This is a genomic window from Massilia alkalitolerans DSM 17462 (assembly GCF_000427785.1).
GTDB classification, from domain to species: Bacteria; Pseudomonadota; Gammaproteobacteria; order Burkholderiales; family Burkholderiaceae_D; genus Telluria; species Telluria alkalitolerans.
Genome location: NZ_ATYR01000017.1, coordinates 1 through 54854 on the forward strand (window position 1 = coordinate 1; position 54854 = coordinate 54854).

Consider the following 54854-nt stretch of genomic DNA (forward strand, 5'->3'; position numbering starts at 1 on the left):
ATTGCGCACCAGGCGGTGAACCTGCGTGCCGGCGTGCGGGTACGCAGCGGCGTTGCCGGCGCCATCCATGTGCAGAATGTGAACGCCTATCACCAGCGCTTCCGGCAATGGTTGAGCCGCTTCCGCGGCGTCGCTTCGCGCTACCTGCCGAACTACCTGGGCTGGCGCCGGGCGCTCGACGCTGGACGGATCACGACGGTGGAGCAATTGCTGCGTCTCGCGTTCGGAGTCATCCATAGCTAACGCTGACAGCGCCAATGAAAAAAGCCACGCGGCCTTGCGACCGCGTGGCTTCTTCATGCGGCGCCCACGGGCGCCAGCAGGCTTATTGCACGCCCATTTCCTTCAGCAGGTTGTCGGCCTTGTCCACATGCTTCATGTTCCACAGCATGTAGCGGCTGTCGACCTGGATCGAGCGGGTCATGGCCTTGTTGAAGTCCCAGTCCGAGATGATCGAATCCAGGGTGCCGTCGAAGGCCAGGCCGATCAGCTCGCCCTTCGAGTTCAGCGCGGCCGAACCCGAGTTGCCGCCGGTGATGTCCAGCGTCGCCAGGAAGTTGACCGGCACGGTCTTCAGCTTCGGATCGACGTACTTGCCGAAGTCCTTGGACTGGATCGCCGCCAGCTGGGCTTCCGGCGCGTTGAACTCGCCTTCGCCGGTGTGCTTGGCCACGATGCCCTTCGGGGTCGTGAACGCGGTCCAGGAACCGGTGCCGTCGGCGCCGACGTCACGGCCCATCACCTTGCCGAAGGTGACGCGCAGGGTGCCGTTGGCGTCCGGGTAGACGGCCTGGCCCTTGCTGTTCATGTAGGCGATCTTGGCGCGCATGTAGTTGCCGTAGGCTTGCTGGATCTTGCCCGCCATTTCCTCTTCCTTGGCTTCATCGCGCATCGACGCGTCGTACATCGCGACGGCGGCCTTGATGAAGCTGTCGTTGGAGGCCTGGAATTCGGCCGGCGATTTCTTCAGCCATGCGGTGCGCTCTTCCTTGTTTGCCAGCTTGGAGCCGGCGTAGATGCGGTCCAGCGCGGCCTTCAGCTCGGCGTCGGTCATGCCCGGCTTGATGCCGAGGGCGGCGTCAAAAGCGGCGTCATGCTCGGCGGCCGGCTGCGCGTTGTACTTGGTCAGGAAGTTCAGCACCAGCGCCTTGTCGACCTTTTCGTCGTAGGTGCGGTCCTGGCCGGCGATGACCGAGTTCCAGCGCGCCAGGTCGCGTTCCTGGAAGCCGGTCTTGCGCTCGGCGTCCGGCTTGCTGCGCTCGTTGGCCAGGCGGTACAGCGAACGTGCCGAGGACAGGAACTTCGGCTGGGCGTACGACAGGTAGAAGCCCTTCTTGGCATTGGCGTCGCGCTCGGCGATCAGCTTCTCGGCCTGCTCGATGTCGGCGGCGTACTGCGCCTTGCGCGCCGGGGTGGCGTTGACCCAGGCCTTCAGGGCGTTGTGCTCGGCCGTCTTACGCTGCAGGAAGTCGCTGTTCGCGTACGAGGTCAGCATGCCCTTGCGGTTCTTGTAGTAGTTGTTGACGCCCGCGATCTGGCCGGCGTACTTGAGCTTGGCGGCCGGGTCGTTCTTGGTCTCGCGCTCGATGATCGCCAGGGTCTCGCCCGATGCCTGCACGAAGGCCGGGTAGTTCCAGGTAAAGGTCGATTCGACTTCCGACGGCAGGCGGTGGCGGTTGGTGCGGCCCGGGTAGCCCAGCACCATCACGAAGTCGCCTTCCTTGGCGCTGGCGCTCGGGTCGGCGATCTTCAGCACGTGCTTCGGCTTGTACGGCACGTTGTCCTGCGAGAACTCGGCGGCCTTGCCGTCCTTGCTCACGTAGGCGCGGTAGAAGCCGTAGTCGCCGGTGTGGCGCGGCCACATCCAGTTGTCGGTGTCGCCGCCGAACTTGCCGACGCCGGCCGGCGGTGCGTGCACCAGGCGCACGTCACGGATCTCGAGCTGCTTCAGGCGGTAGAACTCCAGGCCGCCGTAGAAGCTGGCCACGGTGCAGCGGTAGCCTGCATCCTTTTCGCACTCGGCCACCAGCTTCTTCTGGTTCTTCTCGATGGCGTCGATGCGTGCCTTGCCGGTCAGCTTGGCGACGTCCGGGGTGATGATCTGGTTGGTGACGTTGGCCACTTCCTCGGTCACGTAGACGCGGCTGCCCGGTGCGGCCGGCAGCTCTTCGCCCAGGGTCTTGGCCAGGAAGCCGTTGGCCAGCAGGTCACGTTCCGGGGTCGAGTTGACCGCGATGCTGTTGTACACGCAGTGGTGGTTGGTGACGACCAGGCCCTGCGGCGAGACGAACGAGGCCGAGCAGCCGCCCAGGCTCACGATCGCGCCCATCGGGAATTCGGTCAGCTTGGTCAGGGTGGACGGATCCAGCTTGAGGCCGGCGGCTTTCAGTTGCTTGGCTACTTGTGGCAGCTGCTGCGGCATCCACATGCCTTCGTCCGCGTGTGCGGCGAAGCTGGTCAGGATGGCCAGCGAGAGGAGGGTCTTTTTCATTCGCGTCTGTCTGGTTGAGGATGGGAACTCTTGGAACGCCTAACACAACCCCCATTGCTACGTTGCATTCGTCTTCGACGATGCGCCTTGCCCTGGGGCTTGTGTTAAACGTTCAATGCTCCGCGGAGCATCCAAGAGTATCCGTAATCCCTATATGCATCGTCAACCAATATTTCGTACCGACAAACACAGAGTTCTCTAGAGGAAAGTTGTCCTACAACTGGGCGCTGAACAGGGAAGCCACGCCGGTGCTCAGGCGCTGCCACCACGGCCGCTCGCGGTGTTCCGCCTTGGTTACCGGGCTCGCGTGCCGCCAATCATCCTCGAAGATGGCGGTCTGCTCGCGCGCGAAGCCTTCGTGCAGCACGTTGAGATTGGCCTCGTCGTTGATGCTGAACGAGCGGTTGTCGAAGTTGGTCGAGCCGACCGACACCAGCAGGTTGTCGACGATCAGGGCCTTCACGTGGTACATCGTGGGCTGGTATTCGGCCAGCTTGACGCCCGCAGCCAGCAGTTCGCCCCAGCGCTCGCGCGAGGCGGCCTTGACCAGGTCCGAATCGATGATCTTGCCTGGCATCAGGATGCGCACCCGCACCCCGCGTTTCGCCGCTTCGATCAGGGTGCGGATGGTGAGCTCGTCGGGCACGAAATAGGCGGCCGACAGGTCGATCGTCTTGCGCGCCGAGGTAATGGACATCAGGTACATCAGGTGCATCGATGCGGCGCCGCCGGTCGGCGAGCTCGAAAACATCTGGGCCGGCATGTCGCCCACGTGCTGCAGGGCCGGGAAGTAATCGGCGCCGTCTAGCACGGTGCCGGTGGCCTTGGTCCAGTTGTCGTTGAACACGGCCTGCACCTGGCCGACCACCGGTCCTTCGATGCGGAAATGGGTGTCGCGCCAGTGGTCCTTGTCCTGGGCATTGCCGCGCCATTGGTCGGCGATGCCGACCCCGCCGGTGAAGCCGACCTTGCCGTCGATCACCAGGAGCTTGCGGTGGGTGCGGTTGTTCAGGCGCGCCAGCTTCCACCAGACCGGCTTGTGGTAGCGCTGCACCTGCACGCCGGCCTGTTTCATGGCGTCGATCTGGGCCAGGTCGAGTTTGAGGCTGCCCATGAAATCCAGCATCACGTGGACTTTCACGCCGGCGCGGGCGCGCTCGATCAGGGCTTCGGTGAATTCCTTGCCGATCGAGCCGGACCAGTAGATATAGGTTTCGAAGGTGATGCTCTTCCGGGCCGAACGGATCGCATCGAGCATGGCCGGGAAGATCTGGTCGCCGTTGAGCAGGACCTCGACTTTATTCCCTTCGAGGATGGGCGGACCGAGCAGGACCCCGAGCGAGCGGCGGAACTGCGGGTCCTTGGTATCGTACTGCCGGGTCAGGCGGGTTTCGATCTGCGTTTCGCTCGGCATGAAATTGAGCGCGAGCACCCCGCCGACCAGCGTGAGGGCGGCCGTGACGAGGATGGTCCAGAATCGTTTGGGTGATAGTAGGGACATATGGAAACACGGGTGGAACTGCGGGCGTAAAAAAACCAACGCATGAAGCGTTGGTTTTTAGCTAGGGCTACCCGATTGCTGATTAACGAACACGGCCGCGACGCAGCAGGTTCACGATCGCCAGCAGGATGACAGCGCCCAGGAACGAAACCAGCAGCGACGACACGCTGAAGTCATCGGAGTTGATGGTGCCGGTGCCGAACAGCGGCGACAGCAGCCAGCCACCCAGGAAGGCGCCAACGATACCAACTACGATGTTGAGAATCATGCCTTGCTCTGCGTCGGTCTTCATGACCATGCTGGCCAGCCAGCCCAGAATGCCACCGACAACGATCCAAATGATGAATAACATGGTGTACCTCCTTCAAGTGTAAGAAAACATACCCCCAGGCCCTTGAATTGCCGTGGCCATGGAGAAAAGTCTAGAGACCAGTCCCCTTCAGGTCGGTGCGGCAACGAACGTTAGACGGCGAATCTGCAAGCCTGTTCTGCCGCTTCGAACTGTTGAGCGAAAAGAACCGGGCAGGGTGCGTCAGCGAACAGAAGAGGTCTTGTACCGGGCATAAGGTTTCAACACTTGCAAGATCGATTTTGTTTGCAGGACCCAGCACCTGAACCTTCTGAAAGGATTCGCCATGAGCAACTACGATTCGAATAACACCAACCAGAATTCCCGCATGGTCACTGGCCTGTTCCCCGACCGTGCCAGCGCAGAACGTGCATATTCCTCGATCTCGACCCGCGGTTATAGCAAGGACGACGTCAACCTGATGATGTCGGACGAGGCCCGCAAGACCCATTTCGGCGACACCGATACTGAACTGGGCAGCAAGGCCGCCGAAGGCGCCGGCATCGGCGCCGGCATCGGCGGCACCATCGGCGCCGTCCTGGCAGGCATCGCCGCCGTCGGCACCACCCTCGTGCTGCCTGGCCTGGGCGTGGTCGTCGCCGGCCCGCTGGCAGCGGCCCTGGCCGGCGCCGGCGCCGGCGGCATCACCGGTGGCCTGATCGGCGCGCTGATCGGCGCCGGCATCCCGGAAGACCGTGCTGCCCACTATGAAGAAGGCATCAAGCGCGGCGGCATCGTGATGGGCGTGAACGCCCGTTCGGACGAAGATGCGCGCCACATCCAGCAATCCTGGACCGACAGCGGCGGCACCCACATCATCGGCACCGGCGTCGGCGCCCTGGGTGGTGCGGCAGCCGGCGCCGCCATTGGTTCGGCGGCCGGCCCGGTCGGCACCGTGGCGGGCGCCGCCATCGGCGCGGTCACCGGCGGCATCGCCGGCAAGGGCGTGGGCGAAGTCGTGAACCCGAAAGCGGGCGACGACCTGTCGGAACACTACCTGGCCAAGGGCGTCGGCGCCAGCAGCGGCGCGGCCGTGGGCGCGATGGCCGGCGCGGCCGGCGGCCCGATCGGCATGGCTGCCGGTGCGGTGGTCGGCGGCCTGGCGGGCGGCGCAGCCGGCAAGGGCGCGGGCGAAGTCGTGAACCCGAAAGCGGGCGACGAACTGCACGACCATAACCTGGCGCAGGGCGTCGGCGGCGCCGGCGGCGCTGCGGCCGGCGCGGTTGCCGGTTCGGTGGCGGGCCCGGTCGGCGCCGCAGCGGGCGCCGTGATCGGCGGCCTGGCCGGCGGCGCGGCAGGCAAGGGCACCGGCGAAGTCGTGAACCCGAAAGCGGGCGACGAACTGCATGACCACCACCTGGGCACCGGCGTCGGTGCGGCTGGCGGCGCTGCGGTCGGCGGTGCGGTGCTGGGCGGCGCGGTCGGCGGTCCGGTCGGCGCGGTGGCCGGTGCCGGCATCGGCGCGGCCGTCGGCGGCATGGCCGGCAAGGGCGTGGCCAAGATGGTCAACCCGCAGGAGGAAGACGCCCACTGGCGCAACCAGTACCAGACCCAGCCGTACTACACCCCGGGTTACACCTACGACGATTACGCACCGGCCTATGCGCTGGGCTACAACTCGGCAGGCCGCTACCCGGGCGGCTACGACATGCACGAGAACGAGCTGTCGACCGAATGGGAACGCACCAAGGGCAATTCGCGCCTGAGCTGGGACCAGGCCAAGCACGCTTCGCGCGCCGCATGGCACAAGGTCGAGCGTGCCATCCCGGGTGACGCGGACCGCGACGGCCGCTGATCGCTGACGACGCATTCGGCGTAAAAAAAGCCTCGGTGCCGGACGGCACCGAGGCTTTTCCTTTTGGGCGAAGCGACTACTGCTTGACCGCTTCCACCTGGATCGCCAGCTTCACTTCCGGCGAAAACTTCGGCAGGCCGAAGTTAATGCCGTAGTCGCTGCGCTGGAAGCTGCCGGTCACGTCGGCGCCGCACACTTCGCGCTTGAGCATCGGGTGGTCGATGCACTTGAACTTGTTGATGGTCAGGGTCAGCGGCTTGGTCACGCCGTGCAGGGTCAGCTCGCCTTCGGCCGAGGTCGGGACGTCGCCGGTGAACTTGATCGACTTCGACTTGAAGGTCGCGGTCGGGAATTGGGCGGCGTCGAAGATGTCCGGCTTCTTGGCGTGCTCGTTCATCTTGTCGTGGCCGAAGTCGATGCTGTCGATGTACACGGTGATGTCGAGGGTGCCGGTTTTCTTCGCGCGGTCGAGGGTCACGGTGCCGTCGGTCTTGTTGAACTTGCCGCGCCAGACCGAGATGCCCATGTGGTCGGCCTCGAAGCTCGGATAGGTGTGGTTCGGCTCGATCTTGTAGGTGTCGGCGGCAAAGGCGAGGCCGGCGCCGAGGGTGCTCGAAGCGGCCAGGGCGGCGATCAGGTGCTTGATTTTCATGGAACGATTCCTTGCGTGTGTTGAGGTGTTTGCTGGGGTGATTACTGGCCCGCCGTAACGCGGAACTTGATGACAACCTCATCGGCGACCATGCTCGTGTCCTTCCACTCGCCTTCGCCGATGTTGAAGGCCAGCCGCTTGATCGGCAGCTGGCCTTCGAATACCTGCTTGCCGCCTTCCGCCTTGACGCTCAGCGGGAAGCTGACGTCGGCGCTGCGGCCCTTGATGGTGAGCTTGCCGCTCACGTTCAGCTTGCCCGCGCCGGCCGGCGCGATCGCGCTCGACACGAAGCTCGCCTTCGGGAACTGGGCGGTGTTGAACCATTCCTTCTTGGTGACTTCCTTGTTGTAGTCGGGGTCGCCCAGGTCGAGGCTGGCGGTCTGGATCTCGACGCTCGCCTTCGACGCGGCCGGCTTGGCGGCGTCGTAGTCGATCTGCGCAGCAAACTGCTTGAACTTCGCCTCGACCGGCACGCCCATCTGCTTGAAGGTGGCCGTCACGCTGCTTTTCGCCGGGTCGGTTTTCAGGGGCGCCGCGATGGCGACGGCGCTTGCCAGCACCGAGGCCAGCAGCAGGCTTTTCATGGGTTTCATCAAGACTCCTTACGGGTAGAGAAAGGCAGCATGCGCGCCATCACGCCGTCGCGGTCGACGAGCAGGTGCTTGAGCGCGGCCGCCACGTGCAGGCCGACGAGCAGCGCCAGCAACATGTTGAGCCAGTAGTGGACATCCTTCAGCACGACTTTCAGGGCCGGATCCGGCCCCATCAGCACCGGCAGTTCGATCACACCGAACCAGACGATCGGATAGCCGGTCGCCAGGCTGTAGAAATAGCCGGACAGGGGCACTGCGAACATCAGGATGTACAGCAGCCAATGCAGGCCATGGGAGGCGCCGCGCTGCCAGGCCGGCATCGCGTCGGCGTAGGCCGGCGGATGACGGAACAGGCGCCACAGCAGGCGCAGGGCGGCCAGCAGCAGCACCGTCACGCCGGCCCATTTGTGCCAGTTGAAATACTTCAGCTTGGTCGGCGTGATGCCCGGGATATCGGTCATGACCAGCCCGAGCGTGAAGGTCCCGATGATCAGCAGGGCGATCAGCCAGTGCAGGACGATGGCCGGGAGGGTATAGCGGTACATATGATTATTTTCGAGAATTCGTACTGGTTAGGACTATACCAGTCTTTAGCGAGTTCGCTGTAGGTGCAATTTCGCTGGGTACACTAGCACGCTTTGTATTCACTGCACAGCAATAGCCGCCAGAATGTAAAATTCAACAAAGAGTACTTTATCAAAGATTACCTGTGGATACTTTTGCTGCCATGGAGCAGGACTTATGCGACATTCTTTTACACCATCGGGCCTGACGCTCAGCCGGCTCGCCCTGGCCTGCCTGGGCGCGGCCCTGGCCTGGCCGGCGCTGGCAGCCGGCGACGTGCCGGCGAGCCAGGGTGAGCTGGCCGACCTGTCGATCGAGGAGCTGGCCAACATCCACGTCATGTCGGTGTCGAAGAAGCCGGAGCGCCTGCTCGATGCGCCAGCATCGGTGTTCGTGATCACGGCCGAGGACATCCGCCGCGCCGGCGCGCACAGCCTGCCCGAAGCGCTGCGGCTCGCGCCCAACCTGCACGTGGCACAGCGCTCCAGCTATGGCTACTCGATCAGCGCGCGCGGCCTGAACGGCAGCAACAATAGCGCCTCCAACAAGCTGCTGGTGATGATCGATGGCCGCTCGGTCTATGCGCCCCTGTTCTCCGGGGTGTTCTGGGACATGCAGGATCTGATGCTGGAAGACGTCGAGCGCATCGAGGTCATCAGCGGCCCGGGCGGCACCCTGTGGGGCGTAAACGCCGTCAACGGCGTCATCAACATCACCACGCGCTCGGCCGCGGCGACCCAGGGCGGCCTGGCGGTGCTGCGCGGCGCGACCGATGGCGGGGATGCCGCCTTCCGCCAGGGAGGAAGCAGCGGAGAAACCAGCTGGCGCGTCTACGGCAAGCTGCTGCAGCGCGCACACGGCGAGAACGGCGACGGCAAGCGTATCCATGACGCCTGGCGCCAGGCCCAACTTGGCTTTCGGGCCGACTGGAAGGACGGCGCCGACACCGTCAGCGTGAACGGCAACGCTTACCGTGGCGAGCCCGAACAGCCTGAACCGGGCGAGATCTCGGTGAGCGGCACCGCGCTGCGCCTCGGCGACATCGACACCGCGGGCGCCAACCTCACGGCGCGCTGGGAACGCACCCTTGCGGACGGCGGGCGCCTGTCGGTGCAGGCCTACCTCGACCACACACGGCGCGAAGTGCCACCCACCTTTACCGAGTCGCTGCAGATCGCCGACCTGCAGTTCCAGCACACGCTGCCGGCCTGGGGCCGCCACAGCCTGGTCTGGGGCGCGAACCTGCGCCACAGTTGGGACGAGGTGGAAAACAGCGAGGTGATCGCCTTTCTGCCGGCGCAGACAGAGCAGACCTGGTCCAGCCTGTTTGCCCAGGACGAGATCGCGTTGCGTCCCGACCTGAGCCTGGTCGTCGGGGCGCGTGCCGAGCGCAACGTCTATACCGGCCTGGAATTCCTGCCGAGCGTGCGCCTGTCGTGGCGCCTGGCGCCCCAGCACGCGTTGTGGACCGCGCTGTCGCGCACCGTGCGCGCCCCGACCCGCCTCGACGTGGACGCCTTCATCCCGGGCCGTCCGCCTTACCTGCTGCGCGGCGGTCCCCGGGTGCGCTCGGAGGTGGCGCGCGTGTTCGAACTGGGTTACCGCGGCCAGCCGCTGCCCGGCCTGTCGTATTCGGCGACGCTGTTCCACAACCAGTACGACCACCTGCGGACCCAGGAGATCGACCCGACCTGGACTTTCCTCACCTTCGGCAGCCTGATGGAAGGGAAGGCGACCGGCATCGAGATGTGGGGCAACTACCAGATGAACGGGGCCTGGCGCCTGTCGGCCGGCTTCACGGCGCTGCACGAGCGCCTGCGCCTGAAACCGGGCAGCAACGACGCCGCCGGCCCGGGCACCGCGGGCAAGGATCCGGAGCACAGCTTGCAGCTGCGCTCGCACCATGCGATCGATGAGCGGCGCGAGCTGGAGCTGGCGCTGCGCAAGGTGGCGGCGCTGGAGAATCCGGAGGTGCCGGGCTACTGGGCGCTGGACGCGCGCTTCGGCTGGCGCTTGACGCCGCAGCTGGAGCTGTCGGTGGTGGGGCAGAACCTGAATGGCAGCCACGCGGAATACGGGCCCGCCGACGCGCGGGTGGAGCTTGACCGCAAGGTGGCGGTCAAGCTGGTGTGGTCTTTGTAGGGCGGACGGCGAAGCCGTCCACGCCAGGGTACGGCTTAGATCGCTTTCGCCAGCTGCGCCGCCAGGCCGGTGTAGTTCGCCGGCGTCATTTGCAGCAGCAGGTCCTTGGCTTCCTGCGGGATCGCCAGCTTGCCGATGAACTCCTGCAGCGCTTCACGGGTGATGCCCTTGCCGCGGGTGAGTTCCTTCAGCTGCTCGTACGGGTTCTCAATCCCGTAGCGGCGCATCACGGTCTGCACCGGCTCGGCCAGCACTTCCCAGCTCGCGTCCAGGTCGGCTTCCAGGCGCGCCGCGTTCACTTCCAGCTTGTTCAGGCCGCGCAGGCAGCTGTCGTAGGCCAGCAGCGCGTAGCCGAAGCCGACGCCGATGTTGCGCAGCACGGTCGAATCGGTCAGGTCGCGCTGCATGCGCGAGACCGGCAGCTTCTCGGCCATGTGGCGCAGCACCGCGTTGGCCAGGCCCAGGTTGCCTTCCGAGTTCTCGAAGTCGATCGGGTTGACCTTGTGCGGCATGGTCGACGAACCGATCTCGCCCGCCTTGAGTTTCTGCTTGAAGTAGCCGAGCGAGACGTAGGTCCAGATGTCGCGGTTCAGGTCGAGCAGGATGGTGTTGGCGCGCGCGACGGCGTCGAACATCTCGGCCATGTAGTCGTGCGGCTCGATCTGGATGGTGTACGGGTTGAACACCAGGCCCAGGCGCTGCTCGATCACTTCCTTCGAGAAGGACGGCCAGTCGAAGCCCGGGTAGGCCGACAGGTGGGCGTTGTAGTTGCCGACCGCGCCGTTCATCTTGCCGAGGATCTCGACGTCGGCGATGCGCTTGACGGCGCGCTGCAGGCGCGCGACCACGTTGGCGAATTCCTTGCCGAGGGTGGTCGGGCTGGCGGTCTGGCCGTGGGTGCGCGACAGCATCGGCAGGGATGCGTTGGTATGCGCGATCTCGGTCAGCCTGGCGATGATGTTCTGGAGGGCCGGCAGCAGCACGCCATCGCGCGCGGCTTTCAGCATCATGCCGTGCGAGGTGTTATTGATGTCTTCCGAGGTGCAGCCGAAGTGGATGAACTCGCTCGCCGCCACCAGTTCCGGCACGTCCTTCACCTGCTCCTTGAGCCAGTATTCCACCGCCTTGACGTCGTGGTTGGTGACCGCCTCGATCTCCTTGATGCGCGCCGCTTCGGCGTCGCCGAAGTTCGCGGCCATGCGCTCGAGGTGAGCGTTCGCTTCGCTCGAAAACGGCTTGATCTCCGGGAAGCCTGCCTGCGACAGGGCCTGCAGCCAGGCGATTTCCACCTTCACGCGGTGGTGCATGAAGCCTGCTTCGGACAGGATCGGGCGCAGCTTGTCGGTTTTCGACGCGTAGCGGCCGTCCAGCGGGGACAGGGCCGACAGGGTAGGGGAGGGGACGGTAGAGGTCATGGCGGGCGGTCCGTGCAAAAACGCGGATTTTACCACTGGGCGGCTCGCGCAGCCTTGCGCAGGCCACGCCGCGGACGGCCCGGGAGGCTCGTCCGGCGCAGACAGGCGCCGAAATGGCGATGCTATACTGGCACCCAATCCTCAAATTCGGGCATGTATGAAACTCATCGGTTCCTTCACCAGTCCCTATGTGCGTAAAGTCCGCGTCGTGATGGCGGACAAGAAGCTCGATGTCAGCTTTGTGCAAGAAAACGTGTGGGTCCCGGAGACCACCATCCAGCAGGTCAACCCGCTCGGCAAGATTCCCTGCCTGGTCATGGAAGACGGCAGCACGCTGTACGACTCGCGCGTGATCGCCGAATACCTCGACACCATCTCCCCGGTCTGCAAGCTGCTGCCGCCGAATGGCCGCGAGCGCACCGAAGTCAAGGTCTGGGAAGCGCTGGCCGACGGCGTGCTCGATGCCGCGATCCTGGTCTTCCTCGAGCGGCGCGAGCGCTCCCCGGAGCAGCAGAGCGCCAAGTGGATCGAGCGCCAGATGGGCAAGGTGCATGCCGGCCTGCGCGAGATGTCCACCCGCCTGGGCGAATCGAGCTACTGCATGGGCATCCACTACACGCTGGCCGACGTCGCCGTCGGCTGCGCCCTGGGCTGGCTGGCTTTCCGCTTCCCCGACATCGACTGGCGCGGCGACTACCCGAACCTGGCGCGCCTGGCCGATAAACTCGCCGAGCGTCCGTCGTTCCGCGACACCGTGCCGTTCGTCGCGTGAACCCGCCCGCCACCACCGTCGTCTTCGGCGAAGCGCTGGTCGACGACTTCACCACCGAGCAGGTGGTGGGCGGCGCCCCTTTCAATGTGGCGCGCCACCTGGCCGCCTTCATGGCGCCGCAGCTGATGCTCACCCGCATCGGCAAGGACAAGCCGGGCCAGGCGGTGTGCGCCGAGTTCGAGCGCTTCGCGATGAGCGAGGCCGGCCTGCAGGTCGATGCGATGGAGGAAACCGGCCGCGTGCTGGTCGAGCGCGGTGCCCGTGGCGGCCACCGCTTCACCATTTTGCCGAACCAGGCCTACGACTTCATCGACCGCGGCCAGGCCGAGGCGGCGCTGGAACATACGCAGCCCGGCATCTTCTATTTCGGCACCCTGGCCCAGCGCCACGAGCGCTCGCGCGCCACCCTGATGGCGCTGCTGCGCGCCACGCCGGCGCTGCGCTACCTCGACCTGAACCTGCGCGACGGCCAGGTGGACGAGCGCACCGTGACGCGCTCGCTGCAGGAAGCCAACATCGCCAAGGTCAACGAGGAAGAATTGCAGGCGATGTTCGGCTGGTATTTCCAGATCAAGCCGGACGATGCGGCGCTGGCGGCCGAAGAAGTGCACGCCTCGTGCCAGGCGCTGCTGCAGATGTTCTCGCTCGACGCGCTGATCGTCACGCTGGGGCACCGCGGCTCGGTGTACTTCGGCGCCGACGGGCAGGTGCTGATGCACCGCGATAACCCGGCGCCGCCGTTTGTCATCGACACGGTGGGGGCGGGGGATGCCTTCTCGGCGATTTTCCTGCTGGGGAAGATGCGCGGCTGGCCGCTCGACCTGTCGCTGGCGCGCGCCAACGAGTTCGCGGGGGCGATCTGCGCGATTCCGGGGGCCGTCCCGCGGGATCTGGGATTTTATGATCAGTGGATGAGGAAGTGGCGCTAGTGGTTTGCTAGCAAGATTGGGTTCCCGCCTTCGCGGGAACGACGGTCTTGAAGTCAACGGTATTAAAGCCGCCAGCATATGAACCGTCATCCCCGCGAAGGCGGGGATCCAATTTTAAGAGGAACAGAGTTACTCGCTGATCTGGCTCTGCAGGTAGTTCTGGATGCCGACCTTCACGATCAGGTCCAGCTGCGTCTCCAACCACTCGATGTGCTCCTCGGTATCCTCGAGGATCATCAGGAACAGGTCGCGGGTCACGTAGTCGGCCGCCGCTTCCGCCGCGGCGATGCCTTCCTTGACCGTTACCTGGGCCGCGCGCTCGAGCTTGAGGTCGCATTCCAGCATTTCCTGGGTCGATTCACCGATGAGCAGCTTGTGCAGCGCCTGCAGGTTCGGCAGGCCGTCGAGCATCAGGATGCGGTCGATCAGCTTGTCGGCGTGCTTCATCTCGCCGATCGACTCGTCGTACTCCTTCTTCGCCAGCTTGCCGAAGCCCCAGTGGCGGTACATGCGCGCATGCAGGAAGTACTGGTTGATCGCGGTGAGTTCGTTGGTCAGCTGCGCGTTCAGCAGACGAAGAACGTTCTGGTCGCCTTTCATGTGATGCCCTTGATGATGTTGAATGGGCTCCATGATAACAAACAAGCAGCCCGCTTTTGGGTCGAAAACGCTGAAAAAGCCCGGGAAATGCAGTGAAAATCGAAAAAACCGGCGGGAATGACAAGCGTTCTCGTTCCGCTGTGCGAACGCTTCTCAGTACCGTGGCGCGGGCGAAAAAAAACCCCGCGCAAGCGGGGCAGGAGAGAGACGGTGGTGATGTTCAGGCCGCCTGCGGGACGCGGCGCACTTCGGTGATCGTGGTTTTGCTCTCGATGTGTTCGTGCAGGACTTCGCGTGCATAGCTCACGCACTTGCCGCACATGGTGCCGACGCCCAGTTCCTTGTGCAGTTCGGCGACCGAGCTGATGCCCAGGTCGACGGCCTGGCGGATTTCGCGGTCGGAGATGTTGTTGCAGACACAGACGATCATCTTGAGGTTCCTTGGCGCTACTTGTTCACTTGGCATTTAAATGAGAATCAATCTCATTCGTGTTCTATTCTCCGTAAACTCGGCGGCGTTTGCAACAGGAATTTTGTGCTCAGCTGCCTTTTTTGTGATCTTTCTTTCGGCTGTGATCAAACCGCAAATAGAAATAATTCGCATTTAGGTTTATGATGCTAGCTATCTGTCTCATCAGCGCTACACTTACTGGACGCGACCATGACTCTTGCTCCCTCCCTCACCACGCTCGACGCCCTTCCGGCCGGCCAGAGCGCTACCGTGATCCACCTGGCGCCGCCGGCGCAACAGGGTGGTTTCGACGTCCAGCGCCGCCTGATGGAGCTCGGCTTCGTGCCGGGCGAGCGCATCCGTGTGCTCAAGCGCGTACTGGGCGGCCCGCTGGCCGTCAAGGTCGGCGAATCGACCTTCGCGCTGCGCCGCTTCGAAGCGGCCCTCGTGTCGATCAAGCCGGAATAGTCGGATGGGTGTCATGGAACAACAGGTGGCGTCGCGCACGCCCCTGGTCGCACTGCTCGGCAATCCCAACTGTGGCAAGACCGCACTCTTCAACCGCCTGACCGGCTCGCGCCAGAAGGTCGCGAACTACGCCGGCGTGACCATCGAACGCAAGGAAGGCAGCTTCACCTCGCCGGCGGGGCGGCCTTTTCGCGTGCTCGACCTGCCGGGCGCCTACAGCCTGAGCGCCCATACCCCGGACGAAGCCATCACGCGCGACGTGGTAGCCGGCCTGCGCGCGGGCGAAGCGGCGCCGGATGCGGTGCTGTGCGTGGTCAACGCGACCAATCTGCGCCTGAACCTGCGCATGGTGCTGGAGCTCAAGCGCCTCGGCCTGCCGATGGTGCTCGTGTTGAACATGGTCGACGTCGCCAGGAAGCGCGGCATCACGATCGACAAGGAAAAACTGTCCGCTGCCCTGGACATGCCGGTGGTCGAAACCGTCGCCATCCAGTCCGGCGGCGAGCAGGCCCTGCTGGCCCAGCTCGACCGCATGGCCTTCGATACCGCCGTCAAGCCGAATCCGCTGTCCGCGATCGACGCCGTGCCGGTCGAGGAAACCCAGCGCGAAGTGCGCCGCATCCTCGAGCTCGCCGTTGCTACCAGCGGCGATCGCGGCAACCTGACGGAAAAGATCGACAACGTGGTGCTGCACCCGGTGCTCGGCCCGGTGATCCTGGCCGCCCTGATGTTCCTGATCTTCCAGGCCGTGTTCAGCTGGGCCGGCACGCCGATGGACCTGATCGAGGCGGGCGTCGGCGCGCTCGGCGAGCAGGTCGGCGCGCTGCTGGGCGAAGGCGTGCTGCACAGCCTGATCGTGGACGGCATCATCGCCGGTGTCGGCAGCGTGCTGGTGTTCCTGCCGCAGATCCTGATCCTGTTCTTCTTCATCCTGCTGCTGGAAGACGTCGGCTACCTGCCACGGGCGGCCTTCCTGCTGGACCGCATCATGGGCAGCGTGGGTCTCTCCGGCCGCGCCTTCCTGCCGCTGCTGTCCTCGTTCGCCTGCGCGATCCCGGGTATCATGGCCGCGCGCACCATCCAGAATCCGCGCGATCGCCTGGTGACGATCATGATTGCGCCGCTCATGACCTGCTCGGCGCGCCTGCCGGTGTATGCGCTCCTGATCGCCGCCTTCATTCCCAACCGTGAAGTGGCCGGCCTGATGAACCTGCAGGGCCTGGTGCTGTTCGTACTCTATATGGCGGGCATCCTGAGCGCCATGGCGGTGGCCTGGTTCATGAAGCGCCGCAGCGACTACAAGCAGCAGGTACTCATGATGGAACTGCCGGCCTACCATTGGCCCCAACCGGGTGCGCTGGCGTCCGGCCTGTGGGAGCGTGCCAAGATCTTCCTGAAGCGGGTCGGCACCCTGATCCTGACCATGATGATCCTGCTCTGGGTGCTGTCGAGCTTCCCGGGCGCGCCGGAAGGCGCGACCCATCCGCCGATCTACTACAGCGTGGCCGGCATGATCGGCCGCGCGCTGGAAGTCATCCTGGCGCCGATCGGCTTCGGCTGGGAGATCGGGATTGCCCTGGTGCCGGGCATGGCCGCGCGCGAAGTGGCGGTCGGCGCGCTGGCACAGGTCTACGCCCTGTCAGGCGGCGACGAAGCCGCCAATGCCCTGGCGCCGCTGGTCGCGCAGTCGTGGTCGCTGGCCACCGGCCTGGCGCTGCTCACCTGGTACATCTACGCGCCGCACTGCCTGCCGACGCTGGCCACCGTGGCGCGCGAAACCGGCAGCCGCCGCTACGCCTGGATCATGGCCGGCTACATGTTCGGCCTGGCCTACGTGGCCGCCTTCATCGTCTACCGCACCACCTTGTTCTTCACGGGAGCCTAGGACATGTGGCAGGAGCTGGTCGCCGGGATCATCGTCGCGCTGGCCGTGCTGTATGCCGGCGCGAAGTACCTGCCGGACAGCTGGCGGCGCGCGATCGTGCACCGCCTCTCCAGGGGCGGCCAGCAGTCGAGGCTGGTCAAGTGGCTGGACACCTCGGCCAGCTGCGGCAGCGGCTGCAACAGCTGCAATACCTGCGGACCGACCGAGCCCGTGCCGCCGCCCGGTAAGGGCAACGGCAAGGTCATCAAGATCCACGAGCGCCGCTAGCGGCGCCGGCCGCGCTTCAAGGCGTCGCCACGTTGACCACGTGCCAGGCGCCACCCACCCCATCGCCGGTCTTGTCTCCCGCCTTCTTGTCCTTCACAAAGGTGTACAGCGGCTTGCCGCCATGCGCCAGCTGCTTGCTGCCGTCCGCGCGCGTGATCACGGAGTAGGGCGGGCGCGGGCTGCCATCGGCCTTCACGGGCGGCCAGTTTTTGGCACAGGCGGCGACGCAGCTGCTCTTGCCGCTGCCGGCTTCATCCTTGTCATAGGTGTAGACGGTCATGCCGGCGGCATTGACCAGCACGCCGTTCGAGGACTTGAGGGGCGGCGCATCGGCGGCGCTGGCAGTGGTTGAAAGTAACAGGGCAGCGGCAATACTGGCAACACGAAGCAGGGTCATGGCGGGCCTCCGGGCTGTGAATGCCTGGATAGACAACAGTTTCAGTCAGCCGTTCCCTGCAAAGCCTCGACCGCGGTGATCAGGCGACGTGCGTCAAACGGCGCATGCACCTTGATGTCGTTATCGAAGTAGCAGTAGACGTCGCGCGCCTTGGCCTTCGGCGGCGGCTTGTCGACGATGAGCCGTGCCCCCTCGGGCTGCCGCCCGCGGCGCCAGGCATGGATGCGCGCCGCCCAGGCCGCGATGGCCTCGTCTTCATAGCCGCTCGCGTACAGCTCCTTGTCGCCATGCAGCCGGATGTAGACGAAGTCCGCGGTGACGTCCTCGCACAGCGGCCACCTGCCGGCGGTATCGGCCACCACCAGCGCCACGTTATAGCGGCGCAGCATGGCGATGAAGGCGGGATCCAGGAAGCTCTCGTGCCGGATCTCGACCGCATGGCGCATCGGGCGGTTTGGGCCGGATTCGAGCGCAACCCGGCCTTCCATGCGCGGCTGGTACTGCAGCGCCAGTTCGCGGGCGCTATCGGTATCCCGGGGCCGCAGCGACAGGAAGTGCTCGAAACGCTGCGGATCGAATTTCACGACGGGCGGGAATTGCCACAGGAAGGGGCCGAGCTTGTCGCGCAGCTCGAACACGCCCGAGGCCAGCACATTGGCCAGCGGACCTTCGATGTCCTTCAGCTTGAGCATGTGGGTGAGAAAACGGTTGCCCTTGACCGCGAACACGAAGCCGGGCGGGGTGGCCGCATGCCAGGCGGCATAGCTCTCGGGCCGCTGCAGCGAGTAGAACGAACCGTTGATCTCGATGCTGGGCAGCTGGCCGGCCGCGTATTCGAGTTCGCGGTGCTGGACCAGCCCTTTGGGGTAGAACACGCCGCGCCACGGCACGTAGCGCCAGCCGGAGATGCCGATGTAGACCGATCCATTCATGGGCTCAAGCTTACTCTGCCTCGTCCGTTGGCAGGCGCATGCTAAGCTGGCGGCCTGTCGAACTCTGCGGAAAAGCCATGATCGTCGTCCACCACCTGAACAATTCGCGCTCGCAGCGCATCCTCTGGCTGCTCGAGGAGCTCGGGCTCGACTACGACATCAAGAAATACCAGCGCGATCCGAAGACCATGCTGGCGCCGCCGGAGCTGAAAGCGGTGCATCCGCTCGGCAAGTCGCCAGTGATCACCGACGACGGACTGGTGGTGGCGGAGTCGGGGGCGATCGTGGAATACCTCACCAGCCGCTACGGCAACGGACGCCTGGTGCCGGCGCCCGGCACCCCGGAGCGCCTGCGCTATACCTACTTCCTGCACTTCGCCGAGGGCTCGGCCATGCCGCCGCTCCTGATGAAGCTGGTGTTCGACAAGGTCGAGAACAGCCCGATGCCCTTTTTCGCGAAACCGATCGCGCGCTCGATCGCACGCAAGGTCAAGGACAGCTTCATCATGCCGAACATCCGCAGCCAGCTCGACTTCCTGGAGGGTGAACTGGGCAAGTCGACCTGGTTCGCCGGCGAGGAGTTCAGCGCCGCCGACATCCAGATGAGCTTCGCGCTGGAAGCGGCCGCCTCGCGCGGAGGGCTGGGCAGCCAGTATCCGAAGCTGGCCGCTTTCCTGGCGCGGATCCACGCGCGCCCGGCCTATGCGCGCGCGCTCGAGCGCGGTGGCAAGTACGACTATGCCTGACGGGCCGCCCGGTTTATCATGGCGGCGCTGCAAGCACTCTTGATCAACGCACTGCCCGCACCACCATGAGCAAACAGGGAAAGCTGCTCGCCATCGACGGCCTGAATATCGTGCGCCGCGTGTACGAAGCCAGCCCCGAACCGGACTCCGACCTGAAGGCCAGCATCGCGCTGCGCCACGCGTTCTCGTCCTTCCGCAATGTGCTGGAAGCGCACGCGCCCACGCACGTGCTGGCGGCCTTCGACTACGGCGGCCCCAACTGGCGCCATGCCCTCTATCCGCGCTATCGCGAAGGACGCGCCGCCATGCCGGCGCCGCTGCGCGAGGCCCTGCCGGAATTCCACGAGCGCCTGCGCCAGGCCGGCCTGCAGGTGCTGGCCGTGCCCGAGGTCGAGGCCGACGACGTGATCGCCACCGGCGTCATGCGCTGGCTGGGGGAGGGGCGGGGCGAGGCCATCGTGGCGACCACCGACAAGGACCTGCACATCCTGATCGCGCACGGCGCGCTGGTGTGGGACCACTTCAAGAACGAATGGCATGACGACGCCTGGGTGCGCCAGCGCTTCGGCGTGGCGCCCGAATTGCTGCACGACCTGCTGGCCCTGATGGGCGACCCGACCGACGGCGTGCCGGGGGTGTCGAAGATCGGCATGAAGACCGCGGCGCGCCTGCTCAACGCCTACGGCAGCCTGGACGCCGTGATGGCCGGCGCCGGCATCCTCAAGACCCCGCTGGGCGAAAGGCTGCGCGCCGAGCGTGAGATACTCGAGATGTCGCGCTGCCTGGTGTCGCTCAAGCTGGACGTGCGGCTGGGCGTCACCTGGAACATGCTGGCCTATGAATCCCATTGAAGGAAAGCGCCGATGCTGAAGGCATTGATCGTGGACGGCAGCGCCATCGCGCGCGGCCTGCTCAACACCGTACTGACCGATGGCGGCTACGACGTCGTCGCGCAAACGCATACCGGCACGCTCGGCTATGGCCTGGCGATGAAGCATCGCCCCCAGATCGTCTGCATCGCGCGCGAACAGGTCGAGGATGGCAGCCGCATCGTCGAGGAACTGCGCGTCCAGCTGCCGAAGGCGATGATCTTCATGGTGTCGGGCACGCTCGACGCCGCCGCCATCCAGGACGCGCTCGGGCGCGGCGTGCACGGCTTCATCGTCAAGCCCTTCAAGGCCGACGCCGTGCTCAAGACGATTCGCAATACCGTGATCGCGGTCGTCCGCAAGCAGCAGGCCGCCTCGGGTAGCGCGGACTGACAAGGCGCTCAGCCGCGCCGCTTGATCTCGTCCGAAGCAATCGCCGCCAGCTCGCGCAGGGCGCGCAGCTCGCGTTCGCGCAGCCGGCGCGGCTCGCGGTCCAGCACGCACAGGGTGCCGAAGCGGCGGCCCTGCGCATCTTCTAGCGGCACCCCGGCATAGAAGCGCACGTGCGGCGCGCGCGTCACCAGCGGATTGGCGGCGAAGCGCGCATCGAGGGCGGCGTCGCCCACCACGAATGCCTCGCCGCTGGCCAGCGCGTGCTTGCAGAATGCCCATTCACGCGGCGTTTCCTGCAGGTCGAGGCCGACCCGGGCCTTGAACCATTGGCGCTCCCCGGCCAGCACCGTCACCAGCGCGATCGGGCAATCCGTCACCTGTGCGGCCAGCCGCGCCAGGCGGTCGAAGACATCTTCGGGCGGCGTATCGAGCAGGGCATGGCCGGCCGGCGCGCCGGCCTCCCGCAGCGCGGGCGCCGCCGGGGCAGGCAGGGACGCCGTGCCCGGGCCCACCGGCGCACCCGGCGCCATACCGGTGGCGCCCTGTCGCGCCTGCAGCTGGCGCACCGCGCTCAGGCGCACGCGCCGGTGCCCGCCGGGCGTCTTCCATGCCGGCAGTGCGCCGCTTTCCATCCAGAGCTGGGCGGTGCTGACGGCAACGCCCAGCATGTGGGCCGCTTCCCGCGTCGTCAGGATTGGATCGTCCTCGCTCATCTTCTTGGTAATTTGTAGTCGATGCACGCATTCTAACCGAAACCCGACAATATTTGACGAAAATGCGCGCACGATTGGAATTACTGTTGACCGTAAGCATTATATAACGCCAGAATAGCGTTATAATCGTCAGTTCCGATAAATACGTGCGCCTTTCCTGGGTGTGCGACTGCCAAGGCCGCCCATGAATTCACTGTATGACCCGTCGCTCGAGGAAGCGAGCCGATTGGAAGCCCTGCGCCAGCTGGAGCTGCTCGACACCGCCCCCAGCGAAGCTTTCGACCGCATCACGCGCATGGCCGCGCAGCTGTTCCAGCTGCCGATCGCGGCGGTGTCGCTGACCGATTGCGACCGCCAGTGGTTCAAGTCGAAGGTGGGTGTCGCGCATGATGCGATCCCGCGCATCAAGGCGCCCTGCGCCGCGGTGGCGGACAGCGGCCGGATGCTGGAAGTGCCGGACCTGTTGGAAAGCGAGTGCTTCCGCGACAGCCCCCTCGCCGACAGCGGGATCCGCTTCTACCTCGGCGCGCCGCTGGTGACGAAAACCGGGCACTGCCTGGGCGCGATGTGCGTGCTCGGCACCGAGCCGCGCAGCGTGAGCGACGCGGACCGCGCCACGCTGGCCGACCTGGCGGCCATGGTCATGGCGCAGATCGAGCTGCAGCACGCGCTGGGACGGATCGATCCGGTCAGCGGCCTGCCCAACCGCAGCCAGTTCGTCAGCGACGTGCGCGACTTGGGCCTGGTCACGCCCGAGGGGGCGCCCCAGCTGGCGGCCCTGGTCAGCCTGGCCACGCCGGAAGAGCTGAGCGACGCCATGCGGGTGATGGGCGGCACCTGGCTCGACGACATCGTGCGCGATGCCGTGCCGGCCCTGCGCAGGCTGGCCGGCGGCGGCAAGGTCTACCACGTCGCGCCGACCCAGTTCGCCTTCCTGGCGCCGCTCGGCCTGTCCCTGGCGCGCTTCAGCGGCACCCTGATGGCCTGGCTGGACGAACGCAAGCCGATGGGGCAGTGCGGCTTCCTGACCACGGCCACGGTCGGCCTGGTCCGCTTCGCAGTGGGCCAGGACGCGCCGCTCGACGTGCTGCGCAACTTGCACAGCGCCGCCCACGATGCGCGCGACGCCGAATCCGGCCTGCGCGTGTATTCGCCCGAGCAGGATGCCGCCTACCGCCACCGCTTCTGGCTGATCAGCGAATTCGGACGCGCGCTGGCGCAGGCGAGCGAGCTGCATCTCGTGTTCCAGCCCAAGGTCTCCCTGCACCACGGCAGCTGCCTCGGCGTGGAAGCCCTGCTGCGCTGGACCCATCCCGACGCCGGCCCGATCCCGCCGGGCGAATTCATGCCGATCGTCGAAACCACCGCGCTGGCGCGCGCCACCACCGAATGGGTGCTGGAGGCGGCGCTGCGCCAGCTGGCGGCCTGGCGCGCCGACGGCGTGTCGCTGCAGGTCGCCGTCAACGTCTCCGCGGTGAACCTCGAGGAGCCGGACTTCAGCGACCGCGTGCTGGAAGGGCTGGCGCGGCACGGCCTGCCGGCCGCCTGCCTGGCGCTGGAAATGACGGAAAGCGCGCTGATGCGCAAGCCGAAGATCGCGCATGACACGATGGCGCGGCTGGCCGAGGGCGGCGTGAAGATCGCCATCGACGACTTCGGCACCGGCTACAGCAGCCTGTCCTACCTGCAGGACATGCCGGCGGACGTGGTCAAGATCGACCAGTCTTTCGTACGCGGCATGGAAAAGGACGAGCGCACGCTAGCCCTGGTGACGACCATGATCAAGCTGTCGCACGACCTCGGCCACCGGGTGGTGGCGGAAGGCGTGGAGACGGAGGAGGTGGCGCAGCTGCTGCGCGCGGCGGGCTGCGACGAAGCGCAGGGGTATTACTATGGAAGGCCGATGGCGCCGGCGGCGCTGGCCGATTGGCTCGCTGCAAGGTAGGGTGGACGGCTATGCCGTCCGCGCGTTCAAATTCAACATGAACTGATACGACGCGGTTGTTCACGCGGCGCTTGAACGCGCGGACGGCGAAGCCGTCCACCCTACGAAAATCAAGCAGCGTTGCTGTCGATAATCCCACCACCCAGGCACACATCGCCGTCATACAGCACGGCCGACTGTCCCGGCGTGACCGCCCACTGCGCTTCTTCGAAATCGAGCGCGAAACGGTCCATGCCGTCGGCATGCACGGTGCAGGCCACGTCGGCCTGGCGGTAGCGGGTCTTGGCCGACAAAGCTTTTCCACTAGCAGGCGCTTCGCCCGCGGTCCAGCTGGCCTGGCCGGCTTCCAGGTGCGGCGACAGCAGCCACGGATGGTCGTGCCCCTGCACGATGTACAGCGTGTTGCTGGCCACGTCCTTGCGCGCCACGAACCACGGCTCGCTGGTGCCGTCCGCGTTCTTGCGCGACTTCAGGCCGCCGATGCCGATGCCCTTGCGCTGGCCCAGGGTGTAGAAGGACAGGCCGATGTGCTCGCCAACGGTCTCGCCGGTGTCGAGCTTCATCGGGCCCGGCTTGTGCGACAGGTAGCGGTTCAGGAACTCGCGGAACGGGCGCTCGCCGATGAAGCAGATGCCGGTCGAGTCCTTCTTCTGCGCGTTCGGCAGGCCCAGGCGTTCGGCGATCTTGCGCACTTCGGTCTTCGGGATTTCTCCCAGCGGGAACAGCGACTTCGACAGCTGGCCCTGGTTCAGGCGGTGCAGGAAGTAGCTTTGATCCTTGGTGTGATCGAAGGCTTTCAGAAGCTCGAAGCGGCCGTCGTTCTCGCGCACGCGCGCGTAGTGGCCGGTCGCGATCAGGTCGGCGCCCAGCTTCATCGCATGGTCGAGGAAGGCCTTGAACTTGATTTCGGCGTTGCACAGCACGTCCGGGTTCGGGGTGCGGCCGGCCTGGTACTCGCGCAGGAACTCCGCGAACACGCGGTCCTTGTATTCGGCGGCGAAGTTGACGGCCTCGATGTCCACGCCGACCACGTCGGCCACGCTGGCTGCGTCGATCCAGTCCTGGCGCGTCGAGCAGTATTCCGAATCGTCGTCGTCTTCCCAGTTCTTCATGAACAGGCCGATGACTTCGTAGCCCTGTTCCTTCAGCATCCACGCCGCGACCGAGGAGTCGACGCCGCCCGACATCCCGATCACGACTTTTTTCTTGCTCATTTCTGTTTCCGTATTCTTTTAAATACCACCCTCGAATACCGAGGGGTGGGTGTACAGCAGGTGCAGCGGGGTGCGATGGCCAGCCAGGTAGTCGTCCACGCACTGCAGCACGATCGGGCTGCGGTGGCGGTCGGCGGTGGCGGCGATCTCGTCGCGCGTCATCCACATGGTGCGCAGGATGCCTTCGTCGAGCGGCTGGTCCAGCTCGCGGCCGGCATGGCCGCAGAAGGTGAAGCGCAGGTAAGTGACGTCGGCGCCGCGCGACTTCGAATGGTAGCGCGACATGTACATGCCCACCAGCGCGGTCGGGATGAATTCGTGCGCGGTTTCCTCCAGCGCCTCGCGCACCACCGCCTGCTCGAGCGATTCGTGCGGGTCGAGGTGTCCGGCCGGCTGGTTCAGCTTCACGCCCTCGCTCGTCTCTTCCTCGATCAGCAGGAAGCGTCCATCGCGCTCGATGATCGCGGCGACGGTCACGGATGGTTTGAAGATATCGGTCATGCGCGTCCTTGAAAATGAGCCGATATTTTACCTTGACAGGAGGCATCTCTGCTCATCCACCACCGCTACGGTGCGCTTGCCTGTCGTTAAATGGCCTTGATCCATTGCAAACAAATGCTTCCTGACGCCCGTTACAGTGATGGGTTTTCGTGGCAATCAAATATTACTTTTAGTATTTGTTTTTGAGCAATTAGCGTAATTACATGATAGATTGGGGACCGATGTGTCCACTGAACGGAGGGATTCATGAGAATTGGCATACCGGTCGAGACCAGGCCGGGCGAGACCCGCGTTGCTGCAACTCCCGAAACCGTCAAGAAGCTGGCCGCGAAGCACCAGATGCTGGTGGAGAGCGGCGCCGGGGTGCGCGCTTCCTACCCCGATGCGGCGTACGAGGCGGCCGGCGCCACCATCGTCGACGCGGCCACCGCCTTCGGCGCGGACATGGTGCTCAAGGTCCGCAGCCCGGACGGCACCGAGCGCGCCCGGATGCGCCCGGGCAGCGTCCTGGTCGGCATGCTCAATCCCTTCGATGCCGAGAACCTGGCGGCGCTCGCCGGCGCCGGCCTGACCGCCTTTGCCCTCGAGGCCGCGCCGCGCATCACGCGCGCCCAGTCGATGGACGTGCTTTCCTCGCAGGCCAACATCGCCGGCTACAAGGCCGTGATGCTGGCCGCGAACACCTACCAGCGTTTCATGCCGATGCTGATGACGGCGGCCGGCACGGTCAAGGCCGCGCGCGTGCTGATCATGGGCGTGGGCGTGGCCGGCCTGCAGGCGATCGCCACCGCCAAGCGCCTGGGCGCCGTGATCGAAGCCTCGGACGTGCGCCCGCCGGTGAAGGAGCAGGTCGAGTCGCTCGGCGCCAAGTTCATCGACGTGCCTTACGAAACCGAAGAGGAACGCGAGATCGCGCAAGGCGTGGGCGGCTATGCGCGCCCGATGCCGGCCAGCTGGATGCAGCGCCAGGCGGCGCTGGTGCACGAGCGCGCCAAACTGGCCGACATCATCATCACCACCGCCCTGATCCCGGGCCGCAAGGCGCCGACCCTGATCGGCGAAGAGACCGTGCAGGCCATGAAACCGGGCTCGGTGATCGTCGACATGGCGGTCGAGCAGGGCGGCAACTGCCCGCTCACGGAGCTGGGCCGCACGGTGGTGAAGCACGGGGTCTACATCATCGGCGAGCCGAACCTGGCGTCGATGGTGGCGGCCGATGCTTCCGCCTTGTATGCCCGCAATGTGCTGGACTTCCTCAAGCTCGTCATCGACAAGGAAGACCGGTTCGTGATCGACCGCGAGGACGAGATCGTGCGCGCCACGCTGGTGTGCGCGGACGGCGCGGTATTGCGTACCTAAGAACAGGACACGAGGAGCGAAGCATGGAAATCAGCCACACCGTCATCAACCTGATCATCTTCGTGCTGGCCATCTACGTCGGCTACCACGTGGTCTGGAACGTCACCCCCGCGCTGCACACGCCCCTGATGGCGGTGACCAACGCGATCTCGGCCATCATCATCGTCGGCGCCATGCTGGCCGCCGGCCTCACCGAAGGCCTGGCAGGGCAGGTGGCCGGCACCGTCGCGGTGGCGCTGGCCGCGGTCAACGTCTTCGGCGGCTTCATGGTCACGCGCCGCATGCTCGAGATGTTCAAGAAAAAGGAACCGAAGGCCAAGCCGGCTGCGGGCGCCCAGTCTTCCACCGCGGGAGAACAGGCATGAACTTCATCAGCATGAACGTCGTGACGCTGTTCTACCTGGTGGCCTCGGTGTGCTTCATCCAGGCGCTCAAGGGCCTGTCCTCGCCGTCGACGGCGCGCATCGGCAATACTTTCGGCATGGCCGGCATGGCAATCGCCGTCCTGACCACCATCGCCCTGATGTTCAAGCTGCAGGCGGAACTCACCACCGGCGGCGGCATGGGCTTCACCCTGGTGCTTGCCGGCGTGGTGGTGGGCGGCGCGATCGGCGCGGTGGCGGCCAAGAAGGTCGAAATGACCAAGATGCCGGAGCTGGTCGCGGCGATGCACTCGCTGATCGGCCTGGCCGCCGTGTGCATCGCGATCGCCGCGGTGTCCGAGCCCTGGGCCTTCAACATCGCCACGCGCGACACCCCGCTGCCCTTCGGCAACCGGCTGGAACTGTTCATCGGCACCTTCGTCGGTGCGGTGACCTTCTCCGGTTCGGTGATCGCCTTCGGCAAGCTGTCGGGAAAATACAAGTTCCGCCTGTTCCAGGGCGCGCCAGTGCGCTTCGCCGGGCAGCACATCCTGAACCTGGTGCTGGCGATCGCGATCATCGCGTTGGGGCTGGTGTTCTGCTTCGCCGACGGCGTGGCGCCCAGCTGGACCCCGTTCATCATCATGGCCGCGCTGTCCTTCGTGCTGGGCGTCCTGATCATCATCCCGATCGGCGGCGCCGATATGCCGGTGGTGGTCTCAATGCTGAACTCCTACTCGGGCTGGGCGGCGGCCGGCATCGGCTTCTCGCTGAACAACTCGATGCTGATCATCGCCGGTTCGCTGGTGGGCTCGAGCGGCGCGATCCTCTCCTACATCATGTGCAAGGCGATGAACCGCTCCTTCTTCAACGTGATCCTGGGCGGCTTCGGCGGCGAAGCAGCGGTGGACGACGGCGGACAGAAAGAGCAGCGCCCGGTGAAGTCCGGCTCGGCCGACGACGCCGCCTTCATCTTGCAGAACGCGGAATCGGTGATCATCGTCCCCGGCTACGGCCTGGCGGTGGCGCGCGCCCAGCACTCGGTGAAGGAACTGGCCGACAAGCTGACCGAGCACGGCGTGCAGGTGCGCTACGCGATCCACCCGGTGGCGGGCCGCATGCCGGGCCACATGAACGTGCTGCTGGCCGAGGCCGAGGTGCCCTACGACCAGGTGGTGGAGATGGAAGACATCAACGGCGAGTTCGGCCAGACCGACGTGGTGCTGGTGCTGGGCGCGAACGACGTGGTGAACCCCGCCGCCAAGGACCCGAAGTCGCCGATCGCCGGCATGCCGATCCTCGAGGCCTACAAGGCCAAGAGCATTATCGTCAACAAGCGCTCGATGGCCTCCGGCTATGCCGGCCTGGACAACGACCTGTTCTACCAGCCGAACACGATGATGGTGTTCGGCGACGCCAAGAAGGTGATCGAATCGATGGTCAAGGCCGTCGACTGATCATTTCTTGCAAACCTCATTAGGGTCAGTGTTGAATTATTTTCCAGGTGATCCCGCGATCTGTCGCGCTTAAATCAAACATGGCGCCTCCTCAACTGATCCGGGATTCCTGGCGAATCATTCGACGCTGACCCTAATCCGTTCATCCAAACTTACGCAAAGCTACGCCGGGCCAGCTCTACCGTTGGATTCCTGCTTCACCGGGGCCGGTTTCGCCGCGCGCTCAGGCACGTGGCCAGCGCCTTCCCCTCCACAGGCAGACACGGTGGAACTCACCGCCATATTCCTCAAATTGATCGCCGCGTTGACGTCTCGGTCATGCTGCGTACCGCAACCTGAACAGGTCCAATGCCTTGTTCTCAAGTCGAGCGCCTCCCGCTTGTCGCCGCAGCAAGAGCACAATTTACTGCTTGGGAACCAGCGATCGACCATGACCACATGCCCGCCTCGCCAGGCTGACTTGTACTCCAGCTGGCGACGCAGCTCGTGAAAACCCATGTCGGAAACGGCCCGGGCCAGGCGGGAATTCGCCATCATGCCTTTCACATTGAGGTCTTCGATACCGATCGTGTGAAAGCGTCGCGTGATGCTGTTGCTAAGTTTATGCAGGCTGTCACGTCGCATGTTAGCGACCTTCTCATGCAATCTGGCCAGTTTCAACCTGGCCTTAGCGCGATTGCGCGAGCCCTTCACCTTGCGCGAAAAACTGTGCGACAGGCGCCGCAGGCGCTCCAGCAAAGTCCGCAGCGCCTTCGGCCCTGCAAACTTTTCTTCCGTCGACAGCGTTGCCAGCGTTGTAATGCCCAAGTCCACCCCGACCGCGCCTTGGTTTTCGACTGGCGGTCCTGAAGGCTCAGGCGTGTCCACGGTAATGCTGACGTACCAATGATCGGCCACGCGCGAAATCGATGCCGATACGATGTGGCCTGCAAAGCGCAGTGTCTCGTGCATCCGGACCCATCCGAGTTTCGGGATGCGGATGCGCTTGTCTTGAATGCGAAATTTATCGTTGGATAAGCTGAAGCGGTCGTCCCGTCCTTTTTTGCGAAAGCTTGGAAACCCGGCGCGCTTGGCAAAGAAGTTTTCGAAAGCGCGCCCCAGCTGAATGATCGCTATTTGCGGCGCGTTCTTCGTCACCTCCAACATCCAAGGAAACTGCTCGCGCTTGATGGCGTTAAGTTGGCGACGCAATGCTCCTTCATTTAGCTTTGGCAGCGTTGGATCCATTTTCCTGGCTTCATATTGCTTCTTCCATGCCTCCAGAGCCCAGTTGTAGGCGAAACGGGCAATGCCAGCCGCACGCGCGAAGTAGGTCGCTTGTACATTATTCGGATCGAGCCGGATGCGATGAGCTACAAACATTACACATCCTTTACCTTCTGCCGCATCCCGTCAACCAACTTTGGTTTATGTAGCTACAGAACCTGTCCCTCACCTCCCAGCGCCATAATGTGCTGAGCGAGACTCCCAAAGCGACGGCAGCGATACCGATTGCGACCAGTTTACTCATTACAGGATGAGATCGTGCAGAATTGGATAAGTTTCTGACTAACCGTTAAAACCCTCATCAATGAACGCGCTTCGTTTCAATGTCTTCGGCACCCTGGTTGCCATCAGCGGCAAGCCAGGTGCATGGCAGGCCTTCTACCCCGGCAACGACGGCACGCGCCGGCCGGCCGATTTCATCGTTCCTGCCGATGTCACCGAGGAGGGGCTGGCCGACTACCTGGCCGACCTGTTCCATGAAGACGCGACCCCGAGGCGCAACACAGTCGAGCGCCTCCCTGCGAATTAGGTCTTAGCGGCGGCCGAACATCATCAGGTCGGCCAGCAGCAGGCGCGCCGGCTTGACGACGTCCAGCGCCGCCAGCGACAGGCCGAGCAGGGGCTGCAACGGGCCGCCCCCTGTGAAGGCGCGGGCCATCGTGTCGGTCAGGGAGATCGTCAGACGGCGGTCCTGGGCGCGTTCGCGCATGAAGCCCTCGAGCGCGCCTGGGGTGGCGCCGCGGCCCAGCTGGCGCGCCAGGACGGCGGCGTCGCGCAGGCCGAGGTTCAGGCCCTGGCCGGCGACCGGGTGCAGGGTCTGGGCGGCATTGCCGATCGCGACCGTCCGCGCGGTGGCGCGCGCTTCGGCGTTCAGGCCGAGCGGGAAGGCGACGCGCGGCGAGGCCGACGTGAAGCTTCCGAGGCGGGTGCCGAAGGCCTCGCCCAGCTGGGCCAGGAAACCGGCATCGTCGAGCAGCTGGACATCTAGCGCCCGTTCCGGCCGCATGCACCACACCAGCGCGTACTGGTGGCCATCGCCACCGTCCTGCGGCAGCAAGGCCAGCGGGCCCTCGTCGGTGAAGCGCTCGAAGGCGCGGTGGGCAAGCGGCTCGCTCACGCTCACGCGCGCGATCAGGGCCGTCTGGCCATAGTCACGCTGCTGCGCCTTGCTTTCCTGCTGGCCGAACACGCCGCCTTCCGCCTGCACCGCCACCCGGGCGAACACGGTGCGGCCATCGTCGAGGCGCAGCGCCACGCCATCGTCCGTTTCGTCGAAGGATGCGACGCGGGTCGGGCGCAGGGTCGCCACGCCGGCCTTGTCGCAGGCGCGCGCCAGCGCATCAACCACGTCGCCGTAGCGCGCCACGTAGCCCAGCGCCGGCAGCCTGTGCTCGGCGCGGTCCATCAGGCTGCGGCCCAGCTGGCCGCGGCGCGAGACGTGGATCTCGTGGATCGGCGTGGCCGGCAGCGGCCAGGCGCGCACTTCTTCGAGCAGTTGCACGCTGCCCCAGGACAGCGCGATCGAGCGCGGATCGGTGATCGCCTGGCCCAGCGACTTGCCGTCGATGAGGGCAATGCGGCTACCCTCGACGCCGCGCCGGACCAAGAAGGCCGCCAGCGCCAGGCCCACCGGACCGGCGCCGCAGATCGCCACATCGACGTCAATGCGTTCGTCCGCCATCAGCGCTCCTTCATCATGTCTTCAATCTCGGCCACGCCCTTCGGCGCATCGCCCGAGAGCACCCGGCAGCCGTCCTCGGTGACGATCACGTCGTCCTCGATCCGGATGCCGATGTTCCAATACTCTTCCGGCACGCCCTCCGCCGGACGCACGTAGATGCCCGGCTCCACCGTCAGTGCCATCCCCGGCAGCAGGGGCCGCGAGGGCTTGTCGGCCACGCTCAGGTCGCGGTAAGGGCCGACGTCGTGCACGTCCATGCCGAGCCAGTGGCCGGTGCCGTGCATGTAGAACTGCAGATGCGCCTTGTCGGCGATCGCATCTTCGGGCGAACCGTATTTTTGCTTGTCGAGCAGGCCGACATCGAGCATGCCCGCGGCCAGCACCCTGACCGCCGCCTCGTGCATGCCGCTGTACGGCTGTCCGGGCACGATCGCGGCGAATGCCGCTTCCTGCGCGCGCAGCACCAGCTCGTACAAGGCCTTCTGCGGCGCGCTGAAACGGCCGCCCACCGGCCAAGTGCGGGTGATGTCCGAGGCATAGCCGTCCAGCTCGCAGCCGGCGTCGACCAGCACCAGCTCGCCCTCGCTGCACTGGCGGTCGTTCTGGTTGTAGTGCAGGACGCAGGCGTTGGTGCCGGAAGCGACGATCGGGGTATAGGCCGGGAACTGGGCGCCGTTGCGGCGGAATTCGTGCAGCAGCTCGGCCTCGATCTCGTATTCGAACACGCCGGGACGGGTGAAACGCATCGCACGGGCGTGGCCTGCCGCGGCGATGGCGGCGGCGCGCGCCATCAGCGCCTGTTCGTCCACATCCTTCAGCAGGCGCATCTCGTCGAGCATGCCGAGCAGGTGGTGGGTGCTGCCGGGCGCCGTGATCCCGCTGCGGCCCTGCGCACGCACGGCCTTGAGCCAGCTTGCAACCTGGGCGTCGAGGGCGGCGCTGTGGCCCAGCGCGTAGTACAGCGCCGGCACGTTGGCCAGCAGCTTGCCCATCTGCGCATCGAGCTCGCCTACGGAATAGGCCTCGTCGAAGCCGAAGGCGATGCGCGCCGCTTCCGGCCCATGGCGGTAGCCGTCCCAGATCTCGCGCTCGGGGTTCTTCTCGCGGCAGAACAGGATCGAACGTGCAGGCTGATCGGTCGTAGGCGCGACGAGAACCAGCACCGCCTCCGGCTCGGTAAAGCCCGTCAGGTAATAGAAATAGCTGTCGTGCCGGTAGGGGTAGTCGCTGTCGCCGTTGCGCAGCACTTCCGGCGCGGTGGCCAGCACCGCGACCGATCCCGGCTGCATGCGCGCCGCCAGGCGCGCACGGCGTTCGATATGGCGCGCGACCGCGGCCGTCATGACCCCGTCTTGGCCGCCAGCGGCGCGTTGAGTTCTTCCAGCTGCTGGGCGGTGCCGACGTTGACCCACAGGCCGTCGTACAGTTCGCCGCCCACGCGGCCCTGCTCGATGAACTTGCGCATCAGGGGGCCGAACTTGACGAAGTCGCCGGCCTTGATCCCCTCGAACATCTCGGGACGGTAGACGCCGATGCCGGCGAAGTTCCACTTGGCCGGGCCGTCGTTGCGCAGGGTGTACATGTCGAGCGCGAAGTCGCCTTCAAGATTGTGCCACGGATTCGGCGTCAGCCACAGCCAGGCGATGTCGCGCTTGTCCGGCGGGTAGGGGATGCCCACCATGTCCTTGTCCTTCAGGACGTCGAAACACTGCGAGAAATCGAAGTAGGGCGCGTAGATGTCGCCCGAGACCGCCAGGAAGGGCTCGTCGCCCAGCAGGTGCAGGGCATTGGCGATGCCGCCCGCGGTCTCGAGCGGAGTCGGTTCGTGCGAGTACACGATGCGCGCGCCGTACTTGCTGCCGTCGCCCAGCTCGTCCTCGATCATGTGGCCGAGGTGCGAGTGGTTGATGACGATGTCCTTGATCCCGGCGCGCACCAGGTTCAGCACGTGGTAGGTGATCATCGGCCGTCCACGCACCTTGAGCAGCGGCTTGGGGCAGGCGTCCGTGAGCGGGCGCATGCGCTCGCCGCGGCCGGCGGCGAAAATCATGGCTTTCATGAGAAAGGAATCGTCCTCAGAAGGTGTAGCCGACCTGCGGCGCCTTGTCCTCGAGCGAATCGAGCAGGCGTAGCAGCGGTTTCAGTTCGGTGTAGCGACCGGCGGTGCGGCGCACGTAATCCATGACGGTCGGCAGGTCGCCCAGGTAGTTCGGCTTGCTGTCGCGGTAGTTCAGGCGGCAGAAGATGCCGAGGATCTTCAGGTGACGCTGCAGGGCCATGAATTCGAAGTCGCGGTAGAAGGCGTCGATGTCCGGGTTCACCGGCAGGCCGACCTGCTTGGCGCTCTGCCAGTAGCGCACCACCCAGTCCAGCACGATCTCTTCGTCCCACTGGATGTAGGCGTCGCGCAGCAGCGAAGCCAGGTCGTAGGTGATCGGGCCGTAGACGGCGTCCTGGAAGTCGAGCACGCCCGGGTTGCCCTGTTCGAGCCACATCAGGTTACGCGAATGGAAATCGCGGTGCATGTAGACCTGCTGCTGCGCCAGCACGTTGGCGGTGATCGCCTCGAACACGCCATCGAGCTGCTTCTGCTGCTTGTCGTTCAAGGTCACGCCCAGATGACGCCCGATATACCACTCCGGGAACAGATTCATCTCGCGCAGCACGAAGGCGCGGTCGAATTCCGGCAGCTTGCCGGGCTCGCTGGCGAGCTGGAACTTGAGCAGGGCGTCGACCGCGCTCGAATACATGAAGGCGGCATTGTCCGAGTCCAGGCGCTGCAGGTAGGTGGTCACGCCGAGGTCGGACAGCAGCAGGTAGCCGCTCTCGACGGCTCTAGCGACGATCGCCGGCGCCGTGACGCCGGCGTCCAGCAGGAGTCCCTGCACGTGGATGAAGGCCGGCACGTTCTCGCGCTCGGGCGGGGCATCCATGGCCACCAGGGTCGCGCCCAGCTTCTCGCGCATGGCGGGAACAACGTCGTAGCGGAAATAGCGACGGAAGCTGGCATCCGCGGATGCCGGGCGGCCGGTTTCCACTTCCACCAGGCCGGTCGACGCCAGCCATTTGTTCAGCTGCTGCAGGCGCGCGTCCTTGTCAGCGGAAGTGGAAGAATTTTGATACAAAGAAGACATGAAGCGGCCTGGTGAATCGGGTTGATCAAAGTTATTCCCATATAATAAGGGATTCATTCCAAAAATACCGCCCTTTATGGCGCACGCAGATTCTCCATGAGCTGGTTTTCGGCCCACCCATTTCCTCCGCGACAAGCGCTCGCATTGTATGTACTGGCCAGTGCGGCCGCCGGCGTCGCGCTGCCGCTGCATGCACAGGACGTCGCTCCGACGCCACAGTCGAGCTCATCTCGCGATGAACAGGACCTGCCGATCACGATCCGCGCCGAGGAGATCAGCGGCCGTCCCGACCGCCAGATCAACCTCGAACGCAATGTCGAACTGACACGCGGCCAGACCCGCCTCACCGCCGACACCGCCTGCTACCAGCGCGTCGAAGACCAGGTGACGGCGGTCGGCAACGTCAGCATGTGGCGCTTCGGCGACCGCTACAAGGGCGACGAGCTGCAGCTGAATCTCGAAACGGGCAAGGGCTACGTGCTGCGCCCCGAGTACCGTTTGCAGCTGAATAACGCCCAGGGCAATGCCTCGCGCATCGACTTCCTCGGCGAAGACGTGGCGCTGGTGCGCGACGGCACCTACAGCACCTGCGAAGGCCCGGACCCGGACTGGTACCTCAAGTCGAGCACCCTGCGCCTGGACAGCGGCCGCGACGTCGGCCTGGCCGGCAAGACCGTCATCTATTTCAAGGACGTGCCGATCATCGGCACCCCGGCCCTGTCGTTCTCGCTGTCGGGCGCGCGCCGCTCCGGCTGGCTGGCGCCCACCGTGGGCTTCGGCTCCAAGGGCAAGGCCGAGGTCATGGTGCCGTATTACTTCAACATCGCCCCCAACCGCGACCTGACGCTGTACCCGCGCATGATGTTCGACCGCGGCCTGCAGCTCGGCGCCACCGGGCGCTACCTCGGCGTCACCGACCTGGGCGCCTACAATGGCGAGACCCACGTCGAGGGCCTGCGCAAGGACCGCGAGACCGGCGAAGACCGCTGGCGCGTCGACTCGGTGCATACCCAGGCCCTCGGCCCGGGCTGGTCCTACGGCTGGAACCTGCATGCGGCTTCGGACGACGAATACCCGAGCGACTTCTCGCGCACCGTGGCGGCCAGCGCCGAGCGCCAGCTGCTGCGCGAGGTGCGCACCGACTTCGTCGGCCAGTTCTGGAACCTCTCCGCGCGCGCCCAGAACTACCAGGTGCTGCAGGACCCGGCGGCCGCCAGCGACCCACGCCTGACGGTGCCGCGTCCCTACGACCGCCTGCCGCAGATTAACTTCCACGCCGGCCGCTACGACGTCAAGGGCTTCGACTGGGCGGTGGACGCCGAGGCGGTGAGCTTCTGGCACCCGGACTGGGTGCGCGGCAACCGCGCCGTGGCCGTGGCCCAGGTCAGCTACCCCTTCGTGCGTCCGGGCTGGTTCGTCACGCCGAAGCTCATCAGCCACCATACCAAGTATGACCTGGACCGCGCCAACGGCTACACCGGACCGACCAAGCTGTCGCGCAGCCTGAATACCTTCTCGCTCGACAGCGGCCTGGTGTTCGAGCGTGACACCACGCTGTTCAAGAACAGCATGACCCAGACCCTGGAACCGCGCCTGTTCTACGTGTACACGCCGTACAAGGACCAGAGCCTGTTCCCGAACTTCGATACCGGCCGTGCGGGCTTCAACTACGCCCAGCTGTTCAGCGAGAACCGCTTCGTCGGGCTGGATCGGGTGTCTGACGCCAACCAGATGACCGCCGCCGTGGTGTCGCGCTTCATCCAGTCCGACGGCGCCGAGCGCCTGCGCCTGGCCTTCGGCCAGCGCATCTACTTCGACGAGCCGCGCGTGCGCCTGCCGGGCGAGCCGGTGCACCAGAGCCGCTCGGACGTGCTGCTGGCGGCCTCGGGCCGCATCTCCGAAACCTGGAGCTTCGACAGCGGCGTACAATACGACGCGACCGGCAGCAACCTGTACAGCTCGAACCTGAGCACGCAGTGGCGCCCGGCCGCGATGAAGGTCCTGAACGCCGAATACCGCTACCAGCGCGGCAGCTTCCGCAACGTCGACCTGTCGGGGCAGTGGCCGCTGTCCTCGCGCTGGTACGGCGTCGGGCGCGTGAGCTATGCGCTGCGCTCGTACACCGTGGGCAGCGTCACGCCGGGCAAGGGCAAGCTGCTCGAGAGCCTGATTGGCCTGGAATACAAGGCCGATTGCTGGGTGTTCCGTTTCGGCGCACAGCGCTTCGTGACCGCGGCGCAGACCACCTCGACGCCGATCTTCTTCCAGCTCGAGCTCAATGGCCTGTCGCGCCTCGGTTCGGGCAACCCGCTCGAGGCCTTCAACAAGGCCGTGCCGGGCTATCAGCAGCTGTCTACCAATGTGGGGCGGCCTTAAAATTTAAGGACGCCTTAAACGCCGTGGAGTACACTACTCGGCTGGCAATTGAATGATTCTTCACCCTGAATGAGTGCTTTCCAGATGACGCGTACCACCCGTTTGCACACTATTAAGCTCGCCGCGACCCTGCTGTGCGCGCTGACCGCGGGCCAGGTCCTGGCCCAAGCCACGGCGCCGGCTGCTGCGCCGGCCGCCAAGCCGGGCAGCGGCTTCCTGCCGCCGGCGTCCAGCAGCGCCAAGGTGCTCGACTCGATCCACGTCGTCGTCAATGACGAAGTGATCACGAAAAACGAGGTGGGCAACCGCGTGGCCCAGACCGCGCAGAACCTGAAGGCGCGCAACGTGCAGCTGCCGGACCAATCCACCCTGGAGCGCCAGGTGGTCGAGGCGATGATCGTCGAGCGCGCCCAGCTTCAGCTGGCCAAGGAAATGGGCGTACGCGTCGACGACCGCCGCCTCGACGCCACTATCGCCCGCATCGCCGAGAACCAGAAGATGTCGGTGCAGGAGATGCGCAACCAGATGGAGAAAGAGGGCCTGCCTTTCGGGCAGTTCCGCGAAGACATCCGCAACGAGATCATGATGCAGCAGTTGCGCGAGCACGAGGTCGACTCCAAGATCCAGGTCTCGGAAGCCGAGATCGACACCTACCTGGCCGCCTCCAAGGCTGCCGCGGCCGAGCGCGTCGAGATGAACCTGGCGCAGATCCTGGTGGCGGTGCCCGAGAACGCCTCGCCCGAGCAGATCGCGGCACGCCGCGCGCGCGCCGACGAAGTGGCGCGCCAGCTGCGCACCGGCGCCGACTTCGCCAAGATGGCCGCGACCTATTCCGACGCGCCCGACGCCCTGAAGGGCGGCGAGATCGGCTGGCGCGACCCGGACCGCCTGCCGGCCATCTTCGCCACCGAGCTGCGCAAGCTGAACAAGGGCCAGGTCACTTCCATCATCAAGACCAACGTCGGCTTCCACATCCTCAAGATGGCCGACAAGCGCAACCTGGCCGACGAGGCCGCGCCCGAGGACGCCGTGGTCCAGCAGACCCGCGTCAGCCACATCCTCATGAAGCCGACGCCGACCATGAACGCGGCCGAGGTCAAGAAGAAGCTGCAGGAACTGAAGCAGAAGATCGTCGACAAGAGCGCCACCTTCGAAGACCTGGCGCGCCAGAACAGCCAGGAACCGGGCAGTGCGGCCAAGGGCGGCGACCTGGGCTGGCTGGAGCCGGGCGACGCCGGTCCGGAATTCGACCAGGCCCTGTCCACCCTGAAGCCGGGCGAGGTCTCGGACGTCATCGAGTCGCCGTTCGGTTTCCACATCCTGCGCGTCACCGAGCGCAAGTCGGAAGACCAGAGCAAGCAGCGCGAGCGCAATAATGCACGTCAGGTGCTGCGCGAACGCAAGATGCAGGAAGCGCTGGAAGACTGGATGCGCCAGGTGCGCGACCGCGCCTACGTCGAGTTCCGCGAGGAGCAGTAAGCCATGCTGATGTCGAACGGACGCCGGCCCACCCTCGCGGTCACGGTCGGCGAGCCGGCCGGCATCGGTCCCGAGATCTCGATCCGCGCGGCCTGGGCGCTGCGCGAATCCGCCAACTGCGTGCTGGTCGGCGACGCCGCCTTCCTGGCGCTCACCGCCAGCCTGATCGATCCCGCCATCCGCCTGTCGGCCCTGTCGATCCAGGCCCTGCGCAACGGCGGCCTGCCGCACTTCGGCAAGGACCGCCTGGCCGTCATCGACGTGCCGCTCGCGGCCCACGTGGTCCCGGGCCTGCTGAATGCCGAGAACGGGCGCGCCGTGCTGGCGACCCTGGACCTCGCGATCGAAGGCGCCCTGTGTGGCTGGTTCGACGGCGTCGTTACCGCGCCGCTCCAGAAAAGCACGATCAACGACGCCGGCGTGGCCTTTTCCGGCCATACCGAATACCTGGCCGAGAAGACCAACACCCCGAAGGTCGTGATGATGCTGGCGGGGCAACCCGGCGAGGTAGGGGGAAATGAGCAGCCTTATCTGCGGGTGGCGCTGGCCACCACCCATTTGCCACTGAAGGACGTCCCCGCGGCGCTGACGCCGGAAAACCTGGCGCAGACCATCGACATCATCGACGCCGACCTGAAGAACAAGTTCGGCATCGCCGCGCCGCGCATCCTGGTCACCGGCCTGAACCCGCACGCGGGCGAGAACGGCTACCTGGGCCGCGAAGAGATCGAGGTCATCACGCCCGTACTGGAAGCGGCGCGGGTGCGCGGCATCGATGCACGCGGTCCCTATCCGGCCGACACCCTGTTCCAGCCGAAGTACCTGCACGATGCGGACTGCGTGCTGGCGATGTACCACGACCAGGGCCTGCCGGTGCTGAAGCACGCCACCTTCGGGCGCGGCATCAACGTCACGCTCGGCCTGCCGATCGTGCGCACCTCGGTCGACCACGGCACCGCGCTCGACCTGGCGGCGCAGGGCCTGGGCCTGGCCGACTGCGGCAGCATGGAGGAGGCGATCCGCGCCGCCATGCAGATGGCGGCCTCGAACCGCCGCTGAACGAACACAACTACTAGAACACCATGAGCAAACACGTAGCACGCAAGCGCTTCGGGCAGAACTTCCTGACCGACAAACTCGTCCTGGACAACATCATCGACGCCATCGGCCCGCAACGCGGCGAGGCGATGGTCGAGATCGGGCCGGGCCTGGCCGCCATGACGGCGCTGCTGCTCAAGTCGCTCGACCACATGCACGTCGTCGAGCTGGACCGCGACCTGGTGGCGCGCCTGGAAAAGGCCTACCCGCGCGAGAAGCTTACCGTGCACTCAGGCGATGCGCTGAAGTTCGATTTCGGATCGATCCCGGTGCCGGAAGGCCGCAAGCTGCGCGTGGTCGGCAACCTGCCGTACAACATCTCGAGCCCGCTGCTGTTCCACCTGGCCGAATTCGCGCCGCTAGTCGAGGACCAGCATTTCATGCTGCAGAAGGAAGTGGTCGAGCGCATGGTGGCCGAGCCGGGCACCAAGGCCTACAGCCGCCTGTCGGTGATGCTGCAGTGGCGCTACGACATGGACCTGCTGTTCATCGTCCCGCCGACCGCCTTCGACCCGCCGCCCCAGGTGGACTCGGCGATCGTGCGCATGATCCCCAAGCGCCAGAAGCTGGAAGTGGATGGCGCCACCCTGGAAAAGGTCGTGGCCAAGGCCTTCTCGCAGCGCCGCAAGGTGATCCGCAACTGCGTGGCGGGGATGTTCACCGAGGCGCAGCTGGTCGAAGCCGGGATCGATCCGGGCGCGCGGCCGGAAGCGGTGGGCCTGGAACAGTACGTGGCGCTGGCAAACCTGCTCTGATCGTCCTTCACGGGGTGGCCGCCTGCCGCCCTGCGAAACTCCCCAATCCTGCTCTACATTGCGCTGCACAACGACGGCACATCCCGTTTTTCGTCCCTTCATCCGCCAATTCCTGCAGTCCGTCGCACCCTGATGGAAGCCGCGGGACGCCTTGGCTAAAGTGCTTCCATCGACAAGCCGCACGACACACGAAGCGGCCACCAACTCACCGAAGGGAGCACAAAATGAACGTCCTCAAGCACATGGAAGCCATCTTCCTCGCCACCCTGGTCCTCGCCGGCGTCAGCAGCTATGCGCAGGCCGCCACCAGCCGCGCGGCCGAGGCATACAACGCCCAGGTGTCGGTGGGCGCCTCGCAGGTCGCCGTGGTGAAGGTCACGGCCAAGCGTCCGGCCTGATGTCCGATGCCCGCTTCCGGCCGCGCCGGGCGGCGGACAAAAAAAAGCCCGCTGGGTAGCGGGCTTGAAATCCAATTCTTTTCTGAGGAGAGTTGGAGGAGACAGGAGTTAGTATGCTGCGTCACAGCATATAAGTCCAATTTCCCTTTCGCATACTCGACATAAGTTTTTCGAATATCTCACGAAGAGCGGGTGCAGGTGATGTTGATGTTGGTAACTTCGACGTCGCCCATGATGCCGGTCGGGTTCTGGACCGTGCAGACGGCGTCTTTCGGTTGGGTCACGATGGTCACGCCATAGGACTTGTTATATTCCACCGGGACAACCATCGCATACTTGAAGGCGGCGCCGGTGGTATTGGTTTCAGGCGGGATGATCACGGTGGTGCCGGTGGTGCTGCCATTGGCCAGCACCAGGCCGGTATTGTCCTTGGTCAGCCCCGTAACTTCGCCGCCGATCGCATGCGTCTGGATGAAGCACTCGAAGCGGGCGTTGATCACGGCCAGCTGGCCGGCCGTGCCAACCGTGCTGTTCGGCGCGTATTGGTAGACGCGGCAGTCCTGGTGCTGCGGATTGGACGTGATGCGCACATCGTAGGTGTCGCCGTACTCCAGCTTTTTCGAGAAACTGAACGTGACTTCATCGCCAGCCTTGGCCGGCGGCGCGACGTTGATGGTCTCGGTGCCGTTATTGGTCAGCGTCATGCCCGGGTAAACGATACCTGCGACGCGGCCGCCCACCGTAAAACTGTCGTCGTCGCCACCGCCACCGCAGGATGCCAGGGCCGCTGCCATTGCCAGCATGCTTGCCGGACGGATCAGGGAAAACTTCATGAAGCTTGCTCCAGGATATTCAGTGTTGATCAAGTACGCGGGCCGCAGGTCACGGTCACGTTGGTGATGTCGGCCTGGCCCACGGTGCCGCTGCCGTTGGCAACCGTGCAGGTCTGGTTGTCGGGCTGGGTCAGGATGGCGATGCCGTAGGGCGCGTCTTCGTTGACCTTGGCCATGGTGAAGGAGGTGGCGCCGGGGGCGACCGTGACGCGGTCGGAACCATTGACCAGCACCAGGTTGCCGGCGAGGCCGGTGACGGTGCCCTTCAGCTCATGCTGGCGAATGATGCATTCGACGTAGATGGTGTTGATATCGATCGCGACCTTGCCTTTTCCGTTGGTTACGGTGCAGGTCTCGGCATTGCTCGGGAAACTCTTGGCCGTGACGTTGTAATCGGAATCGGTTTCCACCATGTTAGGGAAATAGAAATTGCCGATACCTCCGTTGGTCGGATTGATGACCAGGTCGGAGCCGCCATTGTTCTGCAGGACCAGGCCAGGCTTGGTCACGCCCGAAAACGAACCGCCGATAACCCGGTCGCCATCGCCGCCGCCGCAGGCGGACAGCGCCAGCGCGCATGCCAGCGCAGCACCGGCACGCAGGTACGAACTCTTCATAATTTCTCCAAAAAATCTGACTGGTGAACGTGCAAAGCGTGTGCAAGTGAGCTGTGGACACGCTGGTGGACGATGGACGACCACATTATATTAGCCCAACATTTTAGTCCATTTAACAAGCAACTGGACGGTTTGCTTTTGTATCACGCTGTAACCGTGGGTAGCAGGGGACAGTGCCCGATTGCTTTCTACGGGCGTGCTCGCTATCCTTGGGCCAGGCACCCATCTTCCAAGCAAGCACACCATGATCCAGCGCCGCGCCTGGCCCAAAGCCGTATTGTTCGACCTCGACGACACCCTGTGGCCGATCGCCCCGGTGATCCTGGAGGCCGAGCAGATCCTGTTCGCATGGCTGCGCCAGCATGCGCCGCGGGTGGCGCAGCAGTTCACCATCGAGACCCTGCGCCAGGCCCGACTCGAGCTGCTGGCGCGCCAGCCCGAATTCCAGCTCGACCTGGGCGCCTTGCGCCGGGCCGGCCTGATCGCCGCCTTCGAGCAGGCCGGCGAGGATGCGGGCAAGGTGGAACTGGCGATGACCGAATTCTTTGCGGCGCGCAATGCGGTGATTCCCTACGACGACGTGCTGCCCGGCCTGCTGCGCCTGAAGGGCAGGGTGCGGATCGGCTCGGTCACCAATGGCAATGCCGACCTGCAGACGATCGGCCTGGCGCGCCATTTCGACGCCTCGGTTGCCGCCCCCAGCTTCGGCGTTGCCAAGCCGGATCCGCGGATCTTCCTGGAGGCATGCAATCTGCTGGGCGTGGCGCCGCAGGAGGCGGTGTACGTGGGCGACGATCTGCTGCTGGACGTCCAGGGCGCCCAGCGCGCCGGGCTGCGCGCCGTGTGGATGAACCGGATGGGCAAGGTCAACGACCTGCCGGAACAGGTCCGCCCCGACCTGGAAACGAGCAGCCTGGACGGCCTGCTGGACTGGCTCAAGCGCGAGCACGCCTGAACTGGCGCCCCGCCCGCTATCGCGTGCATAATAAGAGCATGCAACTCGAACCCCGCGCCCAGACCCTGCTCAAAGCCCTCGTCGAGCGCTACATCGCCGACGGCCAGCCTGTCGGTTCGCGTGCGCTGTCGAAGATTTCCGGCCTCGACCTGTCGCCGGCCACGATCCGCAACATCATGGCCGACCTCGAGGAAATGGGCTACGTCGCCAGTCCGCATACCTCGGCCGGCCGCATCCCGACCCCGCGCGGCTACCGGCTGTTCGTCGACACCCTGCTCACCGTGCAGCACATCGACGAGCAGGCTGCCGCCGCCCAGAACATGCGCTTCCCGAGCCAGCAGCCCCAGAAGATCATCGCCAACGCGGCCCAGATGCTGTCCTCGCTGTCGCAGTTCGCCGGCGTGGTGCAAAGCCCGCGGCGCGAGTCGGTGTTCCAGCAGATCGAATTCCTGCGCCTGTCCGAAAAGCGCATCCTCCTGGTCATCGTCGATCCGCGCGGCGACGTCCAGAACCGCCTCCTGCACACCGACGTCGACTACACGCCGGGCCAGCTGACCCAGTCGGCCAATTACCTGAACCAGAACTATGCGGGCCTCACCTTCGACCAGGTGCGCGCGCGCCTGAGCGGCGAACTGCGCCAGCTGCGCGACGACATGGGCAAGCTGATGCAGGTGGCGGTGGAGGCGGGCAGCGAGGCGATGGCCGAGGGCGACGGCATGGTGATCGCGGGCGAACGCAACCTGCTGTCGGTGTCGGACCTGTCGTCCAACATGTCGTCCCTGCGCCAGATGTTCGAGATGTTCGAGCAGAAGACCGGCCTGATGCAGCTGCTCGAGGTGTCGAGCAAAGCCGGCGGGGTGCAGATCTTCATCGGCGGCGAATCCAAGCTGGTGCCGATGGACGAGATGAGCGTGGTGACGGCGCCCTACGAGGTCAATGGACGCATCGTCGGCACCCTGGGGGTGATCGGGCCGACGCGCATGGCCTACGAGCGCGTGATCCCGATCGTGGACATTACGGCCAAGCTGCTGTCGAACGCCCTGAGCCAGTCGTAGGGGTGTAAAAAAGCGGCCATGGCTGCGTTGCCTCGTCTCGCCGTACTAACCGTACTGTCTTCGACTCGGCGCCTTGCCCTGGCCGCTTTTTACACCCCTACCTGAATCAGTGGCGGTGCGGGCAGGCCGGCTTCACGCAATTGCCGTAGATCGCCAGCGAGTGCTCGGCGATCTTGAAGCCACGTTCGACCGCGATCTTGTGCTGGCGCGCTTCGATTTCTTCGTCGTAGAACTCTTCCACGTGGCCGCAGTCGAGGCAGACGAGGTGGTCGTGGTGCGAACCGGCATTCAGCTCGTAGATGGCCTTGCCGGTCTCGAAGTGGTTGCGGTTCAGCAGGCCGGCCTGTTCGAACTGGGTCAGCACGCGGTACACGGTGGCCAGGCCCACGTCCATGTTGTCGGCGAGGAGGATTTTGTAGACATCTTCCGCCGTCAGGTGCCGAACGGAGCTGTTCTGGAAGATTTCCAGGATTTTCAGGCGTGGCAGCGTTGCCTTCAGGCCGCTGGCCTTCAGGTCGGTGGGGTTGTTACTCATGTTTGTTGCTCGTAGTTTGGCGGAGTGCTTTATGATATAGCGTTTTGGAGCTCCCGCTCAAACGTTTTGAGGTTACCTATGCGCGTCAAACCAGCCGTTCTCCACCGATTCTCAAGCCGGGCAGTCGTCGTGGCCGGCCTCGCATGCACGCTGATGCTGTCCGGCTGCGCCGCCTGGCGCAACCAGACGCGTCCTGCGCCGCCGGTGAGCACGGACCCGGCGGCTGTCGCCGCGGACGCACAGAAGTCGGCCGCCGCCGCGAATGCCGGCGCCCAGACCGTCCAGGCCACCAAGCTGCAGAAATTCATGTGGGTGTTCTCGCCCTACCGCCCGGACATCCAGCAGGGTAACTTCGTCTCGCAGGAGATGCTGGACCAGCTGAAGGTCGGCCAGACCCGCGACCAGGTGCGCTTCCTCCTCGGTACCCCGCTGCTGAACGACGTCTTCCACCAGGACCGCTGGGACTACCCGTTCTACCTCGCGCGCGGCAACGGCGAGCTGACCACCAGCCGCGTCACCGTCTTCTTCAAGGACGACAAGGTCGAGCGCTTCGAAGGCGGCAACCTGCCGACCGAGCGCGAATACATCGACCGCATCGCCGGCCCGTCCAAGGTGAGCACCAAGGCCAAGCCTGAATCGCGCCCGATGGAAGCGCCCAAGGTCGGCGGCGCCCCGGTGGTACAGCCATGACCGCCAAGTTGAAAATCGCCGTCGCCGGCGCCAGCGGCCGCATGGGCCGCATGCTGGTCGAAGCCATCCAGGCCGCGCCGGACGCCGAGCTGGCAGGTGCGCTCGACGTCGTGGGTTCGCCCTCGATCGGCATGGACGCCGGCGCCTTCGCCGGCCAGCTGACCGGCGTGATCATCCAGTCCGACCTCGCCGGCGCGCTGAAGAACGCCAACGTGCTGATCGACTTCACCCGTCCCGAAGGCACGCTGCGCCACCTGGAATACTGCGCGGCCAACGGCGTGCAGCTGGTGATCGGCACCACCGGCTTCGACGATGCCGGCAAGGCGGCGATCCGTGCTGCCGGCGAGAAGGTCGGCATCGTGTTCGCCCCGAACATGAGCGTGGGCGTGAACGTCACGCTCAAGCTGCTGGAGATGGCGGCGAAGAGCTTCAGCGAAGGCTACGACATCGAGATCGTCGAGGCGCACCACCGCCACAAGGTCGATGCGCCGAGCGGCACCGCCCTCAAGATGGGCGAAGTCATCGCCGACGCGCTTGGTCGCGACCTGAAGGAATGCGCCGTCTACGGGCGCGAAGGCGTGACCGGCGAGCGCGATCCGTCGACCATCGGCTTTGCCACCGTGCGCGGCGGCGACGTGGTGGGCGACCATACCGTCATGTTCCTCGGCACCGGCGAGCGCATCGAGATCAGCCACAAGTCGAGCAGCCGCGTCACCTACGCCCATGGCGCCGTCCGCGCCGCACGCTTCCTGGCGGGCAAGCCGAACGGCCTGTTCGGCATGGACGACGTGCTGGGCCTGAAGGGGTGACCATGGCCGTCGCGGAACTGAACGGCGCGGCCATCGTCGACGAGGCCTCCTTCCATCAGGAATCCCGGCGCGCCTTCGGCTTTCCCGCGTCCTATGCCGACAGCATCGACGCCTGGGTCGACTGCCTGAGCTACCTGCGCGACGAAGAGAACATGACCAAGTTCCGGCTCAAGCCGAACGAGGTGCTGGAAATCGTCATCGCGGATGCCGACAAGATGAAGGCGGCCGTGCCGGACCTGCTGGACGAAATCGCCTTCTGCGTGGGCGGCATCAACGAGCGCTACGAGGACTACGGCGAGAAGCCGGCGCTGGAGCTGGTGCTGCGCTAAACCTTAGCCCGCGGCTTTAAGACCGTCATTCCGGCGAAGGCCGGAATCCAATTTTGTTTGCATTCCCGTGGCCTATGCCTAGGTCAACGCGATGCGACGAACTTGGATTCCCGCCTTCGCGGGAATGACGGTTTTTCATTCTGTGGTCATAAAGACATCGCCGCAGGCGCTACTTACGCCTGGTCCACCGCCTTTCGCCGCAGTGCAAAATGAAACAGTATAATGTTCTGTTCCACCCTCCACGTCTGCAAGAAATCATGCAAGAAAAATATAGTCCAGCTGAAGTCGAACAGGCCGCCCAGGCCTACTGGAAGTCGATCGACGCCTACAAGGCCGTCGAGAACGACCCGCGTTTCCCAAAAGGCAAGTATTACGCCTGCTCGATGCTGCCTTATCCGTCGGGCAAGCTGCACATGGGTCACGTGCGCAACTATACGATCAATGACGTGATGTACCGCTACCTGCGGATGAACGGCTACAACGTCCTGATGCCGATGGGCTGGGACGCCTTCGGCATGCCAGCCGAGAACGCGGCGATGGCGAACAACGTGCCGCCGGCCGAATGGACTTATTCGAACATCGCCCACATGCGCGGGCAGATGGAATCGATGGGCCTGGCCATCGACTGGTCGCGCGAGATGACCGCCTGCAAGCCGGAATACTACAAGTGGAACCAGTGGATGTTCCTCAAGATGCTCGAGAAGGGCATCATCTACCAGAAGACCGGCACCGTGAACTGGGACCCGGTGGACCAGACCGTGCTGGCCAACGAACAGGTGGTGGACGGCCGCGGCTGGCGCTCGGGCGCGCTGATCGAGAAGCGCGAGATCCCGATGTACTACGTGCGCATCACCGAGTACGCGGACGAGCTGCTGGACTACGTGGACAACAAGCTGCCGGGCTGGCCGGAGCGCGTGCGCATCATGCAGGCCAACTGGATCGGCAAGTCGACCGGCGTGCGCTTCGCCTTCCCGCACCAGATCAAGGACGAATCGGGTGAGCTCATCAACGAGGGCAAGCTGTACGTCTTCACCACCCGCGCCGACACCATCATGGGCGTGACCTTCTGCGCCGTGGCGGCCGAGCACCCGCTGGCCCAGCACGCCGCGAAGAACAACCCGGAACTGCAGGCCTTCATCGCCGAGTGCAAGCTGGGTTCCGTCATCGAAGCCGACATGGCGACGATGGAGAAGAAGGGCATGCCGACCGGTCTCACCGTGACCCACCCGGTGACGGGCGAGCAGCTGCCGGTCTGGGTCGGCAACTACGTCCTGATGACCTACGGCGACGGCGCCGTGATGGGCGTGCCGGGCCACGACGAGCGCGACTTCGGCTTCGCCACCAAATACAATCTGCCGATCAAGCAGGTGGTCGCGGTCGAAGGCCAGGAGTTCTCGCTGGACGGCTGGCAGGAGTGGTACGGCGACAAGGAAGCCGGCCGCACCATCAACTCGGGCAAGTACGACGGCCTCGACTACATCGCCGCCGTCAACGCGGTGGCGGGCGACCTGGCGGCGCAAGGCCTGGGCGACAAGAAGGTCACCTTCCGCCTGCGCGACTGGGGCATCTCGCGCCAGCGCTACTGGGGCACGCCGATCCCGATGATCCACTGCGGCGACTGCGGCGCGGTGCCGGTTCCCGAGCAGGACCTGCCGGTCGTGCTGCCGGAACACCTGGTCCCGGACGGCACCGGCAACCCGCTCAACAAGGACGAAGCCTTCCTGAAGTGCGATTGCCCGAAGTGCGGCAAGCCGGCGCGTCGCGAGACCGACACGATGGATACCTTCATCGACTCGTCCTGGTACTACATGCGCTATACCTCGCCGGGCTCCAACGACAAGATGGTCGACGAGCGCAACGACTACTGGATGCCGATGGACCAGTACATCGGCGGCATCGAGCACGCCGTCATGCACCTGCTGTACGCGCGCTTCTGGACCAAGGTGATGCGCGACTTCGGCCTGCTGAAATTCGACGAGCCCTTCGTTAACCTGCTGACCCAGGGCATGGTGCTGAACGAGACCTACTACCGCGAAGACGCATCGAGCAAGAAGACCTGGTACAACCCGGCCGACGTCGAGCTGACCTTTGACGACAAGGGCCGCCCGCAGAGCGCGGTCCTGAAGGCGGATGGGCAGCCGGTAGAGATCGGCGGCACCGAGAAGATGTCGAAGTCGAAGAACAACGGCATCGACCCGCAGGCGCAGATCGAGCAATACGGCGCCGACACCGCGCGCCTGTTCACCATGTTCGCCTCGCCGCCGGAGCAGACCCTGGAGTGGTCGAACAGCGGCGTGGAAGGCGCGAGCCGCTTCCTGCGCCGCGTCTGGGCCTACGGCTACGCGCAGCGCGAGCGCATCGCCAATGCCCTGAAGGGCCAGCAGCAAGGTTCGCTCGACGACGCTCAGAAGACCCTGCGCCGCGAGGTGCACAAGGTGCTGCAGCAGGCCGACTACGACCTGAAGCGCATCCAGTACAACACCGTGGTGTCGGCCTGCATGAAGATGCTCAACACCCTGGAGTCCAGCAAGCTGGCCGAGGGCGTCGCATCGGATGCGGTGATCGCCGAAGGCTTCTCGATCTTCCTGCGCCTGCTGAACCCGGTGGCGCCGCACATCACGCACGGCCTGTGGCAGGAACTGGGCTATGCCGCCGTCTATGGCGACATCCTCAACGTGCAGTGGCCGCAAGTCGACCCGGCCGCGCTGGAGCAGTCGGAGATCGAACTGATGATCCAGGTGAACGGCAAGCTGCGCGGTTCGGTCAAGGTGCCGAAGGATGCCGACAAGGCGAGCATCGAAGCCGCTGCGCTGGCCGAGGAATCGGTCAGCAAGTTCATCGAAGGCACGCCGAAGAAGGTCATCGTGGTGCCGGGCAAACTCATCAACATCGTGGTGTAATCGATGAAAAAAACCGTGGTGCGCACGCTGGCAGCGGTCCTGGTGGCCGCAAGCCTCGCCGGTTGCGGCTTCCAGCTGCGCGGCTCGACCGGCCAGTACAACATGCCCTTCCAGAGCATCTACCTGGCTTTCCCCGAGACCTCGCCGCTGGGCACGGAACTCAAGCGCAACCTGCGCGCGGGCGACTCGGTGCGCGTCGAGACCGACGCCTCCAAGGCGCAGGCGCTGTTCGACGTGCTGTCCGAGTCGCGCGGCAAGGCTATCCTGTCGCTGAACAGCCTGGGCCGGGTGCGCGAGTACTCGCTGAGCTACACCCTGGTGTTCCGCGTGCGCGATGCGAACAACAAGGAGCTGCTCGGCCCGACCGAGATCACCCTGCGCCGCAACATCGCCTTCGACGAATCGCAGGTGCTGGCCAAGGAATCGGAAGAGCAGCTGCTGTACCGCGACATGCAGGCCGACCTGGTGCAGCAGATCCTGCGCCGCCTGGCCGCGATCAAACCTGTCTGACGAGTTGAGACTGAAGCATGCAGCTGCGGCCTGAGGCCCTCGAGGGCCACCTGGCCAAGGGCCTGGCGCCCTTGTACGTGATCACCAGTGACGAGCACCTGCTCGCGCTGGAAGCGGCCGACCGTATTCGCAAGACCGCCCGCGCGCAAGGTTTTACCGAGCGCGACGTGCTCACGGTCGAGCGCAACTTCAAGTGGGGCGAACTGCTGGCCGCGAACCAGGCCATGTCCCTGTTCGGCGACAAGAAGCTGATCGAGCTGCGCATCCCGAGCGGCAAGCCGGGCAAGGACGGCAGCGCCGCCCTGCAGGCTTACGCCAAGGACCTCGGCCCCGACAACCTCACCCTGATCACCCTGCCGAAGCTGGACTGGCAGACCGCCAAGGCCTCGTGGGTAGCGGCGCTGCAGGCGGCGGCGGTGTACATCGAGATTCCGAACGTGGAGCGCGCCCAGCTGCCGGGCTGGATCGGCATGCGCTTGTCCGGCCAGGGGCAGAGTGCGGAGCGCCAGAGCCTGGACTTCATCGCCGACCGCGTCGAGGGCAACCTGCTGGCGGCGCACCAGGAAATCCAGAAGCTCGGCCTGTTGTACGAGCCGGGCAAGCTGAGCTTCGAACAGGTGCACGACGCCGTGCTCAACGTGGCGCGCTACGACGTGTTCAAGCTGTCCGAAGCCATGCTGGCGGGCGACCCGGCGCGCCTGGCGCGCATGCTCGACGGCCTGAAGGGCGAGGGCGAGGCGCTGCCGCTGGTTTTGTGGGCCGTCAGTGAAGAAATCCGCACGCTGCTAAAATTGAAATCCGGGATGGCGCAGGGCCGCCCGCTGGGCGCGCTGCTGAAGGAATACCGCATCTGGGGTCCGCGCGAGCGCATGATGGAACCGGCGCTGCGGCGCGTGTCCCTCGCCACGCTGGAAGCGGCGCTGCAGGAGGCGGCGCAGGTGGACCGGATGGTCAAGGGCCTGCGCGCGAAGGCGTTTGCCGGGGACGCGTGGGATGCCATGCTGCAGCTGGCTCTACGTGTAGCTCGGTAGCGTGGGCGGGTCCCCCGCCCACGCGTTCAACCGGCGCGTGAATTACTCGGCTGCTGTTATTTCTCGAATGTGATTTGAACGCGTGGGCAGGGGACCTGCCCACCCTACGAAAACCGCAACACGGGCTACACGATGGACATCACCGAACACATGCACTCCATGGGCCGCAAGGCCCGTGCCGCTTCGCGCGCCATGGCGCGTGCCGACGGCGCCACCCGCAACCGCGCGCTGCTCCTGATCGCCGACGCCATCGAGCGCGACGCGGACGTGCTGCGTGCCGCCAACCAGCAGGACATGGAGGCGGCCCGCGCGGGCGGCCTGGAACCGGCCTTGCTCGACCGCCTGGCGCTGACCGAGGGCGCCATCAAGACCATGGTCGAGGGCCTGCGCCAGATCGTCACGCTGCCCGACCCGGTCGGCGAGATCACCAACATGAAGTCGCGTCCGAGCGGCATCCAGGTCGGCCAGATGCGCGTACCGCTGGGCGTCATCGGCATCATCTACGAGGCGCGCCCGAACGTGACGGTGGATGCGGCCGGCCTGTGCATCAAGAGCGGCAACGCGGCCATCCTGCGCGGCGGCTCGGAAGCGATCCACTGCAACCGCGCGCTGGCCAGGCTGGTGAGCGAGGGCCTGCAGGGCGCCGGCCTGCCGCTGGACGCGGTGCAGGTGGTCGACACCACCGACCGCGCCGCCGTCGGCGCATTGATCACCATGCCGCAGTACGTGGACGTGATCGTCCCGCGCGGCGGCAAAGGGCTGATCGCGCGCCTGATGGAGGAATCCACCGTCCCGATGATCAAGCACCTGGACGGCATCTGCCACGTTTACATCGACGACAGGGCCGACATCGCCAAGGCGCTGCCGGTCGCCTTCAACGCCAAGTGCCACCGCTACGGCACCTGCAACACGATGGAAACCCTGCTGGTGGCACGCGTGATCGCCCCGGCCGTGCTGCCGCAGCTGGCGGAGCTCTACAGGACCAAGGAGGTCGAGCTGCGGGCGGACGCGGAAGCCCATGCGATCCTGGCGGGCTACCCCTGGCTGGCGCATGCGACCGAGCAGGACTGGAGCACCGAATACCTGGCGCCGATCCTGTCGATCCGGGTGGTGGAAGGGCTGGACGGCGCGATCGACCACATCAACACCTGGTCGTCGAAGCACACCGAATCGATCATCACCGAAGACTACAGCGCCGCGCTGCGCTTCCTGCGCGAGGTGGATTCGGCCTCGGTGATGGTGAATGCCTCGACCCGTTTCGCGGACGGCTTCGAATACGGCCTGGGCGCGGAGATCGGCATCTCGAACGACAAGCTGCATGCGCGCGGGCCGGTCGGATTGGAGGGACTTACCTCGCTCAAGTACGTCGTGTTCGGGCACGGCGAAGTGCGTCAATAACAAGCCAAAAGGAAACGCATGTACCTCTGGATCAAGGCCCTGCACATCGTCTTCATCGCCTCCTGGTTCGCCGGGCTGTTCTACCTGCCGCGCATTTTCGTGAACCTGGCCCAGGAAACCAATCCGGCAGCGCTCGAGCGCCTGCTGGGCATGGGGCGCCGGCTGTACCGCTTCACCACGATCCTGATGGTGCCGGCCCTGGTGCTGGGCATCTGGCTGTGGCTGGGCTACGGCATCCGGGGCGGCTGGCTGCATGCGAAACTGGCGCTCGTGATCCTGACGATCGGCTACCATCACGCCTGCGGCTCGCTGCTCAAGAAATTCGAGCGCGGGGCGAATGTGCGCAGCCATAAGTGGTACCGGTATTTCAATGAAGTGCCGGTGCTGCTGTTGCTTGCGATTGTGATTTTGGTAGTCGTCAAACCGTTCTAAGAGTTAGCTCTAGAACGTCATCCCGGCGAAGGCCGGGATCCAAGTTCGCGGGTCCGCCACGAACGTCAAATTGGGTTCCGGCCTTCGCCGGAACGACGGTCTTCAGGCTAACGGTGCAATTAGATTGCGACGGTCTCAAGGTTAGCAGTACTGATACCGCTAACACGTTTCAAGTTTTATTAACGGACAAAGGGTACCCCTCATGGCCTCATATTTTTGCCCATGCCCGCGCGGCATGGAAGCGGCGCTTGCCGAAGAACTGGGTGAAATCGCCCTGCAAAGCACCACGATGCGGGTGCACAACCAGGTGCCGGGCGGCGTGCACTGCTCCGGTTCGCTGGTGGACGCCTACCGCATCAACCTGCACTCGCGCATCGCCTCGCGCGTCCTGATGCGCATGGGCCAGCGCAGCTACAACAACGAGAACGACATCTATGACCTGGTGCTCGAGCAGCCCTGGGAAGACTGGTTCGGCGTCAACCACACCATCCGCGTCGACGTCACCGCGGTGAAATCCCCGCTGAAGAGCCTCGAGTTCACCACGCTGAAGATCAAGGACGCCGTCTGCGACCGCTTCCGCGACCAGTTCAACAAGCGTCCCTCGGTGAACACCCGCGAGCCGGACATGCGCATCGTCGGCTTCCTCGACCAGCGCAATTTCATCATCTACCTCGACACCTCGGGCGAAGCGCTGTTCAAGCGCGGCTGGCGTGAAGAGACCGGCGACGCGCCGCTGCGCGAGAACCTGGCCGCCGGCATGCTGCGCGTGGCCGGCTGGAAGCCGGGCATTCCGCTGTTCGACCCGATGTGCGGCTCCGGCACCATCCTGGTTGAAGCGGCCCAGATGGTGCAGGGCATCCCGGCAGGCAGCAGGCGCCGCTTCGCCTTCGAGAAATTCGCCGACTTCGACCGCGAGGCCTGGGCGGCATTGAAAGCCGAGATCAAGCCGAACCCGCTCCCGAGCGAGCCGACCATCTTCGGTTCCGACATCTCGGGCGACATGGTCGCAATGACTCGCCATAACCTGAAGATCGCCGGCATCCTGTTCGACGTGCCGCTCAAGCAGATCGAAGCGCAGCACGTATCGCCGCCCACAATCGAGCCGGGCATCCTGCTGACCAACCCGCCGTACGGCGAGCGGATCGGCGTGCGCGGCGATTCCACGGTGCCGCAGGACGAGATGGCGGTCTCCTTCTATTCCGCGCTCGGCACCACGCTGAAGCAGCGTTTCGCGGGCTGGACCGCCTTCCTGTTCACGGCGGACCTCGGGCTGCCCAAGCTGCTGCGCCTGAAGGAATCGCGCAAGACCCCGTTCTTCAACGGCGCGCTCGAATGCCGCCTGTTCCGCTTCGACATGGTGGCCGGTTTCAACCGCCGCGAAGAAGCCAAACCGAAACAGGAGCAATAAGCCCTCCATGCTGCCGCCGACCGAACCCGACGACTTGCCCAAGGATCCGGTCACCCCGGTTCCGCTGCCCGCGCCCCACAAGATCGCCATGCTCAGCGCCGGCGGCCTGGCGACGCTGCTGGCGGCGATGTCGATGCTGGGGCCGTTCTCGATCGACGCCTACCTGCCGGCCTTCCCGCAGATCCGTTCCGAGCTGAACGCCTCGGCGCTGGAAGTGCAGCAGACGCTCACCGCCTACATGCTGGCCTTCGCCGGCATGGTGCTGTGGCATGGCGCGCTGTCGGACGCCTTCGGGCGGCGCAACGTGGTCCTGTGCGCGCTGGTCGTGTTCGCGATCGGCACTTTCGGCTGCGCGGCGGCCAGTTCGGTGCACTACCTGTGGGTGTTCCGCATCATGCAGGGCGTGTCGGCGGGGGCGGGCGTGGTGGTGGGACGCGCCATCATCCGCGACCTGTATTCGGATGCCGAGGCGGCGCGCCTGCTGTCGATGGTGACCATGATCTTCTCGATCGCACCGGCCATCGCGCCGGTGCTGGGCGGCTGGATCGTGACCCTGGCCGACTGGCGCGCGATCTTCCTGGCGCTGTGCGCCTACACCGTCATCCTGGGCTGGTTCTGCTGGAAGCACCTGCCCGAGACCGTGCCGAAGGAAAAGCGCCAGCCCTTCAATCCGCGCTTCCTGGCGCAGAGCTACGGCGCCATCTTCAGCTCCTTCCTGTTCCACATGAAGTCGGGCGTGGTGGCGCTGAATTTCGCCGGCCTGTTCCTGTACATCGCGTCGGCGCCGGTGATGCTGCCCGAGCACCTCGGCCTGGGGCCTTCGCAGTTCGCCTGGCTGTTCGTGCCGACCGTGAGCGGCATCTTCCTGGGCGCGCTGGCGGCCAACCGCATGGCCGGCAAGCTGGGCTTCGCGCGCCAGATCCGTATCGGCTTCTTCTTCATGCTGGGCGCGGTCGCCTTCAACGTGACCTACCACAGCTTCCTGCCGCCCTCGCTGCCCTGGAGCGTGGCGCACATGTTCTTCTTCACCTTCGGCAGCTCGATCATCGCGCCGGGCGCCACCCTGATGGCGCTCGATATGTTCCCGCACATCCGCGGCACCGTGGCCTCGTGCCAGTCCTTCATGACCACCCTGGCGGGTGCGATCGTGGCGGGCGTGATTTCGCCGATGCTGTCGCATTCGGTGTTGTCGCTGGCGCTCGGGCAGGCCGGCTTCACGCTGCTGTCGATCGGCCTGTGGGCCACGGCGCGCCACTACCGGCGCCAGAAGATCCGCGACGGGCACCCGATGCCGTGATCGGGTTCACTGGACCGATCATCGTGAAATAAAATTTCATATATGCATGCATATATGAAATAATCTTCCATTGATGCCGAAATAGCTTTCTTGCGCCTCTCACTTT

54 protein-coding genes and 1 pseudogene are annotated in these 54854 nt (G+C 65.2%); 33 read left to right on the top strand and 22 right to left on the bottom strand.

What is annotated here, in order from left to right; genetic code table 11:
- Positions 1-243, top strand: a pseudogene (locus tag YWC_RS29855) (IS1595 family transposase); the annotation flags it as partial.
- An 82-nt stretch (positions 244-325) separates the two neighbouring features.
- Here the strand turns inward: YWC_RS29855 and YWC_RS0117225 are convergent.
- The 3 genes from YWC_RS0117225 to YWC_RS0117235 all read right to left on the bottom strand — a co-directional run bounded on the left by YWC_RS0117225 (position 326) and on the right by YWC_RS0117235 (position 4344).
- The gene (locus YWC_RS0117225; RefSeq protein ID WP_027866496.1) at positions 326-2491 is read right to left on the bottom strand and encodes a S46 family peptidase; all 2166 of its coding nucleotides are present in this window, start codon (positions 2489-2491) and stop codon (positions 326-328) included.
- Between the two features lie 214 nt (positions 2492-2705).
- Positions 2706-3992 (bottom strand): cardiolipin synthase, encoded by a 1287-nt coding sequence (gene cls / locus YWC_RS0117230; RefSeq protein ID WP_169728132.1) that lies wholly within the window; start codon positions 3990-3992, stop codon positions 2706-2708.
- 82 nt (positions 3993-4074) lie between these two features.
- Complete coding sequence (locus YWC_RS0117235) at positions 4075-4344, bottom strand: GlsB/YeaQ/YmgE family stress response membrane protein (RefSeq protein WP_027866498.1); 270 nt, start codon at positions 4342-4344, stop codon at positions 4075-4077.
- Positions 4345-4627: 283 nt separating this feature from the next.
- Between YWC_RS0117235 and YWC_RS33805 the strand changes: the two genes are divergently transcribed.
- On the top strand, positions 4628-6136 hold the full coding sequence (locus tag YWC_RS33805) for a hypothetical protein (RefSeq protein WP_229413126.1): 1509 nt from the start codon (positions 4628-4630) through the stop codon (positions 6134-6136).
- Positions 6137-6212: 76 nt separating this feature from the next.
- Here the strand turns inward: YWC_RS33805 and YWC_RS0117245 are convergent, their stop codons facing one another.
- Genes YWC_RS0117245 through YWC_RS0117255 form a run of 3 tightly spaced genes read right to left on the bottom strand, consistent with a single transcriptional unit; the run spans position 6213 to position 7926 of the window.
- Complete coding sequence (locus tag YWC_RS0117245; RefSeq protein ID WP_027866499.1) at positions 6213-6788, bottom strand: YceI family protein; 576 nt, start codon at positions 6786-6788, stop codon at positions 6213-6215.
- A 41-nt stretch (positions 6789-6829) separates the two neighbouring features.
- On the bottom strand, positions 6830-7381 hold the full coding sequence (locus YWC_RS0117250) for a YceI family protein (protein WP_027866500.1): 552 nt from the start codon (positions 7379-7381) through the stop codon (positions 6830-6832).
- Positions 7381-7926 (bottom strand): cytochrome b, encoded by a 546-nt coding sequence (locus YWC_RS0117255; RefSeq protein ID WP_027866501.1) that lies wholly within the window; start codon positions 7924-7926, stop codon positions 7381-7383. The genes YWC_RS0117250 and YWC_RS0117255 overlap by 1 nt, the downstream gene beginning before the upstream one ends.
- Before the next feature lie 196 nt (positions 7927-8122).
- Here YWC_RS0117255 and YWC_RS29865 point away from each other — a divergent pair, with 196 nt between their 5' ends.
- Entirely contained in the window at positions 8123-10087 is a 1965-nt protein-coding gene (locus YWC_RS29865) for a TOL_0244 family TonB-dependent receptor (protein ID WP_084416472.1), read from the top strand.
- Positions 10088-10122: 35 nt separating this feature from the next.
- Here the strand turns inward: YWC_RS29865 and purB are convergent, their stop codons facing one another.
- Positions 10123-11502: an adenylosuccinate lyase gene (gene purB / locus YWC_RS0117265; protein WP_027866502.1), complete on the bottom strand. Its 1380-nt coding sequence runs from the start codon at positions 11500-11502 to the stop codon at positions 10123-10125.
- A 157-nt stretch (positions 11503-11659) separates the two neighbouring features.
- Here purB and YWC_RS0117270 point away from each other — a divergent pair, with 157 nt between their 5' ends.
- On the top strand, positions 11660-12274 hold the full coding sequence (locus YWC_RS0117270) for a glutathione S-transferase C-terminal domain-containing protein (protein ID WP_027866503.1): 615 nt from the start codon (positions 11660-11662) through the stop codon (positions 12272-12274).
- Entirely contained in the window at positions 12271-13203 is a 933-nt protein-coding gene (locus YWC_RS0117275; protein WP_027866504.1) for a PfkB family carbohydrate kinase, read from the top strand. The genes YWC_RS0117270 and YWC_RS0117275 overlap by 4 nt, the downstream gene beginning before the upstream one ends.
- A 129-nt stretch (positions 13204-13332) precedes the next feature.
- On the opposite strand, the gene bfr is transcribed toward YWC_RS0117275, so the two are convergent.
- Both bfr and YWC_RS0117285 read right to left on the bottom strand, forming a co-directional pair.
- Positions 13333-13803 carry a bacterioferritin gene (gene bfr / locus YWC_RS0117280; protein WP_027866505.1) on the bottom strand — a complete coding sequence of 157 codons (471 nt, stop codon included), beginning with the start codon at positions 13801-13803 and terminating at the stop codon, positions 13333-13335.
- 220 nt (positions 13804-14023) lie between these two features.
- Positions 14024-14233 carry a (2Fe-2S)-binding protein gene (locus YWC_RS0117285; protein WP_027866506.1) on the bottom strand — a complete coding sequence of 70 codons (210 nt, stop codon included), beginning with the start codon at positions 14231-14233 and terminating at the stop codon, positions 14024-14026.
- A 231-nt stretch (positions 14234-14464) separates the two neighbouring features.
- Between YWC_RS0117285 and YWC_RS0117290 the strand changes: the two genes are divergently transcribed.
- From YWC_RS0117290 to YWC_RS29870, 3 genes are read left to right on the top strand one after another with little or no spacing between them, the layout of a single operon-like run.
- Positions 14465-14722 (top strand): FeoA family protein, encoded by a 258-nt coding sequence (locus YWC_RS0117290; RefSeq protein WP_027866507.1) that lies wholly within the window; start codon positions 14465-14467, stop codon positions 14720-14722.
- Between the two features lie 4 nt (positions 14723-14726).
- A complete protein-coding gene (gene feoB / locus YWC_RS0117295; RefSeq protein ID WP_027866508.1) occupies positions 14727-16607 on the top strand; it encodes a ferrous iron transporter B in 1881 nt (626 codons plus the stop codon).
- Between the two features lie 3 nt (positions 16608-16610).
- Entirely contained in the window at positions 16611-16874 is a 264-nt protein-coding gene (locus YWC_RS29870; RefSeq protein WP_051306531.1) for a DUF6587 family protein, read from the top strand.
- 16 nt (positions 16875-16890) lie between these two features.
- Here the strand turns inward: YWC_RS29870 and YWC_RS0117305 are convergent, their stop codons facing one another.
- Both YWC_RS0117305 and YWC_RS29875 read right to left on the bottom strand, forming a co-directional pair.
- The gene (locus YWC_RS0117305) at positions 16891-17271 is read right to left on the bottom strand and encodes a COG4315 family predicted lipoprotein (RefSeq protein WP_027866509.1); all 381 of its coding nucleotides are present in this window, start codon (positions 17269-17271) and stop codon (positions 16891-16893) included.
- Between the two features lie 41 nt (positions 17272-17312).
- Complete coding sequence (locus YWC_RS29875) at positions 17313-18203, bottom strand: DUF72 domain-containing protein (protein ID WP_036214890.1); 891 nt, start codon at positions 18201-18203, stop codon at positions 17313-17315.
- Between the two features lie 77 nt (positions 18204-18280).
- Between YWC_RS29875 and YWC_RS0117315 the strand changes: the two genes are divergently transcribed.
- The 3 genes from YWC_RS0117315 (at position 18281) to YWC_RS0117325 (ending at position 20211) form a co-directional block, all read left to right on the top strand.
- A complete protein-coding gene (locus YWC_RS0117315) occupies positions 18281-18949 on the top strand; it encodes a glutathione S-transferase (RefSeq protein ID WP_027866510.1) in 669 nt (222 codons plus the stop codon).
- Between the two features lie 65 nt (positions 18950-19014).
- On the top strand, positions 19015-19800 hold the full coding sequence (locus tag YWC_RS0117320; protein ID WP_027866511.1) for a 5'-3' exonuclease: 786 nt from the start codon (positions 19015-19017) through the stop codon (positions 19798-19800).
- 12 nt (positions 19801-19812) lie between these two features.
- A complete protein-coding gene (locus YWC_RS0117325) occupies positions 19813-20211 on the top strand; it encodes a response regulator (protein ID WP_027866512.1) in 399 nt (132 codons plus the stop codon).
- A gap of 8 nt (positions 20212-20219) precedes the next feature.
- Here the strand turns inward: YWC_RS0117325 and YWC_RS0117330 are convergent, their stop codons facing one another.
- Positions 20220-20951, bottom strand: coding sequence for a GAF domain-containing protein (locus YWC_RS0117330; protein WP_229413127.1), 732 nt, complete (start codon positions 20949-20951; stop codon positions 20220-20222).
- 157 nt (positions 20952-21108) lie between these two features.
- On the opposite strand from YWC_RS0117330, the gene YWC_RS0117335 reads away from it, so the two are divergent.
- Entirely contained in the window at positions 21109-22869 is a 1761-nt protein-coding gene (locus YWC_RS0117335) for a sensor domain-containing phosphodiesterase (protein ID WP_027866514.1), read from the top strand.
- Positions 22870-22979: 110 nt separating this feature from the next.
- Here YWC_RS0117335 and mnmA read toward each other — a convergent pair whose 3' ends face one another.
- Both mnmA and YWC_RS0117345 read right to left on the bottom strand, forming a co-directional pair.
- A complete protein-coding gene (mnmA, locus tag YWC_RS0117340) occupies positions 22980-24083 on the bottom strand; it encodes a tRNA 2-thiouridine(34) synthase MnmA (protein WP_027866515.1) in 1104 nt (367 codons plus the stop codon).
- A gap of 18 nt (positions 24084-24101) precedes the next feature.
- Positions 24102-24584 (bottom strand): NUDIX hydrolase, encoded by a 483-nt coding sequence (locus tag YWC_RS0117345; protein WP_027866516.1) that lies wholly within the window; start codon positions 24582-24584, stop codon positions 24102-24104.
- A gap of 246 nt (positions 24585-24830) precedes the next feature.
- On the opposite strand from YWC_RS0117345, the gene YWC_RS0117350 reads away from it, so the two are divergent.
- The 3 genes from YWC_RS0117350 to YWC_RS0117360 are packed head-to-tail and all read left to right on the top strand — an operon-like array spanning position 24831 to position 27762.
- Positions 24831-25943 carry a Re/Si-specific NAD(P)(+) transhydrogenase subunit alpha gene (locus tag YWC_RS0117350; protein ID WP_027866517.1) on the top strand — a complete coding sequence of 371 codons (1113 nt, stop codon included), beginning with the start codon at positions 24831-24833 and terminating at the stop codon, positions 25941-25943.
- A 23-nt stretch (positions 25944-25966) separates the two neighbouring features.
- On the top strand, positions 25967-26308 hold the full coding sequence (locus YWC_RS0117355) for an NAD(P) transhydrogenase subunit alpha part 2 (RefSeq protein WP_027866518.1): 342 nt from the start codon (positions 25967-25969) through the stop codon (positions 26306-26308).
- Positions 26305-27762: an NAD(P)(+) transhydrogenase (Re/Si-specific) subunit beta gene (locus YWC_RS0117360; RefSeq protein ID WP_027866519.1), complete on the top strand. Its 1458-nt coding sequence runs from the start codon at positions 26305-26307 to the stop codon at positions 27760-27762. The genes YWC_RS0117355 and YWC_RS0117360 overlap by 4 nt, the downstream gene beginning before the upstream one ends.
- Positions 27763-27924: 162 nt before the next feature.
- Here the strand turns inward: YWC_RS0117360 and YWC_RS0117365 are convergent, their stop codons facing one another.
- Complete coding sequence (locus YWC_RS0117365; RefSeq protein WP_027866520.1) at positions 27925-29124, bottom strand: RNA-guided endonuclease InsQ/TnpB family protein; 1200 nt, start codon at positions 29122-29124, stop codon at positions 27925-27927.
- 208 nt (positions 29125-29332) lie between these two features.
- Between YWC_RS0117365 and YWC_RS0117370 the strand changes: the two genes are divergently transcribed.
- A complete protein-coding gene (locus tag YWC_RS0117370; RefSeq protein ID WP_027866521.1) occupies positions 29333-29557 on the top strand; it encodes a DUF7661 family protein in 225 nt (74 codons plus the stop codon).
- 3 nt (positions 29558-29560) lie between these two features.
- Here the strand turns inward: YWC_RS0117370 and YWC_RS0117375 are convergent, their stop codons facing one another.
- From YWC_RS0117375 to YWC_RS0117390, 4 genes are read right to left on the bottom strand one after another with little or no spacing between them, the layout of a single operon-like run.
- Positions 29561-30709, bottom strand: a complete 1149-nt coding sequence (locus tag YWC_RS0117375) for a UbiH/UbiF/VisC/COQ6 family ubiquinone biosynthesis hydroxylase (protein ID WP_027866522.1) — start codon at positions 30707-30709, stop codon at positions 29561-29563.
- Positions 30709-32052 (bottom strand): aminopeptidase P N-terminal domain-containing protein, encoded by a 1344-nt coding sequence (locus YWC_RS0117380; RefSeq protein WP_027866523.1) that lies wholly within the window; start codon positions 32050-32052, stop codon positions 30709-30711. The genes YWC_RS0117375 and YWC_RS0117380 overlap by 1 nt, the downstream gene beginning before the upstream one ends.
- On the bottom strand, positions 32049-32768 hold the full coding sequence (gene murU, locus YWC_RS0117385; RefSeq protein WP_027866524.1) for an N-acetylmuramate alpha-1-phosphate uridylyltransferase MurU: 720 nt from the start codon (positions 32766-32768) through the stop codon (positions 32049-32051). The genes YWC_RS0117380 and murU overlap by 4 nt, the downstream gene beginning before the upstream one ends.
- 16 nt (positions 32769-32784) lie before the next feature.
- The gene (locus YWC_RS0117390; RefSeq protein ID WP_027866525.1) at positions 32785-33843 is read right to left on the bottom strand and encodes an aminoglycoside phosphotransferase family protein; all 1059 of its coding nucleotides are present in this window, start codon (positions 33841-33843) and stop codon (positions 32785-32787) included.
- 96 nt (positions 33844-33939) lie between these two features.
- On the opposite strand from YWC_RS0117390, the gene YWC_RS0117395 reads away from it, so the two are divergent.
- The 5 genes from YWC_RS0117395 (at position 33940) to YWC_RS33365 (ending at position 39949) form a co-directional block, all read left to right on the top strand.
- Positions 33940-36219, top strand: a complete 2280-nt coding sequence (locus YWC_RS0117395; RefSeq protein WP_027866526.1) for an LPS-assembly protein LptD — start codon at positions 33940-33942, stop codon at positions 36217-36219.
- Between the two features lie 84 nt (positions 36220-36303).
- Positions 36304-37698 (top strand): peptidylprolyl isomerase, encoded by a 1395-nt coding sequence (locus tag YWC_RS0117400; RefSeq protein WP_027866527.1) that lies wholly within the window; start codon positions 36304-36306, stop codon positions 37696-37698.
- A 9-nt stretch (positions 37699-37707) separates the two neighbouring features.
- Positions 37708-38757, top strand: coding sequence for a 4-hydroxythreonine-4-phosphate dehydrogenase PdxA (pdxA, locus tag YWC_RS0117405; RefSeq protein WP_027866528.1), 1050 nt, complete (start codon positions 37708-37710; stop codon positions 38755-38757).
- Between the two features lie 23 nt (positions 38758-38780).
- Positions 38781-39551 carry a 16S rRNA (adenine(1518)-N(6)/adenine(1519)-N(6))-dimethyltransferase RsmA gene (gene rsmA / locus YWC_RS0117410; RefSeq protein WP_027866529.1) on the top strand — a complete coding sequence of 257 codons (771 nt, stop codon included), beginning with the start codon at positions 38781-38783 and terminating at the stop codon, positions 39549-39551.
- 224 nt (positions 39552-39775) lie between these two features.
- Complete coding sequence (locus YWC_RS33365) at positions 39776-39949, top strand: hypothetical protein (RefSeq protein WP_169728133.1); 174 nt, start codon at positions 39776-39778, stop codon at positions 39947-39949.
- Positions 39950-40128: 179 nt separating this feature from the next.
- Here the strand turns inward: YWC_RS33365 and YWC_RS0117420 are convergent, their stop codons facing one another.
- Both YWC_RS0117420 and YWC_RS0117425 read right to left on the bottom strand, forming a co-directional pair.
- Positions 40129-40782, bottom strand: coding sequence for a hypothetical protein (locus tag YWC_RS0117420; RefSeq protein ID WP_027866530.1), 654 nt, complete (start codon positions 40780-40782; stop codon positions 40129-40131).
- 29 nt (positions 40783-40811) lie between these two features.
- Entirely contained in the window at positions 40812-41399 is a 588-nt protein-coding gene (locus YWC_RS0117425; RefSeq protein ID WP_027866531.1) for a hypothetical protein, read from the bottom strand.
- Positions 41400-41643: 244 nt separating this feature from the next.
- On the opposite strand from YWC_RS0117425, the gene YWC_RS0117430 reads away from it, so the two are divergent.
- A complete protein-coding gene (locus YWC_RS0117430) occupies positions 41644-42354 on the top strand; it encodes an HAD family hydrolase (protein WP_027866532.1) in 711 nt (236 codons plus the stop codon).
- A gap of 38 nt (positions 42355-42392) precedes the next feature.
- Positions 42393-43409, top strand: a complete 1017-nt coding sequence (gene hrcA, locus YWC_RS0117435; RefSeq protein WP_027866533.1) for a heat-inducible transcriptional repressor HrcA — start codon at positions 42393-42395, stop codon at positions 43407-43409.
- Between the two features lie 106 nt (positions 43410-43515).
- Here the strand turns inward: hrcA and fur are convergent, their stop codons facing one another.
- Complete coding sequence (gene fur / locus YWC_RS0117440; RefSeq protein ID WP_027866534.1) at positions 43516-43944, bottom strand: ferric iron uptake transcriptional regulator; 429 nt, start codon at positions 43942-43944, stop codon at positions 43516-43518.
- 78 nt (positions 43945-44022) lie between these two features.
- Here fur and YWC_RS29880 point away from each other — a divergent pair, with 78 nt between their 5' ends.
- The 10 genes from YWC_RS29880 (at position 44023) to YWC_RS0117490 (ending at position 54748) form a co-directional block, all read left to right on the top strand.
- Complete coding sequence (locus tag YWC_RS29880) at positions 44023-44634, top strand: outer membrane protein assembly factor BamE (RefSeq protein WP_229413128.1); 612 nt, start codon at positions 44023-44025, stop codon at positions 44632-44634.
- Positions 44631-45443: a 4-hydroxy-tetrahydrodipicolinate reductase gene (gene dapB, locus YWC_RS0117450; protein ID WP_027866535.1), complete on the top strand. Its 813-nt coding sequence runs from the start codon at positions 44631-44633 to the stop codon at positions 45441-45443. Before YWC_RS29880 ends, dapB begins: the two co-directional genes overlap by 4 nt.
- Before the next feature lie 2 nt (positions 45444-45445).
- On the top strand, positions 45446-45772 hold the full coding sequence (locus YWC_RS0117455) for a barstar family protein (protein ID WP_027866536.1): 327 nt from the start codon (positions 45446-45448) through the stop codon (positions 45770-45772).
- A gap of 257 nt (positions 45773-46029) precedes the next feature.
- Positions 46030-48672 carry a leucine--tRNA ligase gene (gene leuS, locus YWC_RS0117460; RefSeq protein WP_027866537.1) on the top strand — a complete coding sequence of 881 codons (2643 nt, stop codon included), beginning with the start codon at positions 46030-46032 and terminating at the stop codon, positions 48670-48672.
- Between the two features lie 3 nt (positions 48673-48675).
- A complete protein-coding gene (locus YWC_RS0117465; protein WP_027866538.1) occupies positions 48676-49182 on the top strand; it encodes an LPS-assembly lipoprotein LptE in 507 nt (168 codons plus the stop codon).
- A gap of 17 nt (positions 49183-49199) precedes the next feature.
- On the top strand, positions 49200-50213 hold the full coding sequence (holA, locus tag YWC_RS0117470; RefSeq protein WP_027866539.1) for a DNA polymerase III subunit delta: 1014 nt from the start codon (positions 49200-49202) through the stop codon (positions 50211-50213).
- 132 nt (positions 50214-50345) lie between these two features.
- Positions 50346-51611, top strand: coding sequence for a glutamate-5-semialdehyde dehydrogenase (locus YWC_RS0117475; protein WP_027866540.1), 1266 nt, complete (start codon positions 50346-50348; stop codon positions 51609-51611).
- Between the two features lie 18 nt (positions 51612-51629).
- Positions 51630-52043, top strand: a complete 414-nt coding sequence (locus YWC_RS0117480; RefSeq protein ID WP_027866541.1) for a CopD family protein — start codon at positions 51630-51632, stop codon at positions 52041-52043.
- 202 nt (positions 52044-52245) lie between these two features.
- On the top strand, positions 52246-53451 hold the full coding sequence (locus tag YWC_RS0117485; RefSeq protein ID WP_371846400.1) for a THUMP domain-containing class I SAM-dependent RNA methyltransferase: 1206 nt from the start codon (positions 52246-52248) through the stop codon (positions 53449-53451).
- 7 nt (positions 53452-53458) lie between these two features.
- Positions 53459-54748, top strand: coding sequence for a multidrug effflux MFS transporter (locus YWC_RS0117490; protein ID WP_027866543.1), 1290 nt, complete (start codon positions 53459-53461; stop codon positions 54746-54748).
- Positions 54749-54854 lie beyond the last annotated feature (106 nt).

What these genes read in the sequence shown, in the direction of transcription:
- YWC_RS0117225 (WP_027866496.1), bottom strand. Translation starts at nt 2,491, where the DNA reads ATGAAAAAGACCCTCCTCTCGCTGGCCATCCTGACCAGCTTCGCCGCA.
- cls (WP_169728132.1), bottom strand. Translation starts at nt 3,992, where the DNA reads ATGTCCCTACTATCACCCAAACGATTCTGGACCATCCTCGTCACGGCC.
- YWC_RS0117235 (WP_027866498.1), bottom strand. Translation starts at nt 4,344, where the DNA reads ATGTTATTCATCATTTGGATCGTTGTCGGTGGCATTCTGGGCTGGCTG.
- YWC_RS33805 (WP_229413126.1), top strand. Translation starts at nt 4,628, where the DNA reads ATGAGCAACTACGATTCGAATAACACCAACCAGAATTCCCGCATGGTC.
- YWC_RS0117245 (WP_027866499.1), bottom strand. Translation starts at nt 6,788, where the DNA reads ATGAAAATCAAGCACCTGATCGCCGCCCTGGCCGCTTCGAGCACCCTC.
- YWC_RS0117250 (WP_027866500.1), bottom strand. Translation starts at nt 7,381, where the DNA reads ATGAAACCCATGAAAAGCCTGCTGCTGGCCTCGGTGCTGGCAAGCGCC.
- YWC_RS0117255 (WP_027866501.1), bottom strand. Translation starts at nt 7,926, where the DNA reads ATGTACCGCTATACCCTCCCGGCCATCGTCCTGCACTGGCTGATCGCC.
- YWC_RS29865 (WP_084416472.1), top strand. Translation starts at nt 8,123, where the DNA reads ATGCGACATTCTTTTACACCATCGGGCCTGACGCTCAGCCGGCTCGCC.
- purB (WP_027866502.1), bottom strand. Translation starts at nt 11,502, where the DNA reads ATGACCTCTACCGTCCCCTCCCCTACCCTGTCGGCCCTGTCCCCGCTG.
- YWC_RS0117270 (WP_027866503.1), top strand. Translation starts at nt 11,660, where the DNA reads ATGAAACTCATCGGTTCCTTCACCAGTCCCTATGTGCGTAAAGTCCGC.
- bfr (WP_027866505.1), bottom strand. Translation starts at nt 13,803, where the DNA reads ATGAAAGGCGACCAGAACGTTCTTCGTCTGCTGAACGCGCAGCTGACC.
- YWC_RS0117285 (WP_027866506.1), bottom strand. Translation starts at nt 14,233, where the DNA reads ATGATCGTCTGTGTCTGCAACAACATCTCCGACCGCGAAATCCGCCAG.
- YWC_RS0117290 (WP_027866507.1), top strand. Translation starts at nt 14,465, where the DNA reads ATGACTCTTGCTCCCTCCCTCACCACGCTCGACGCCCTTCCGGCCGGC.
- feoB (WP_027866508.1), top strand. Translation starts at nt 14,727, where the DNA reads ATGGGTGTCATGGAACAACAGGTGGCGTCGCGCACGCCCCTGGTCGCA.
- YWC_RS29870 (WP_051306531.1), top strand. Translation starts at nt 16,611, where the DNA reads ATGTGGCAGGAGCTGGTCGCCGGGATCATCGTCGCGCTGGCCGTGCTG.
- YWC_RS0117305 (WP_027866509.1), bottom strand. Translation starts at nt 17,271, where the DNA reads ATGACCCTGCTTCGTGTTGCCAGTATTGCCGCTGCCCTGTTACTTTCA.
- YWC_RS29875 (WP_036214890.1), bottom strand. Translation starts at nt 18,203, where the DNA reads ATGAATGGATCGGTCTACATCGGCATCTCCGGCTGGCGCTACGTGCCG.
- YWC_RS0117315 (WP_027866510.1), top strand. Translation starts at nt 18,281, where the DNA reads ATGATCGTCGTCCACCACCTGAACAATTCGCGCTCGCAGCGCATCCTC.
- YWC_RS0117320 (WP_027866511.1), top strand. Translation starts at nt 19,015, where the DNA reads ATGAGCAAACAGGGAAAGCTGCTCGCCATCGACGGCCTGAATATCGTG.
- YWC_RS0117325 (WP_027866512.1), top strand. Translation starts at nt 19,813, where the DNA reads ATGCTGAAGGCATTGATCGTGGACGGCAGCGCCATCGCGCGCGGCCTG.
- YWC_RS0117335 (WP_027866514.1), top strand. Translation starts at nt 21,109, where the DNA reads ATGAATTCACTGTATGACCCGTCGCTCGAGGAAGCGAGCCGATTGGAA.
- mnmA (WP_027866515.1), bottom strand. Translation starts at nt 24,083, where the DNA reads ATGAGCAAGAAAAAAGTCGTGATCGGGATGTCGGGCGGCGTCGACTCC.
- YWC_RS0117345 (WP_027866516.1), bottom strand. Translation starts at nt 24,584, where the DNA reads ATGACCGATATCTTCAAACCATCCGTGACCGTCGCCGCGATCATCGAG.
- YWC_RS0117350 (WP_027866517.1), top strand. Translation starts at nt 24,831, where the DNA reads ATGAGAATTGGCATACCGGTCGAGACCAGGCCGGGCGAGACCCGCGTT.
- YWC_RS0117355 (WP_027866518.1), top strand. Translation starts at nt 25,967, where the DNA reads ATGGAAATCAGCCACACCGTCATCAACCTGATCATCTTCGTGCTGGCC.
- YWC_RS0117360 (WP_027866519.1), top strand. Translation starts at nt 26,305, where the DNA reads ATGAACTTCATCAGCATGAACGTCGTGACGCTGTTCTACCTGGTGGCC.
- YWC_RS0117365 (WP_027866520.1), bottom strand. Translation starts at nt 29,124, where the DNA reads ATGTTTGTAGCTCATCGCATCCGGCTCGATCCGAATAATGTACAAGCG.
- YWC_RS0117370 (WP_027866521.1), top strand. Translation starts at nt 29,333, where the DNA reads ATGAACGCGCTTCGTTTCAATGTCTTCGGCACCCTGGTTGCCATCAGC.
- YWC_RS0117375 (WP_027866522.1), bottom strand. Translation starts at nt 30,709, where the DNA reads ATGGCGGACGAACGCATTGACGTCGATGTGGCGATCTGCGGCGCCGGT.
- YWC_RS0117380 (WP_027866523.1), bottom strand. Translation starts at nt 32,052, where the DNA reads ATGACGGCCGCGGTCGCGCGCCATATCGAACGCCGTGCGCGCCTGGCG.
- murU (WP_027866524.1), bottom strand. Translation starts at nt 32,768, where the DNA reads ATGAAAGCCATGATTTTCGCCGCCGGCCGCGGCGAGCGCATGCGCCCG.
- YWC_RS0117390 (WP_027866525.1), bottom strand. Translation starts at nt 33,843, where the DNA reads ATGTCTTCTTTGTATCAAAATTCTTCCACTTCCGCTGACAAGGACGCG.
- YWC_RS0117395 (WP_027866526.1), top strand. Translation starts at nt 33,940, where the DNA reads ATGAGCTGGTTTTCGGCCCACCCATTTCCTCCGCGACAAGCGCTCGCA.
- YWC_RS0117400 (WP_027866527.1), top strand. Translation starts at nt 36,304, where the DNA reads ATGACGCGTACCACCCGTTTGCACACTATTAAGCTCGCCGCGACCCTG.
- pdxA (WP_027866528.1), top strand. Translation starts at nt 37,708, where the DNA reads ATGTCGAACGGACGCCGGCCCACCCTCGCGGTCACGGTCGGCGAGCCG.
- rsmA (WP_027866529.1), top strand. Translation starts at nt 38,781, where the DNA reads ATGAGCAAACACGTAGCACGCAAGCGCTTCGGGCAGAACTTCCTGACC.
- YWC_RS33365 (WP_169728133.1), top strand. Translation starts at nt 39,776, where the DNA reads ATGAACGTCCTCAAGCACATGGAAGCCATCTTCCTCGCCACCCTGGTC.
- YWC_RS0117420 (WP_027866530.1), bottom strand. Translation starts at nt 40,782, where the DNA reads ATGAAGTTTTCCCTGATCCGTCCGGCAAGCATGCTGGCAATGGCAGCG.
- YWC_RS0117425 (WP_027866531.1), bottom strand. Translation starts at nt 41,399, where the DNA reads ATGAAGAGTTCGTACCTGCGTGCCGGTGCTGCGCTGGCATGCGCGCTG.
- YWC_RS0117430 (WP_027866532.1), top strand. Translation starts at nt 41,644, where the DNA reads ATGATCCAGCGCCGCGCCTGGCCCAAAGCCGTATTGTTCGACCTCGAC.
- hrcA (WP_027866533.1), top strand. Translation starts at nt 42,393, where the DNA reads ATGCAACTCGAACCCCGCGCCCAGACCCTGCTCAAAGCCCTCGTCGAG.
- fur (WP_027866534.1), bottom strand. Translation starts at nt 43,944, where the DNA reads ATGAGTAACAACCCCACCGACCTGAAGGCCAGCGGCCTGAAGGCAACG.
- YWC_RS29880 (WP_229413128.1), top strand. Translation starts at nt 44,023, where the DNA reads ATGCGCGTCAAACCAGCCGTTCTCCACCGATTCTCAAGCCGGGCAGTC.
- dapB (WP_027866535.1), top strand. Translation starts at nt 44,631, where the DNA reads ATGACCGCCAAGTTGAAAATCGCCGTCGCCGGCGCCAGCGGCCGCATG.
- YWC_RS0117455 (WP_027866536.1), top strand. Translation starts at nt 45,446, where the DNA reads ATGGCCGTCGCGGAACTGAACGGCGCGGCCATCGTCGACGAGGCCTCC.
- leuS (WP_027866537.1), top strand. Translation starts at nt 46,030, where the DNA reads ATGCAAGAAAAATATAGTCCAGCTGAAGTCGAACAGGCCGCCCAGGCC.
- YWC_RS0117465 (WP_027866538.1), top strand. Translation starts at nt 48,676, where the DNA reads ATGAAAAAAACCGTGGTGCGCACGCTGGCAGCGGTCCTGGTGGCCGCA.
- holA (WP_027866539.1), top strand. Translation starts at nt 49,200, where the DNA reads ATGCAGCTGCGGCCTGAGGCCCTCGAGGGCCACCTGGCCAAGGGCCTG.
- YWC_RS0117475 (WP_027866540.1), top strand. Translation starts at nt 50,346, where the DNA reads ATGGACATCACCGAACACATGCACTCCATGGGCCGCAAGGCCCGTGCC.
- YWC_RS0117480 (WP_027866541.1), top strand. Translation starts at nt 51,630, where the DNA reads ATGTACCTCTGGATCAAGGCCCTGCACATCGTCTTCATCGCCTCCTGG.
- YWC_RS0117485 (WP_371846400.1), top strand. Translation starts at nt 52,246, where the DNA reads ATGGCCTCATATTTTTGCCCATGCCCGCGCGGCATGGAAGCGGCGCTT.
- YWC_RS0117490 (WP_027866543.1), top strand. Translation starts at nt 53,459, where the DNA reads ATGCTGCCGCCGACCGAACCCGACGACTTGCCCAAGGATCCGGTCACC.